Origin of the sequence: Klebsiella pneumoniae subsp. pneumoniae HS11286 (assembly GCF_000240185.1) — a bacterium.
GTDB classification, from domain to species: domain Bacteria; phylum Pseudomonadota; class Gammaproteobacteria; order Enterobacterales; family Enterobacteriaceae; genus Klebsiella; species Klebsiella pneumoniae.
This window is the reverse complement of the sequence record NC_016845.1, coordinates 2,222,927-2,278,468: the sequence shown is the minus strand read 5'-3', so window position 1 is coordinate 2,278,468 and position 55,542 is coordinate 2,222,927. Positions and strand designations below refer to the sequence as shown.

The 55,542-nt window shown below is 58.4% G+C and carries 60 protein-coding genes and 1 other annotated feature (2 of these 61 only partly in view); of the genes, 25 read left to right on the top strand and 35 right to left on the bottom strand.

Annotated features, from left to right (window positions below; genetic code table 11):
* Positions 1-22, bottom strand: the beginning of a protein-coding gene (locus KPHS_22340; RefSeq protein YP_005226534.1) for a putative metal-dependent phosphohydrolase with HD subdomain. It extends 1,511 nt beyond the left edge of the window; the window shows 22 of its 1,533 coding nt (coding positions 1-22); its start codon is at positions 20-22; the stop codon falls past the left edge of the window.
* Between the two features lie 216 nt (positions 23-238).
* The gene (locus KPHS_22330) at positions 239-1,000 is read right to left on the bottom strand and encodes a short chain dehydrogenase/reductase family oxidoreductase (RefSeq protein ID YP_005226533.1); all 762 of its coding nucleotides are present in this window, start codon (positions 998-1,000) and stop codon (positions 239-241) included.
* Between the two features lie 108 nt (positions 1,001-1,108).
* Between KPHS_22330 and KPHS_22320 the strand changes: the two genes are divergently transcribed.
* Positions 1,109-2,023 (top strand): LysR family transcriptional regulator, encoded by a 915-nt coding sequence (locus KPHS_22320; RefSeq protein YP_005226532.1) that lies wholly within the window; start codon positions 1,109-1,111, stop codon positions 2,021-2,023.
* A gap of 559 nt (positions 2,024-2,582) precedes the next feature.
* Here the strand turns inward: KPHS_22320 and KPHS_22310 are convergent.
* Entirely contained in the window at positions 2,583-2,873 is a 291-nt protein-coding gene (locus tag KPHS_22310; protein YP_005226531.1) for an ATP-binding protein, read from the bottom strand.
* Positions 2,874-2,896: 23 nt separating this feature from the next.
* Here KPHS_22310 and KPHS_22300 point away from each other — a divergent pair, with 23 nt between their 5' ends.
* Positions 2,897-3,034 (top strand): glycosyl hydrolase, family 2, encoded by a 138-nt coding sequence (locus KPHS_22300; RefSeq protein YP_005226530.1) that lies wholly within the window; start codon positions 2,897-2,899, stop codon positions 3,032-3,034.
* Positions 3,035-3,058: 24 nt separating this feature from the next.
* On the opposite strand, the gene KPHS_22290 is transcribed toward KPHS_22300, so the two are convergent.
* The 3 genes from KPHS_22290 to KPHS_22270 form a co-directional block, all read right to left on the bottom strand.
* Positions 3,059-3,928: a putative aldo/keto reductase family gene (locus tag KPHS_22290; protein ID YP_005226529.1), complete on the bottom strand. Its 870-nt coding sequence runs from the start codon at positions 3,926-3,928 to the stop codon at positions 3,059-3,061.
* Positions 3,929-4,006: 78 nt separating this feature from the next.
* Positions 4,007-5,209, bottom strand: a complete 1,203-nt coding sequence (locus KPHS_22280; RefSeq protein ID YP_005226528.1) for a putative MFS-family transport protein — start codon at positions 5,207-5,209, stop codon at positions 4,007-4,009.
* 72 nt (positions 5,210-5,281) lie between these two features.
* Positions 5,282-6,418: an alpha/beta hydrolase gene (locus KPHS_22270; RefSeq protein YP_005226527.1), complete on the bottom strand. Its 1,137-nt coding sequence runs from the start codon at positions 6,416-6,418 to the stop codon at positions 5,282-5,284.
* 172 nt (positions 6,419-6,590) lie between these two features.
* Here KPHS_22270 and KPHS_22260 point away from each other — a divergent pair, with 172 nt between their 5' ends.
* Positions 6,591-7,475, top strand: coding sequence for a putative LysR-family transcriptional regulator (locus tag KPHS_22260; RefSeq protein YP_005226526.1), 885 nt, complete (start codon positions 6,591-6,593; stop codon positions 7,473-7,475).
* 124 nt (positions 7,476-7,599) lie between these two features.
* Here KPHS_22260 and KPHS_22250 read toward each other — a convergent pair whose 3' ends face one another.
* Complete coding sequence (locus KPHS_22250) at positions 7,600-8,433, bottom strand: hypothetical protein (protein YP_005226525.1); 834 nt, start codon at positions 8,431-8,433, stop codon at positions 7,600-7,602.
* Between the two features lie 230 nt (positions 8,434-8,663).
* Here KPHS_22250 and KPHS_22240 point away from each other — a divergent pair, with 230 nt between their 5' ends.
* A complete protein-coding gene (locus tag KPHS_22240) occupies positions 8,664-9,050 on the top strand; it encodes a glyoxalase/bleomycin resistance/dioxygenase family protein (protein ID YP_005226524.1) in 387 nt (128 codons plus the stop codon).
* Between the two features lie 167 nt (positions 9,051-9,217).
* Here KPHS_22240 and KPHS_22230 read toward each other — a convergent pair whose 3' ends face one another.
* Together KPHS_22230 and KPHS_22220 are read right to left on the bottom strand one after the other, a co-directional pair.
* Positions 9,218-10,834 carry a periplasmic murein tripeptide (L-Ala-gamma-D-Glut-m-DAP) permease gene (locus KPHS_22230; RefSeq protein YP_005226523.1) on the bottom strand — a complete coding sequence of 539 codons (1,617 nt, stop codon included), beginning with the start codon at positions 10,832-10,834 and terminating at the stop codon, positions 9,218-9,220.
* Positions 10,831-10,947, bottom strand: coding sequence for a hypothetical protein (locus tag KPHS_22220; protein YP_005226522.1), 117 nt, complete (start codon positions 10,945-10,947; stop codon positions 10,831-10,833). Before KPHS_22220 ends, KPHS_22230 begins: the two co-directional genes overlap by 4 nt.
* A gap of 72 nt (positions 10,948-11,019) precedes the next feature.
* On the opposite strand from KPHS_22220, the gene KPHS_22210 reads away from it, so the two are divergent.
* On the top strand, positions 11,020-11,727 hold the full coding sequence (locus tag KPHS_22210; RefSeq protein YP_005226521.1) for a murein peptide amidase A: 708 nt from the start codon (positions 11,020-11,022) through the stop codon (positions 11,725-11,727).
* Here KPHS_22210 and KPHS_22200 read toward each other — a convergent pair.
* A complete protein-coding gene (locus KPHS_22200) occupies positions 11,724-12,689 on the bottom strand; it encodes an L-Ala-D/L-Glu epimerase, a muconate lactonizing enzyme (protein ID YP_005226520.1) in 966 nt (321 codons plus the stop codon). The two genes, KPHS_22210 and KPHS_22200, sit on opposite strands and share 4 nt — an antisense overlap.
* A 102-nt stretch (positions 12,690-12,791) precedes the next feature.
* Here KPHS_22200 and KPHS_22190 point away from each other — a divergent pair, with 102 nt between their 5' ends.
* A complete protein-coding gene (locus tag KPHS_22190) occupies positions 12,792-13,298 on the top strand; it encodes a thiol peroxidase (RefSeq protein ID YP_005226519.1) in 507 nt (168 codons plus the stop codon).
* Positions 13,299-13,368: 70 nt separating this feature from the next.
* On the opposite strand, the gene KPHS_22180 is transcribed toward KPHS_22190, so the two are convergent.
* From KPHS_22180 to KPHS_22160, 3 genes are all read right to left on the bottom strand, one after another.
* Positions 13,369-14,184: a putative transport protein gene (locus tag KPHS_22180; protein ID YP_005226518.1), complete on the bottom strand. Its 816-nt coding sequence runs from the start codon at positions 14,182-14,184 to the stop codon at positions 13,369-13,371.
* A 340-nt stretch (positions 14,185-14,524) separates the two neighbouring features.
* Positions 14,525-16,066 (bottom strand): DNA-binding transcriptional regulator TyrR, encoded by a 1,542-nt coding sequence (locus KPHS_22170; RefSeq protein ID YP_005226517.1) that lies wholly within the window; start codon positions 16,064-16,066, stop codon positions 14,525-14,527.
* Positions 16,067-16,238: 172 nt separating this feature from the next.
* Positions 16,239-17,552: a putative alpha-galactosidase/6-phospho-beta- glucosidase gene (locus KPHS_22160; RefSeq protein ID YP_005226516.1), complete on the bottom strand. Its 1,314-nt coding sequence runs from the start codon at positions 17,550-17,552 to the stop codon at positions 16,239-16,241.
* Positions 17,553-17,710: 158 nt separating this feature from the next.
* Here KPHS_22160 and KPHS_22150 point away from each other — a divergent pair, with 158 nt between their 5' ends.
* Positions 17,711-18,565 carry a putative LysR family regulatory protein gene (locus KPHS_22150; protein YP_005226515.1) on the top strand — a complete coding sequence of 285 codons (855 nt, stop codon included), beginning with the start codon at positions 17,711-17,713 and terminating at the stop codon, positions 18,563-18,565.
* 89 nt (positions 18,566-18,654) lie between these two features.
* On the opposite strand, the gene KPHS_22140 is transcribed toward KPHS_22150, so the two are convergent.
* From KPHS_22140 to KPHS_22090, 6 genes are all read right to left on the bottom strand, one after another.
* Entirely contained in the window at positions 18,655-19,716 is a 1,062-nt protein-coding gene (locus tag KPHS_22140) for a TIGR01620 family protein (RefSeq protein ID YP_005226514.1), read from the bottom strand.
* On the bottom strand, positions 19,713-21,110 hold the full coding sequence (locus KPHS_22130; protein YP_005226513.1) for a YcjX family protein: 1,398 nt from the start codon (positions 21,108-21,110) through the stop codon (positions 19,713-19,715). Before KPHS_22130 ends, KPHS_22140 begins: the two co-directional genes overlap by 4 nt.
* Positions 21,111-21,212: 102 nt before the next feature.
* The gene (locus KPHS_22120) at positions 21,213-21,431 is read right to left on the bottom strand and encodes a phage shock protein PspD (protein YP_005226512.1); all 219 of its coding nucleotides are present in this window, start codon (positions 21,429-21,431) and stop codon (positions 21,213-21,215) included.
* A gap of 28 nt (positions 21,432-21,459) precedes the next feature.
* Positions 21,460-21,819 carry a DNA-binding transcriptional activator PspC gene (locus KPHS_22110; protein ID YP_005226511.1) on the bottom strand — a complete coding sequence of 120 codons (360 nt, stop codon included), beginning with the start codon at positions 21,817-21,819 and terminating at the stop codon, positions 21,460-21,462.
* Positions 21,819-22,043 (bottom strand): phage shock protein B, encoded by a 225-nt coding sequence (locus KPHS_22100; RefSeq protein YP_005226510.1) that lies wholly within the window; start codon positions 22,041-22,043, stop codon positions 21,819-21,821. The genes KPHS_22110 and KPHS_22100 overlap by 1 nt, the downstream gene beginning before the upstream one ends.
* 55 nt (positions 22,044-22,098) lie before the next feature.
* Positions 22,099-22,767, bottom strand: a complete 669-nt coding sequence (locus KPHS_22090; protein ID YP_005226509.1) for a phage shock protein PspA — start codon at positions 22,765-22,767, stop codon at positions 22,099-22,101.
* Positions 22,768-22,919: 152 nt separating this feature from the next.
* On the opposite strand from KPHS_22090, the gene KPHS_22080 reads away from it, so the two are divergent.
* On the top strand, positions 22,920-23,909 hold the full coding sequence (locus KPHS_22080; RefSeq protein ID YP_005226508.1) for a phage shock protein operon transcriptional activator: 990 nt from the start codon (positions 22,920-22,922) through the stop codon (positions 23,907-23,909).
* Here KPHS_22080 and KPHS_22070 read toward each other — a convergent pair.
* Positions 23,900-25,291 (bottom strand): major facilitator family transporter, encoded by a 1,392-nt coding sequence (locus KPHS_22070; protein YP_005226507.1) that lies wholly within the window; start codon positions 25,289-25,291, stop codon positions 23,900-23,902. The two genes, KPHS_22080 and KPHS_22070, sit on opposite strands and share 10 nt — an antisense overlap.
* 25 nt (positions 25,292-25,316) lie before the next feature.
* Complete coding sequence (locus tag KPHS_22060; RefSeq protein ID YP_005226506.1) at positions 25,317-26,486, bottom strand: putative amino acid amidohydrolase; 1,170 nt, start codon at positions 26,484-26,486, stop codon at positions 25,317-25,319.
* Positions 26,487-26,657: 171 nt separating this feature from the next.
* Here KPHS_22060 and KPHS_22050 point away from each other — a divergent pair, with 171 nt between their 5' ends.
* The gene (locus KPHS_22050; protein YP_005226505.1) at positions 26,658-28,967 is read left to right on the top strand and encodes a putative helix-turn-helix AraC-type transcriptional regulator; all 2,310 of its coding nucleotides are present in this window, start codon (positions 26,658-26,660) and stop codon (positions 28,965-28,967) included.
* Here the strand turns inward: KPHS_22050 and KPHS_22040 are convergent.
* Entirely contained in the window at positions 28,946-29,776 is an 831-nt protein-coding gene (locus tag KPHS_22040) for a helix-turn-helix domain-containing protein (RefSeq protein YP_005226504.1), read from the bottom strand. The genes KPHS_22050 and KPHS_22040 overlap by 22 nt on opposite strands.
* 107 nt (positions 29,777-29,883) lie before the next feature.
* Here KPHS_22040 and KPHS_22030 point away from each other — a divergent pair, with 107 nt between their 5' ends.
* The 7 genes from KPHS_22030 (at position 29,884) to KPHS_21970 (ending at position 36,413) form a co-directional block, all read left to right on the top strand.
* Positions 29,884-30,792 carry an SDR family oxidoreductase gene (locus KPHS_22030; protein ID YP_005226503.1) on the top strand — a complete coding sequence of 303 codons (909 nt, stop codon included), beginning with the start codon at positions 29,884-29,886 and terminating at the stop codon, positions 30,790-30,792.
* 333 nt (positions 30,793-31,125) lie between these two features.
* Entirely contained in the window at positions 31,126-32,682 is a 1,557-nt protein-coding gene (locus KPHS_22020; protein ID YP_005226502.1) for a peptide transport periplasmic protein, read from the top strand.
* A gap of 84 nt (positions 32,683-32,766) precedes the next feature.
* Positions 32,767-32,913: a hypothetical protein gene (locus tag KPHS_22010; RefSeq protein ID YP_005226501.1), complete on the top strand. Its 147-nt coding sequence runs from the start codon at positions 32,767-32,769 to the stop codon at positions 32,911-32,913.
* Positions 32,914-32,917: 4 nt separating this feature from the next.
* Complete coding sequence (locus tag KPHS_22000; RefSeq protein ID YP_005226500.1) at positions 32,918-33,733, top strand: peptide transport permease; 816 nt, start codon at positions 32,918-32,920, stop codon at positions 33,731-33,733.
* On the top strand, positions 33,720-34,610 hold the full coding sequence (locus tag KPHS_21990; RefSeq protein YP_005226499.1) for a peptide transport permease: 891 nt from the start codon (positions 33,720-33,722) through the stop codon (positions 34,608-34,610). Before KPHS_22000 ends, KPHS_21990 begins: the two co-directional genes overlap by 14 nt.
* Positions 34,610-35,602: a peptide ABC transporter ATP-binding protein gene (locus KPHS_21980; RefSeq protein YP_005226498.1), complete on the top strand. Its 993-nt coding sequence runs from the start codon at positions 34,610-34,612 to the stop codon at positions 35,600-35,602. Before KPHS_21990 ends, KPHS_21980 begins: the two co-directional genes overlap by 1 nt.
* 1 nt (position 35,603) lies before the next feature.
* Positions 35,604-36,413 carry a peptide ABC transporter ATP-binding protein gene (locus KPHS_21970; protein YP_005226497.1) on the top strand — a complete coding sequence of 270 codons (810 nt, stop codon included), beginning with the start codon at positions 35,604-35,606 and terminating at the stop codon, positions 36,411-36,413.
* Between the two features lie 44 nt (positions 36,414-36,457).
* On the opposite strand, the gene KPHS_21960 is transcribed toward KPHS_21970, so the two are convergent.
* On the bottom strand, positions 36,458-37,837 hold the full coding sequence (locus KPHS_21960; RefSeq protein ID YP_005226496.1) for a putative allantoin permease: 1,380 nt from the start codon (positions 37,835-37,837) through the stop codon (positions 36,458-36,460).
* A 247-nt stretch (positions 37,838-38,084) separates the two neighbouring features.
* Here KPHS_21960 and KPHS_21950 point away from each other — a divergent pair, with 247 nt between their 5' ends.
* Together KPHS_21950 and KPHS_21940 are read left to right on the top strand one after the other, a co-directional pair.
* Positions 38,085-38,627, top strand: a complete 543-nt coding sequence (locus KPHS_21950; RefSeq protein YP_005226495.1) for a HutD family protein — start codon at positions 38,085-38,087, stop codon at positions 38,625-38,627.
* Positions 38,628-38,825: 198 nt separating this feature from the next.
* Complete coding sequence (locus KPHS_21940) at positions 38,826-39,614, top strand: enoyl-ACP reductase (RefSeq protein ID YP_005226494.1); 789 nt, start codon at positions 38,826-38,828, stop codon at positions 39,612-39,614.
* A 78-nt stretch (positions 39,615-39,692) separates the two neighbouring features.
* On the opposite strand, the gene KPHS_21930 is transcribed toward KPHS_21940, so the two are convergent.
* The gene (locus KPHS_21930) at positions 39,693-39,806 is read right to left on the bottom strand and encodes a hypothetical protein (protein ID YP_005226493.1); all 114 of its coding nucleotides are present in this window, start codon (positions 39,804-39,806) and stop codon (positions 39,693-39,695) included.
* Between KPHS_21930 and KPHS_21920 the strand changes: the two genes are divergently transcribed.
* The 4 genes from KPHS_21920 (at position 39,805) to KPHS_21890 (ending at position 44,137) form a co-directional block, all read left to right on the top strand.
* On the top strand, positions 39,805-40,962 hold the full coding sequence (locus KPHS_21920) for a putative oxidoreductase (RefSeq protein YP_005226492.1): 1,158 nt from the start codon (positions 39,805-39,807) through the stop codon (positions 40,960-40,962). The two genes, KPHS_21930 and KPHS_21920, sit on opposite strands and share 2 nt — an antisense overlap.
* Positions 40,963-41,043: 81 nt before the next feature.
* Complete coding sequence (locus tag KPHS_21910; protein ID YP_005226491.1) at positions 41,044-42,978, top strand: exoribonuclease II; 1,935 nt, start codon at positions 41,044-41,046, stop codon at positions 42,976-42,978.
* Positions 42,979-43,058: 80 nt separating this feature from the next.
* Positions 43,059-43,316, top strand: coding sequence for a hypothetical protein (locus KPHS_21900; protein YP_005226490.1), 258 nt, complete (start codon positions 43,059-43,061; stop codon positions 43,314-43,316).
* A 71-nt stretch (positions 43,317-43,387) separates the two neighbouring features.
* Entirely contained in the window at positions 43,388-44,137 is a 750-nt protein-coding gene (locus KPHS_21890; RefSeq protein YP_005226489.1) for a putative DEOR-type transcriptional regulator, read from the top strand.
* Positions 44,138-44,208: 71 nt separating this feature from the next.
* On the opposite strand, the gene KPHS_21880 is transcribed toward KPHS_21890, so the two are convergent.
* Positions 44,209-44,328 carry a hypothetical protein gene (locus KPHS_21880; RefSeq protein YP_005226488.1) on the bottom strand — a complete coding sequence of 40 codons (120 nt, stop codon included), beginning with the start codon at positions 44,326-44,328 and terminating at the stop codon, positions 44,209-44,211.
* Positions 44,329-44,382: 54 nt separating this feature from the next.
* On the opposite strand from KPHS_21880, the gene KPHS_21870 reads away from it, so the two are divergent.
* A complete protein-coding gene (locus KPHS_21870; protein ID YP_005226487.1) occupies positions 44,383-44,631 on the top strand; it encodes an osmotically-inducible lipoprotein OsmB in 249 nt (82 codons plus the stop codon).
* A gap of 131 nt (positions 44,632-44,762) precedes the next feature.
* Here the strand turns inward: KPHS_21870 and KPHS_21860 are convergent, their stop codons facing one another.
* The 6 genes from KPHS_21860 to KPHS_21810 form a co-directional block, all read right to left on the bottom strand.
* Positions 44,763-45,089: a stress response translation initiation inhibitor YciH gene (locus tag KPHS_21860; protein YP_005226486.1), complete on the bottom strand. Its 327-nt coding sequence runs from the start codon at positions 45,087-45,089 to the stop codon at positions 44,763-44,765.
* Positions 45,089-45,775 (bottom strand): orotidine 5'-phosphate decarboxylase, encoded by a 687-nt coding sequence (locus KPHS_21850; protein ID YP_005226485.1) that lies wholly within the window; start codon positions 45,773-45,775, stop codon positions 45,089-45,091. Before KPHS_21850 ends, KPHS_21860 begins: the two co-directional genes overlap by 1 nt.
* A 242-nt stretch (positions 45,776-46,017) precedes the next feature.
* Positions 46,018-46,329: a hypothetical protein gene (locus KPHS_21840; RefSeq protein YP_005226484.1), complete on the bottom strand. Its 312-nt coding sequence runs from the start codon at positions 46,327-46,329 to the stop codon at positions 46,018-46,020.
* Positions 46,018-47,186: a sequence feature (potential frameshift: common BLAST hit: gi|152969830|ref|YP_001334939.1| tetratricopeptide repeat protein), on the bottom strand. Its footprint overlaps the gene before it by 312 nt.
* Positions 46,329-47,186: a lipopolysaccharide assembly protein LapB gene (locus tag KPHS_21830; RefSeq protein YP_005226483.1), complete on the bottom strand. Its 858-nt coding sequence runs from the start codon at positions 47,184-47,186 to the stop codon at positions 46,329-46,331. It overlaps the preceding feature by 858 nt. The genes KPHS_21840 and KPHS_21830 overlap by 1 nt, the downstream gene beginning before the upstream one ends.
* 6 nt (positions 47,187-47,192) lie before the next feature.
* Complete coding sequence (locus KPHS_21820; protein YP_005226482.1) at positions 47,193-47,501, bottom strand: LapA family protein; 309 nt, start codon at positions 47,499-47,501, stop codon at positions 47,193-47,195.
* Positions 47,502-47,548: 47 nt separating this feature from the next.
* Positions 47,549-48,403, bottom strand: a complete 855-nt coding sequence (locus tag KPHS_21810; protein ID YP_005226481.1) for a phosphatidylglycerophosphatase B — start codon at positions 48,401-48,403, stop codon at positions 47,549-47,551.
* A 163-nt stretch (positions 48,404-48,566) separates the two neighbouring features.
* Here KPHS_21810 and KPHS_21800 point away from each other — a divergent pair, with 163 nt between their 5' ends.
* On the top strand, positions 48,567-49,169 hold the full coding sequence (locus KPHS_21800; protein YP_005226480.1) for a GTP cyclohydrolase II: 603 nt from the start codon (positions 48,567-48,569) through the stop codon (positions 49,167-49,169).
* 46 nt (positions 49,170-49,215) lie between these two features.
* Here the strand turns inward: KPHS_21800 and KPHS_21790 are convergent, their stop codons facing one another.
* Entirely contained in the window at positions 49,216-51,888 is a 2,673-nt protein-coding gene (locus KPHS_21790; protein YP_005226479.1) for an aconitate hydratase, read from the bottom strand.
* Between the two features lie 275 nt (positions 51,889-52,163).
* Between KPHS_21790 and KPHS_21780 the strand changes: the two genes are divergently transcribed.
* Complete coding sequence (locus KPHS_21780) at positions 52,164-52,280, top strand: hypothetical protein (RefSeq protein ID YP_005226478.1); 117 nt, start codon at positions 52,164-52,166, stop codon at positions 52,278-52,280.
* Here KPHS_21780 and KPHS_21770 read toward each other — a convergent pair.
* From KPHS_21770 to KPHS_21750, 3 genes are all read right to left on the bottom strand, one after another.
* The gene (locus tag KPHS_21770; RefSeq protein ID YP_005226477.1) at positions 52,277-52,444 is read right to left on the bottom strand and encodes a YmiA family putative membrane protein; all 168 of its coding nucleotides are present in this window, start codon (positions 52,442-52,444) and stop codon (positions 52,277-52,279) included. The two genes, KPHS_21780 and KPHS_21770, sit on opposite strands and share 4 nt — an antisense overlap.
* Before the next feature lie 245 nt (positions 52,445-52,689).
* A complete protein-coding gene (locus KPHS_21760; RefSeq protein ID YP_005226476.1) occupies positions 52,690-53,664 on the bottom strand; it encodes a transcriptional regulator CysB in 975 nt (324 codons plus the stop codon).
* 345 nt (positions 53,665-54,009) lie between these two features.
* On the bottom strand, positions 54,010-55,542 hold the 3' portion of the coding sequence (locus KPHS_21750; protein ID YP_005226475.1) for a DNA topoisomerase I. The gene runs 1,065 nt beyond the window's last position; the window shows 1,533 of its 2,598 coding nt (coding positions 1,066-2,598); its start codon lies beyond the right edge, outside the window; its stop codon occupies positions 54,010-54,012.

Below are 55,542 nucleotides of genomic sequence, written 5' to 3'. Positions count from 1 at the left end.
TCAATTCATTTTCAAAATCCATATCTTAAATCCTTTCATACGTGCATTAAATATATTTAGCATATTGACTGTTTATTCAACAATAATCTTGCGCATTCAGGCAATAAGGTCAATCACTAATATTTAACGAGCAACGCGGCAGATCATTATTTCCTTATCTCTCCACAGCGTTGCGCTATATCGGCATCCACTGACATATCGATTGACTACGGATGAAAACAGCCCCGGTTTTCTTCGCTCAGATGCGCATTCCCCCGGAAACCTCAATGCGCTGGGCATTCACCCAGCGATGATCATCGGATAACAGCGAGGCGATCATCGGCCCGATATCCTCTGGCAGGCCAGGTCGGCCCAGCGCCGTCATGTTCGCTACCGCCTGAGCGACCTGCGGGTTATCCCGCACCACCCCGCCGCTGAAATCGGTGGCGATGGCGCCGGGCGCCACGCAGTTCACCGTGATCCCGCGACTGCCCAGCTCAAACGCCATATAGCGAGTCAGGGTTTCCACCGCGGATTTCATGATCGCATAGGGCGCCCGGTTCGCCATCACGATGCGGGTGAGGCCGGACGAGACATTCACTATTCGCCCGCCATCGGCCAGCAGCGGCAATAGTTTTTGGCTGAGGAAGAAAACGCTCTTCACGTGGATGCAATACAGCGCATCGAATTCCGCTTCCGTGGCGTTAAGAAATCCCATGCCGCTGGCGTTGCCGGCATTATTGACCAGATAATCAAATTTATCGGCGCCCAGCTCCGTCAGCGCGCCCTGAAAAGCGCTAACAAATGCGTCAAAGGTGTCGATTTCGCCGGCGCTGAAAGGCAACGCGATCGCCCGGGCGCCCAGTGCTTCAACCCGTGTAACCACCTCGTTCGCCTCGGCAAGACGCGTTTTGTAGGTCAGTACTACATTTACGCCGCGCTGTGCCAGCGCTTCGACGGTCGCGCGTCCCAGGCCGCGGCTGCCACCTGTCACCAGGGCGATTTTTGCGCTATTGTTCATGTTTTCTCCTTTTCTCTCTGCTGAAAACATGAGCGATTATAAGCCCCTGAATGCCGACGATAAGACCGCGTTGGGCGACAGGATAGTTTTGCCAGCTGGAACAATGTCATGGATAAACTGGATACTCTGACCTTGTTTGTGCGCATCGTCGAACGGGGCTCATTCAGTGCCGCCGCCGCGGATCTGGGGGTTTCCCGGCCAGTAGCGACCGCGGCTATTAAAGCGTTGGAGGTCAGTCTCGGGGCGCGGCTGCTACATCGTACGACCCGGCACGTACGGCCGACGGCAGAAGGCTCGCTGTATTATCAGCGCTGCGTGTCCATTCTGGCGGCCCTTGAGGAGGCCAACCGCAGCGCCGGGGGGAGCATCTCCGGCACCATTCGGGTAGACGTGGCGGGCAACCTGGCGCGGACCCTGCTGCTGCCCGCGCTGCCACAGTTTCTCGCCCGCTACCCGGACATTACGCTGCAGATCGGCGAAAGCGAGCGTGACGTCGATCTGGTTCGCGAGGGAGTCGACTGCGTCATTCGCGGCGGCCATCTCCCCGACAGCGAGATGATCTGCCGGCCGCTCGCCGGGTTGCAGGAGATCACCTGCGCCAGTCCGGCCTACCTCGCCCGGTACGGCACCCCGCATACGATTGAAGGACTGACGGGCCACGTGATGATCGGGTTTGTTTCATCGCGCACGCAACGTACCTTGCCGCTGAGCTTTACCCAGGATGGCCGTCAGAGCGAGGTCAGTTTGCCCTGTCGGTTGCTGACTTCCGATGCCGACGTCGGCGCCGAAGCGGCAAGGCTTGGCTTTGGCCTGTATCAGGCGCCCTTGCCCCGCCTTGAGGCCGATCTGGCGTCGGGCGCGTTAACGGAAGTGCTGGCCGATTTTCGCCCTGCGCCGCTGCCGCTCTCCCTGCTCTATCCCAGTAATCGGCAGCTCTCTGCCCGGGTACAGGTATTTATCGACTGGGTGACGGCGCTGATGAAGCCTCACCTGGCGCAGCAGGCATCCGGAAGGCTAAAATAACGTTTGCTATTATTCACGGCACGTGCGTTAATCGTTGAGTCGATTTACCAGACAAAAAGTTATTATCTGAGTACTTGTTCTCATCTCCAGGCGTTATCCCTGATACCACCTTCCTTTGAGCAGTCCCGTTAGTAGTTTGCTTTTTCTGTAAACAGGCCCTGTCAGATCCTTGTCGGCTCCTTAAAATGTCCGCCATCTGACCCAAAACCCGGCTTACCACCAACTAAAATCAGCCGCGTTAATTTTCCTGAAACGACCATTGTCTTTTCAACAGAACATCACCCATACAAGGTTTACATTATGATCGAACATATCCATTTTAGATGCCCATGCTGCCATGGCTCCCAGTACAGAACGTCCCAGTTTGACGTCACTGAAAAAAACCCTTTTGGTGCGAAATGCATTTTCTGCAAATCAGCCATGATGACATTAGATACCATCCGTCCTCATCACCTGGGCGTGCACTCCGCTGCCCAGGCACAGCAATAAGATGATGAAGCCGGTGAACGCGGGTGGGGAAATTTCCCCGGTGATTCGCCCGGGGGCAACATCTGTTCCCTCACCCGCAGCGATCGTCGGTGGCATGGCTTAGGCGGGTATCAGGCAACGCTTCTATCAGGGTAGTCACGTTCTCCCCGGCGCCAGTTTCCACATTAAAATAGTCCACCGCACGCAGAATAAGCCGCAAGCCCCTGCCGCCTTCCGCTAACGGATCGACATCAAAGTGCTCATCGTTACGCGCCAGCGCCAGGCGTTCGGCAGGAAAGATCTCTCCCGCATCGATAAAGCGCAGCGTCACGCGGTCATTGGCAGCGAAAATTTCCCGGGAGACTGCCGCTTTAAAGGCCACTGCGACGGAAGCATCCAACCGACATGTCACCGGCCAGAGGATCAACTGTCACCAGTCAGCTGCCCGTGACGATCGACTACCGCATTGACAACCGTCGCGGCAAACACGTGGGTGCTAACCAGCATACCGAGCCCGTCGCCGCGGCGCAGGCGGGGAGATGAAGATGGAGCCAATCGGTGCCGCGGTCAGTCGTGGATTTTCACCCCCAGACATCCGCGAACGAACTCAGGGTTGAAGTGTTTTACCGCTTCGCCAACATAGCCTAAATCCAGGGCGCTGATTTGCGCCATTTCGTTATCTGTTAATACGAAATCCCAGATAGCAAAATTTTCTTCAATGCGCTCCTGGCGGGTGGATTTAGGGATCACCGTGACGCCACGCTGCACGTTCCAGCGCAGAACAACCTGCGCAATGGTTTTCTGGTGCGCATCGGCGATCCCCCGAAGCAATGCATCTTGATACGGATTATGTCTGCCACCGCCTAACGGCGCCCACGCTTCAGGCTGAACGTGATAATGCTTCATGGCTTCCAGCGCCGCGGGCTGCGCGAAATAAGGATGCAGTTCAACCTGGTTCACCATTGGTTTAATTCTGACAGTTTCGCAGAAGTTAGCTAACACATGGGGGTAAAAATTGGAGACGCCGATCGCTTTCAGGGTACCGGCCTCATAGGCCTCTTCCAGCGCACGCCAGGCGCTGAAATAATCGCCCATCGCCTGATGTAGCAAATAAAGATCAAAGTATTCCAGGCCCGATTTTTTTAATGACGCGGCAATCCCGGCTTTCGCCATCCCGGTGTTGGCCATGTCCTGGACCCACAGTTTGGAGGTAATAAACAGCGCCTCGCGGGTACACAAACCTTCGGCGATGGCTTCGCGCACGGCCTCACCCACCGCATCTTCATTATCGTAGACGGCAGCGGTATCGATGAGGCGATAACCGGTGCGAATGGCGTTCAACACCGCCTGCTTACACTCCGCTTTATCGGTCACCTTGAAAACGCCGAAACCCAGCATCGGCATTTTGCGAGCGTTACTTAATACTGAATATTCCACGGTGAAGCTCCCCTCTTGTTAAAACACCATGGTAAGACAGGAACGCGGTCACGATTAGCCTGTCATTCCTGATTTGACTTATGCATTCAATTCATTAATCGCAGTGCGCTGAGATGATCTGATTTTGACAGAGAGCAGAAAAGTCCCCCCTGCCGCGCCCAGCAGTAACAGACCGCTCAGTGCAAAAGTGCTGTGCCATCCCAGACTATCAAACACCAGGCCGCCTACCGTTGACCCGAGGGCTATCGATAGCTGGATCACGGCGACCATCAGCCCGCCGCCCGTCTCCGCATCCTCGGGCAGCGTCCGCGCAATCCATGTCCACCAGCCGGTGGGCGCCGCCGTCGCCAGCAGGCCCCACAGGCTTAACAGTACGGCGACCGATCCCGTGTGGTGTCCGGCCAGCAGAAGCGTTCCGGCAATTGCGGCCATTAACAACGGGATAGCCACCAGCGTCGGATAAAATCGGGCATTCAGAACGGTCGTAATAAGCAGCGTGCCGATAAAACCGGCGATACCCATTGTCAGCAATATCAGGGACAGACCAGAAGGACTGACCTGGGTCACCGTCTCCAGAAACGGTCGCACATAGGTAAATAAGGTAAACTGTCCCATAAAGAACAGTCCGCAGGCCAGCAATCCCAGGGATAGCGTAGAAAGACGGAACAGACGCAGCACCGATCCCTGCCGCTGTGGTGCGCGCGGACTTTTCATCGACGGCAGGCTAATGCATTGCCAGACGAAGGCCAGCACCGCCAGCGGGACAAGATATAAAAAGGCGCCGCGCCAGCCGACGGTGGCCCCCAGGTAGCTGCCCAGCGGCGCTGCCACAACGGTGGCCAGCGCGTTGCCGCCGTTAAAGATGGCCAGTGCGCGGGGGACCTGGCGTTGCGGCACCAGCCGAATGGCCGTTGCCGCCGACATCGACCAGAAGCCGCCGATGACGATCCCAATGAGCGCTCTGCCCAGCATATAAACCGGGAAACTGGACGCCAGGGCAATAATCACCCCAGAGGCTGCCATCAACGCCGTGAGCCCCAGCAGCAGCCATTTACGGTCCAGCGATCCGGTAAGACGGGATATCGTCAGGCTGGTCAGTACCGCCAGCGCGCCAGAAAGCGCAATGCCCTGACCGGCTAATCCCTCGGTAATGTGTAAATCACCCGCGATGGGTGTCAACAGACTGACCGGCATAAATTCTGAGGCAATGAGCACAAATACGCAGAGCGTCATCGCCAGGACGCCGCTCCAGTGTGCCCGGGTGTGACCTAATGCAGACATTATTTCTCTCCGACAAGACAAAGCCGCCCGCAGGCGCGTGGCGGCTTTGGGGATGTCTCCGGCACAGGAGATCTATTTCAGGTTGGTTTTAAAAAATTGCGCGAACGTCGCAAAGGGAATTTTGCCCGCGACGTTGTCATAGAGATCGACGTGGTTTGCGCCTGGGACAATCACCAGCGCTTTCTCTTTACTGCCGATGGCCTTAAAGGCATCTTCGGCAAAATAGCGTGAATGGGCTTTTTCGCCGGTCACGATAAGCGTCGGAATAGTCACTTCGCTGGCGTAACTCAGCAGCGGCATATTCATAAACGACAGCGGCATCGTCGCATTCCAGGCCCCGGTTGAATTAACCGAACGCGGATGGAAACCACGCGGCATACGGTAATAATCGAAGAACTCTTTCAGGACCGGGTTGGGGTTGGCGGGCAAGGTTTCCGGCAAAATACGATCGGCAGCGCTGACGTTGCCCTTATCATCAACATAAATGTCATGCCCACCGGGGACGAAGGTGCCGTTTGCCGCATCTTTCCAGCGCTGCACGTTCAGATAGCGCAGTACGGCGCGACGATCGGCAGTGGTATAGCGGTCTTTGCCATCACCCACTCCATGCCCCATCGCGCGGCTCATGTCATACATTACGCTGGTCGCCACCGCTTTGACGCGTGTATCCATCGCCGCGTCGTTCAGGGCCATACCGCCCCAGCCACAAATGCCGAGCAAACCGATACGGTTGCGATCCACCTCTTTTTGCAGGCCCAGAAAGTCCACCGCGGCACTAAAATCCTCGGTATTGATATCCGGTGAGGCCACGTTGCGTGGGTAGCCACCGCTTTCGCCCGTATAGGATGGGTCAAACGCCAGGGTGACAAACCCCTGTTCGGCCAGCGTCTGGGCATACAGGCCGCTGGACTGCTCTTTTACCGCGCCGAAGGGACCGCTCACGGCAATAGCTGCCAGTTTGCGTTCACCGCGATCCTTCGGCAGGTAGAGATCGCCAACTAAGGTTATCCCGTAGCGGTTCTGGAAGGTCACCTTACGGTGATCCACTTTCGAACTCTCAGCAAAAGTTTTGTCCCATTTTTCAATCAGTGAAACAGGCGCATTCGGGTTAGTTGTCTCAGCAGAGCTCATCGTTGTGACTCCAGTTAATGAGGCGCAAAGCAGCATGGCGGGTATCGCGGCTGTCAGTTTTTTGGTGAAAACCGTCATCAAAATTCCCCTAAATAAACGTGATCAATGCAAGTCTTCAGTAGACAACGCTGCTGTGCTTTGTTGTCGTGCGCTTAGTGTAGCCAGCAGTAATGGTTCTGATTAGAGGCTGAAAAATGCTAAAATTAATACCATATTGTTCTAAATGGCATCTGGGTGACGAGGCAGGATAATGGCGAAACGGGAAAACTATAATGACCTTTATCTGTTTATGCAGGTGGTGCGGGAAGGCAGTTTTACCGCCGCAGCGCAACGACTTGGCCTGGCGCAGTCCGGTGTAAGCCGTGCGGTTCGTGAACTTGAAGAGCGGCTGGGCGTTCAGCTTCTGGTGCGTACCACCCGCCGGTTGTCGCTCACTCAGGCGGGTGAGCAGCTCTATCACAATGTCGAATCCGGTTTCGACGCCTTAGATATGGGACTCGCCACGCTGGCCCACTATCGTCAAACGCCCTCCGGTACGGTACGCATCAATGCCAGCCAGCATGCCATTGATAAAGTCCTGCTGCCGAAGCTGGCAGTATTTAAACAACGCTATCCCGATATCAGACTGGAACTGATCAGCGAAAGCCGGTTTGTCGATATTATTGCGCAGCGATTTGATGCGGGCGTACGTCTGGGCCCGGAAGTCGGAAGCGGCATGATTGCGGTACGCATTTCGCCCGATATGGAGATGGCGGTGGTGGGTACACCGGAACATTTTCGCCGCTACGGCTTTCCACAAACGCCCGCCGATTTAGTCGCCCACCCCTGCATCGCTTATCAGTTCGGCGACGGCAGCCTTTACGCCTGGGAACTTAATGTGGATGGCAAAAAAATCACCCACCCACCTCAGGGACAGTGGGCTTTCGCCGATAGCTATATGGAGGCCAAAGCGGCGAGGCTCGGTCTGGGGCTGGCCTATGTCCCGGAAGAGCTGATTACCGACGATCTAGCCCAGGGCACACTTATCCGGGTGCTCCAGCGTTATAGCCAGCGTCTGGAAGGTTCATTTCTCTATTACCCGCACCGCAATGTGTCGCCCGCGCTGAGAGCGGTCATTGATACATTGCGAATGTAGCTGAGGTTGCCTGCAGGCAGCAGGCAACCGGTAGCGGCCGGTGACAGCTTCTGTACTCGGACCTGTCATTTAATTCCGATCGATGCAAACAGTAATGCCAGACGGAAATGAATTTATATAAATATTAATTTTGTGAGTTATGTACTTCATTATAAAGTTTAGAAGCAGCACCTCTGCGTAACAAGCTAAAAAAGCAAATAATCGTAAAGATGAAGGGGTAAATAGCCAAAACCCATGCCAGTTTTTGATTTTTAATAATATTATTTATAGTATCACTCAACGAACCACTTGAAAAGTTCTCACAAATCCTGTCAACCGAGCGCACACTTATCCCCGCTTTTTCTGAGAAAACCGTTTTATCGAAATCTTCACTTTCACACTGTTTTTTATCGAGCTTCCACTCAGTCCAGTTCAGGGGAAGGTAATTATTGGTCCAGATCGAACTCTCAGCAATATGATCATTAATCCAAACCCATGACTTGTCGTCGCCTAATCGTACTAGTGCGGATGGCTTCAATGCCAGCAACATAAAATTTGATAATAGCAGCATAGTTAACACACAAGAGACAAATACACCAACATTAGCGATAAATAATGGTTTTATTGCCTTAAGCGTTGATATTTCAAACCATCCTTTCGCGGCTGTGACATGACGAATATCTATATTTTTCTTTTTCGTCCAGTTAATCAGTGACTTGATCTCTTCTTTATTTCTTGCGCCGACATTAAATAAAACATTAAAACGTTCAACATCATTTCTCTCATTGAAATATGCATTTATTTTACCGTCGTGAAACGTTTTCCCTCCCAGGCAGAACTCCCATAGCCGGTTCAATAAAGAATATGCGGATCCTGCCCGTTTCCAGATAAACACTCCTAATAAACCAAAAGTAACAAAAATTAACGCGATATTTATCAGTCCATCAAAATTCCATATCGAAGAAATTAAACTTTCCATCTAGCCCCTCTTAATCATCCCGCTAATCGTATGCTCAGCAATCACACCACAGCATCATTACAAAATAAATATTTTTTAACTGCAACTTTTCTTATCCAGCGCACAAGGTCATTGCCGATATCTTCTTATACGCAGGCCACAACTATACGTCACGCTCTTCTGCTACTTGAGCCTTACATTCCACCTCAGTGCTGCTACGCTATCTCTGAGAAAATGGCGAAGGAGATATAATGAAAGTCCTTAATATCCTGATCCGTCGATGCGTGCTGATTGCCCGCTTTGAAGAAACCGTTTCGTTTTATGAACATCTCATTTCGCAAAAGGCAAGGTTACGTTTTGACTATCCCGAATACGATCTCAAACTGGCGCAGGTGGGTTCCGTGCTTTTAATTGGCGGAACCGAGCAAAGCCTGGCTCCGTTTCGCGCCACCGAGGCCACTTTCCTGGTAAACGACATTACCGCCTGGGAGAAACATCTGCCTTCCACCGGGGCAACGATTATCAACCCGGTGAAGGCCGTGCCCACCGGCTGGAACATGCTGGTTCGGCATCCGGATGGCATGATTGCCGAATACGTTGAGCATCATGATAAAAACCCGGCGGATGAGATCTTCTGATGCTTCGCGACCAGATGGTAGAACCTGGCATCATTTGGCCATACTGCCAGAAAAGTGAGACTTTCTACTGTGGCGCGAGAAGGAGAGCAGGAGAAACTGGCGCGGCAAGACGCGCCAGCTCTGGGTTTATACGTGGTTACCTTGCGTTATCAGGCAACCAGTACCGGTTAGTGCTTCACGATATACATGGTACGGCTGTAGGCCACATCTTCCGGGTTGGTGATCGGGTAGCCTTTCAGCCACGGCTTAATCAATCGGCCGTTAGTGTACTGGTAGATCGGCGCGATCGGCGCTTTGACCATAATGATCTTTTCCGCCGCGTTGTAATCGTCGTTACGCGCTTTGGCCGAATTCTCTACCGCCGCCTGGGCGAGGATTTTGTCGTACGCCGGATCGTTAAAGCGCGAAATATTTCCGCTGTGGGTGGAGGTCAGCAGCGACAGGAAGGTGGACGGCTCGTTGTAGTCCCCCACCCACGAAGCGCGGATCACGTCGAAATTGCCGGTGTTACGGCTGTCGATATAGGTTTTCCACTCCTGGTTCTGCAGCTTCACTTCCACGCCGAGGTTTTTCTTCCACATCGACGCCACCGCGATGGCAATCTTCTGGTGGTTCTCAGAGGTGTTATACAGCAGCGTCAGCTTCAGCGGACGATTCGGGCCATAGCCCGCGGCAGCCAGCAGGGCTTTCGCCTGGGCATTAAGCTCAGCCTGACTCATGCTCTCAAACTGTGACGGCTGGGGGGTGAAGCCCGCCGTCACGTCCGGCGTGAAGCGCCAGGCCGGTTTTTCCCCGGTCCCCAGTACTTTCTCCGCCATCACCCGGCGATCGATGGTCATGCTCAGCGCCAGGCGTACCCGCTCATCCGCCGTCGGCCCCTTTTGGGTATTGAAAGCGTAATAGTAGGTACCCAGCTGCGGCGGGGTATACACCTGCCCCGGAATATCCTTCAGCAGTTTCTGGTACATATTTTTCGGGAAAGACTCGGTGATATCGATATCCCCTGCAAGATAGCGCTTGGTGGCGGCGGACTCCTGGTTAATCGGCACAAAGGTGACCTGCTGGATCACCGTTTTGGCGTTATCCCAGTAGTGCGTGTTCGGCACCACCACCAGCTTCTCATTGACCACACGGTCTTTCAGAACATAGGCGCCGTTGCCCACCAGGCTGCCGGGCCGCGTCCAGTTCGCCCCGCTCTCGACATTCGCCTTTTGCACCGGATAGAAGGCAAAGCTGGCGGTCAGGTTGCTGAACCACGGCAGTGGTTTATCCAGCTGCACCCGCAGGGTGTGGGCGTCGACGGCGGTGACTCCCAGGGTCTCCGGCGCGGCTTTGCCGTCAATAATGTTCTGCGCGTTAGCGATCCCCGCCAGCGCCGCGAACCAGGCGAACGGCGAAGTGGTTTTCGGATCCACCAGACGCTGCCAGCTATAGACGAAATCTTCGGCAGTAACCGGCGTGCCGTCGGACCAGCGGGCATTATCACGCAGGGTAAAGGTCCAGACGCGGTTATCGTTGCTCTGCCAGCGGGTCGCTACGCCTGGAACCAGGTTGCCTTTCGCATCCTGATTGACTAAACCTTCAAACAGATCGCGGATCACCTGGATTTCCGGCAGGCCCACCGCTTTGGCGGGATCTAACGAGGCGGGTTCATCTTTGATATGGCGCACTAACAGCTGTTTTTCCGCCAGTACCGTGCCCGGCGGTACGTCAGCCGCCCAGGCCAGAGAAGATACGCTGGCTAACCACAGCGCGCCGCATGTCAAAGCGACAGGATACTTCATAAGATCCCCTTTAAAATGAAAAAAATACCGCCAACAGAGCGATAATTATTTGTTTCATCACCTGAAATTGCAAACGACATATGATAGAAAATTGATGTGCCGTCGGATTTCACGCCTCAGGGAATGGGTTTGATCCCGATACGCTTTTCGCCAACACTAAATAATAACGACACACAGGAAGCCCTATGTCTATTTCACGTCCTCGCCCGCAGCGCGGCGACTTTCCGCCGGGAACCCGGCAGTATGGCAGCTCGGAACTGGGCGCGCCGCTGCTGTGGTTTCCTGCGCCGCAGGCCGACAGCCGTAGCGGGCTGATTATTGCCGGTACCCACGGTGATGAGAATTCGTCGATTGTGACCCTCTCCTGCGCCCTGCGCACCCTGAAACCCGAGCTGCGCCGCCACCACGTGGTGCTGACGGTCAATCCTGACGGCTGTCAGCTCGGGCTGCGCGCCAATGCCCGCGGCGTTGACCTCAACCGTAACTTTCCGGCAGCCAACTGGAAGCAAGGGGAAACGGTTTACCGCTGGAATAGCGCGGCGGCGGAGCGCGACGTGGTGCTGTTGACCGGCGAGCAGCCGGGTTCGGAACGGGAGACCGAGGCCCTGTGTCAGTTGATCCATCAGATTCATCCGGCGTGGGTGGTCTCCTTTCACGATCCGCTGGCCTGCATCGAAGATCCGGGCCACAGCCCGCTGGGTCGCTGGCTGGCCGACGCCTTCTCCCTGCCGCTGGTGGGCAGCGTGGGCTACGACACGCCGGGCTCCTTTGGCAGCTGGTGCGCCGATATCGGACTCCCCTGCATCACCGCCGAGTTCCCGCCGGTCTCCGCCGACGAGGCAACGGAGCGTTACCTGCCGGCGATGACCGATCTGCTGCGCTGGCAGGCTTAAAGATGAAGCACGCCGGTGCTGAACCGCAGCGCCGGCTCAACGTCCACCGCCAGCCATGTCGGGCCGTCGAGGTCAGCGAAGCGCGCCAGCGGCGCCAGAGGGAGCGCGGCGGCGATCCCGCGCGAGGTGCAGAGCATACAGCCCAGCATCCGTTCAAATTCCTGCCGTTCCGCCTCCCCGGCCAGAGCCAGCGCTTCGGTCAGGCCGCCCGTTTTATCCAGTTTGATATTGATCATCTCATAGCGCCCGCGCAGCCGCGGCAGGCTCTCCCGGGTGTGGCAGCTCTCGTCGGCGCAAATCGGCAGCGGATGAACGAAGTTTTCCAGCGCCGAGTCGTCGTCGGCGGGGAGCGGCTGCTCAAGCATCGCCACACCGAGGTCCGCCAGCAGCTGACAGCGCGCCGCCAGCCCCTCGCTGTGCCAGGACTCATTGGCGTCAACAATCAGCGTAGCCTCCGGCGCCGCCTGGCGGATAGCGATTAGCCGCTCACTGATCAGTCGATCGTCGAGCTTCACCTTCAACAGCTGGGCCCCTGCCTGCCACAGCGCCGCGGCGCTGGCCGCCATCTGATCCGGCGTGCCAATGACCACCGTCTGGGCGGTAATCACCCGGTCAGGCAACGCCACGCCCAACAGCTGGGCCAAGGTTTTGCCTTCGCGCCGGGCCTGCAGATCCCATAGCGCGCAGTCAATGGCATTGCGGGCGGCGCCTGCCGGCAGCAGCCGCTGCAGCTGTTCGCGGGTAAGCCCCGCCTCCAGTTGCTCGCCGATCGCCATCACCTGGGCCATGACCGAGGCGATGCTCTCGCCATAGCGGGGATAGGGTGTGCATTCGCCTACCCCTTTCACGCCGTCCTCTTCCAGTTCCACTACCACCACTTTTGCCTCGCTGCGGCTACCGCGGGCGATCACAAAAGGGGTATGGAGCGGCCAGGCTTCCTCATACACTCGCACGTTACGCATTCCCTTGTCCTCTCTGGTAAATGTTAAATAGGGTTTGCCGTGTAGCTGGCGGATGTCATACACTACTCGCGACGTTAACTATATGTAAACAGGAAGATAACCATGTCACAAACCGTGCATTTCCAGGGCAACCCCGTTTCTGTTCAGGGCACCATTCCGCAGGCAGGCGCTAAAGCGCAGCCGTTTACGCTGGTCGCCAAAGATCTCTCTGACGTCGCGCTGAGCCAGTACGCCGGCAAACGTAAAGTACTGAATATTTTCCCGAGCATTGATACCGGCGTGTGTGCCGCATCAGTGCGTAAATTCAACCAGCTGGCCGCTGAACTGGACAACACCGTAGTGCTGTGCATTTCCGCTGACCTGCCGTTCGCCCAGTCCCGCTTCTGCGGCGCGGAAGGCCTGAGCAATGTGGTCACCCTGTCCACGCTGCGCGGCGCGTCCTTCCTCGCTGACTACGGCGTCGCCATCGCCACCGGTCCGCTGGCTGGCCTGGCTGCCCGTGCGGTGGTCGTTATCGATGAAAACGATCAGGTCGTCTACAGCCAGCTGGTGAACGAAATCACCGAAGAGCCGGACTACGACGCCGCGCTGGCCGCCCTGAAAGCCTGATAACAGATTGCCCGGGCGCATCGCGCTCGCGGACATTCGATCTGCCCAGCCCTCGCTCTGCGAGGGCTTTTTATTGCCGCGGCGCATAGCGGGAGATAGCCCGCGCCATCGCCGGGCCGGTCAGCAAAATGGTAAACAGCCGCAGCGTCTGTAGCGCCATAATAAACGACATGTCCGCCCGGGTGCCGGCGGCGATAATCGCCACCGTGTCCAGGCCGCCGGGGCTGGTGGCCAGATAGGCGGTCATAAAGTCCATCTGCAGAATGTGGGTCAGGGCAAGGGCCATCAGGGCGCACATCAGGATCAGTCCGATGATGGAGGCGATAATCTGCGGCAGCGTCTTGAGGGCCAGCAGAAAAATGGCTTTATTAAACTGGAGCCCCACCGTCCAGCCCAGCACCGCATAGGCCATCGCCAGCAGCCACTCCGGCAGCTCCAGCATCAGCCAGCCGCCGCCCTGGGCCAGGGCGCCAAGCAGCATCGGCAGCAGCATGGCCCCGGAGGGGATGCGCAGCCGCATGCCCAGCCAACAGGCCACCGCCGTCAGCAGCAGCGTGAAAGGGAAATTCAGGGTCAACGATGGAAACCAGACAATATCCTGAGTCATTTCCTGTGCTTCATTGCCCAGGGCATAGCGCACCACCAGCGCCGCCGCGCCGACGACAAACAGCACCCGCAGATACTGCATGAGCGCCACCAGCCGCACATCGGCCCCGTACTCCTGGGCCATCACCACCATTGCCGACGCGCCGCCGGGAGAGCTTCCCCAGGCGCCAGTGGCGCCCGGCAGCGCGCTGTAGCTGACCAGCAGCCAGCCGGTAAGGCCGCTTATCGCCAGGGTGGTCAACAGGATCGCCAGCACCAGCGCCCAGTTGTTGAACAGCACGCCAAAAAACAGAGGGATTAATCGCCCGGGCGATCATGCAGCCGACAATGGCCTGCGCCACCAGATAACAGGGGCGAGGGATGCTCAGCTTCACCCCGCGCAGGCTCAAAATGAGACCGGCGATCAGCGGCCCCAGCAGCAGCGCTGCCGGCAGGTGTATTCGTAACAGCAGCGAGGAAAAGAGAACAGAGAGCAGCAGCAATATCAGCCAGTGCCCGATCGCGCGACGCGACGCCAAGATGCACCACCCCGGAAAAAGGATTAAAAAAACCAGTATATACAGGTTTGGCCCGCTTTGCAGGCCGGGATGCCGGCGACGTGGGTCGCCGGCCTGGCGGGATTATTCGTCGCCCTTTTTCTGACTCAGACCATATTCACGCAGCTTATTGGCGATGGCGGTATGCGACACCCCCAGCCGCTTCGCCAGCTTACGGGTGCTGGGGTAGCTGCGATAGAGCTGGGTCAGCACCGAGCGCTCAAAGCGGCGGGTGATGTCGTCCAGCGACCCTTCCATGGCCTCCTCGCCCACCGGCAGCGAGGCGACGTCATGGTCCGGCAGCAGAATGTCCTGTGGACGCAGCTCAAATCCTTCCAGCTGGGTCAGTGCGCGATAGACGGCATTCTTCAGCTGGCGGACGTTGCCGGGCCAGCTGTAGCGGGTAAGCACCGTACTGAGATCGGCAGAGAGCTTCGGCCGCGGGATCCCCTGCTCGTCGGCAAAGCGGGCCACGAACAGCTCCGTCAGCGGCATGATGTCCTGCGGGCAATCGCGCAGCGGCGGCAGATACAGCGTCAGGACGTTGAGGCGATAGTAGAGATCTTCGCGGAAAAGCCCTTTCTGCACCAGCTCGATCAGGTTTTTCTGCGTCGCGCAGATCACCCGCACATCGACGTGCACTTCATGATCCTCGCCAACGCGGCGGAAGGTGCCGTCGTTGAGAAAGCGCAGCAGCTTGGTCTGCATGCGCGGCGACATCTCGCCAATTTCATCCAGCAGCACCGAGCCGCCGTTGGCTTGCTCGAAGAAGCCCTTCTTGCCCTGCAGCGCGTCGCCAAACAGCTCGCTCTCGACCGCGTCCTCGGGAATGGAGCCACAGTTGAGCGCCAGATAGGGTTTGCCCGCCCGCGGACTGGCCAGATGGCAGGCATGGGCCAGCAGATCTTTACCGGTGCCGGTGTCGCCGACAATCAGCAGCGGCGCGCTGAGCATCGCCAGCTTGCGCGCTTGCTCCACCACGTGGCGCATTTTCGGCCCCACCGCGAGGATCTGACTGAAAGCGCTGGTATCCTGGCTGGTCATGGTCTGCAGCTGGCGTCCCATGCGCACGGTTGAGCGCAACATCGCCACGGCGCCGGTCAGCACTCGCTCGTTATGCTCTCCTTCCAGATAGACCGGAGTCACTTCCAGCAGGTAGTTCTGCCCATTCACCACCACATGCTCCGCATGCGTCTCCTGCGGGCTGCTCTCCAGCCAGCGCTGAACGTTAAAATCGGCGATCAGCTGGGCCACCGGGTGGTTACGCAGCTTCGCCTGGCTTTGGCCAAACAGCAGGCAGCTGGCGGGGTTCGCCAGTTCCACCCGACCTTTGGTATCCAGCGACAGCACCGGCTCCGGCATCGCTACCAGCAGCGCGCTGAGCGCCAGGTGTTCACGTTCAGACGGCATCCAGGGCACGGTGCGCACGTCCGTCACGCCGGCGATACGGCGGATCTCAGCCATCAGGCTGCTGAACGTGGCGAATTCCAGTTCGGCGAAATTGAGGTAAATTCGGCCAATAGGGTCAATATCGATACCGCGCAGGTCAATACCACGCAGCACCAGCAAATCGAGCAATTCACGAGTCAGACCGAGACGGTCTTCACAAAAGACTTCAAGACGCATGGGAGTGTTCACCCTAAAAGTGCCAATGACGGGAGAATAATAGGCCAGGAATGGGTTTTCGGGAAGCTAACTGTCAACAATTATTGACAGTGTGGCGGAAAAATGGGCGCTGTGGCGTAAAGTCAGACGGTCAGTGGTTAAATCACCGGCCAGGCGGCCGGTGAGTCTTGGGTCAGGCGTGGAAAGCAGGCAGCCACTGACGGTTCTCAGCGATCACCTCATCCAACGCCAGTTCGAGCTTCTCGCCGCTGACGATCAGCGGATTCAGCATCAGAGCACGCCATGCGGTATGGCGGTTGCCGGTGAGCGCGGCCTCGATAGTCAGCCGTTCAAATGATTTCATCAGCTGCAGCAAACGCAGGGTATCTTCCGGGAACGGCGCCACATTGAGAGGTAGCGGACCAGAAGCGGTAATCAGCGAGCTGACCTCTACCGCGCAGTCATCCGGCAGGCCATTGATGGCGCCGTTATTACGCGTGTTGACGTGCATGATAATCCGCTTGTCGTTGTAGATGGCATTCATCAGCTCGCAGGCCGCCTCGGAATAGTACTGGCCGCCGCGCCCTTCCAGCGCCTTCGGTTTGACTGCCAGGTGCGGGTCGCGGTACTGGTCAAACAAGATTTTTTCCAGCTGCTTAACCACTTCCCCGCGGGTTCCTTCGCCGCCCGCCTCCGCCAGCTCCTGGCGCAGCAGATCGTCTTTCATGTAGTAATAACGCAGATAGGCGCAGGGGATCATGCCTAAGCCCTGCAGCAGATGCGACGGCCAACGGAACGGCGGAATGTTGCGCGGCACCAGCGGATCCCGACCGGCGTTGATCTCGGCTATCACCTCCGGCAGCCATTCTTTACCTTTGTGCAGGATCTGGCGCACGAAGATAAAGTGGTTCAGGCCGGCGACCTGCATCACCACCTCTTTTTCGTCAGCGCATTGCAGCAGAGTGGTTATCCCTTTTTGCATAATCACCGGCACGTTACACAGGCCGACGGCTTTGATGCGGCTGTGGCGCAGGATCGCTTCGGTCACCATCCCCGACGGGTTGGTAAAGTTCAGCAGCCAGGCGTCGGGACACAGTCGCTCCATATCGGCAGCGATCTCCAGGGCGATGGGAATGGTGCGACAGGCGTTGGCGAAGCCGCCGAGGCCATTGGTCTCCTGGCCGATCAAGCCATACTTGAGGGAGATACGTTCATCGCTGATCCGGGCGTCAAGGCAGCCGGCGCGAAACTGCGAGCAGACGAAATCGGCATCGCGCAGCGCGCTTTCCCGGTCAAGGGTGGCCACCACTTCAATAGTCAGCCCGGCTTTGGCGATCATTCGCCGCGCCAGTCCGGCGATAATCTCGACTTTCTCTTTGCCCTCTTCAATGTCCACCAGCCATAGCGAAGCGACTGGCATTTCATGATAGCGGTTGAGCAAACCTTCAATCAGTTCCGGGGTGTAGCTGGAGCCACCGCCAATCACCACAATTTTGAGTCCTGACATGGTATACCTCGGTTTAGTTACGATATAACTATTTAAAACCGGCAAAACTGGCCTAACAAACGAATTAAATCGGCCTATGCATGAACTCAATTAATGCATAAGGGAGACAATCTGCGCTTGAGCAACAAAGCATCCTTGCGCTGCTGCAGACCTTTGAGGTGACCGCCCGCCACCTGAGCTTTACCCTTGCCGCGCATGAAATGAACCTTACCCAGGGAGCGGTCAGCCATCGGATCCGCAGGCTGGAGATGCACATCGGGTTTCGCCTGTTTATCCGCATGACGCGTAAACTGGCGCTGACAGAGGAAGGTAAGCGGCTGCTGGCGACGTTAAGCCATTCGCTGCGGGCGATTAACGATGAAATTGAGGATATTCGCGATCAGGATCTGCGCGGCACGCTGCATATTGGTATTGCGCCGACGCTGGCCCATCTGTGGCTAATGCCGCGTCTGCCGCGCTTTCAGACGCAATGGCCGGGACTGAATCTGCAGTTTCGCGTGCGCGCCGGGGTGATGGATTTTAACGAGGAGCGGGTGGATCTGGCAATTTACTACGGCGCCACGCGCTATCCCGATCTTTATCAACAGCGGCTGATGGCGGAAAGTTTGCTCCCGGTCTGCTCCCCGCGTTATCGCCAGCAGTATCGTCCGCTGAGCGGCGGCGACCCGGCGGCGCTCGTCTGGATCCATGCGTGCGAATCCACCGACGTACAGGATCAATTTGCGGAATGGCGCCTGTGGTGCCAGCACAGCGGACAGGCGTTACCTTTTGACGGCCGGTATTACGCGGTGAATAACCACTCGCTGGCCATCGAGATGGCGCTCAATGGACTCGGCGTGGTGATGGGGCGTAAAACGCTGATCCAGCCGCTGCTCGACGCCGGCAGGCTGGTGGCCTTGTCTGAAAATGAAGCGCCCTCGCCCTTTGGCTATGACCTGATTTGTCCGCAGGAGAACCGTTCCCGCCCGCGCTTTCGCGCCTTCAGCGAGTGGCTGGCGGCGGAATGCGCCTAATCGAATATTGCCAGGGTGCACGTACCAGAGCTTGACGTCGAAGGCCGGGCAAGGCGAAGCCGCCGCCCGGCGATGTCTCTGAGCGGAGGTTACTTCTCCGGGTGGGTTTTGCTTTTCTGCAGGGTCTCTTTCAACTGCCCAATCAGCTCGCGACGAAAATCGCCGAGTCGCGGTTTATCATCGGCGATCCACGGCAGCGGGCGGCACAGCTCCATCGCCTTGATCCCGAGACGGGCGGTCAGCAGGCCGGCGCCAATGCCCTGCGCGGCGCGCGCCGACAGCCGGGCCGCCAGATCCTGCGACATCCAGTCCATGCCCACCTCGCGCACCAGTTCGCTGGCGCCAGCGAAAGCGATATTGAGCAACACCAGGCGAAACAGTCGCAGACGGCTGTAATACCCGAGCTCAATGCCGTACAACGTGGCAATTCGGTTGATCAGCCGCAGGTTCCGCCAGGCGATAAACGCCATATCCACCAGCGCCAGCGGGCTGACGGCAATCATCAGCGTCGACTCCGCCGCCGAACGGCTGATTTCCCGCCGCGCCTGGGCATCGAGCACCGGCTGCACCAGCTGCGCATAAAGGCTCACCACTTCACGGTCGCTTTGCGTTTCGTGGATCGCGGCATACCAGCGCTGCAGCGCCGGATGCGACTGATCCAGCCCGGCCTGCTGCGCCAGCTTCTCACAAAACGCTTTCGCTTTACCGACCGCGTGACTGTGCAGCATATCGCGCGCTTCATCGCGTTCGTGGGCGCGCTGGCGCAGTCGCCACAGACGGCGCCACTCGGTGGCCAGCGAACCGACGCCGGCTCCGACGATCAGCGCCCCGGCGACGCAGCCGCCCAGCGCAATCCAGTCCTGGGTCTGCCAGGCGTTAGCCGTCCACTGCACGCCTTGCGCCACGACGCTGACGCCGAAGATCGCCAGTCCGGCGCTGACCATCCGCCGCCACAGGCTGCGTTTGGGTCGCAGGACCGACTCCACCACCGCTTCCGCCGCCCCCTCTTCCTCTTCGCCGGTCACCAGCCGCGCTGGCGCGAAGTTGTCCGCCTCCAGGGTGTCGAAGGCGCGAGCGCCTTTCAGCGGCGGAATTTTCTCCGCTTGCAGCGGCCCATCAAAATCAATCCGCGGTTTTAACGGTTCGCTCATCGCAGTTTATCTCCAATCAAAAATTCCAGCGCCGCGTCGAGACGAATGTGCGGCAAAGGCCGATCGACATCCATGACCTGCGGACGAAAGTTTTCAAACTGAAATCCCTGCTGCTGCCAGAAGGCCTGGCCCGGCAGGCGCGCCGGCACCTCACCGGGATAGATGGTCAACGGCTGGCCGTCGCTCAGGCGATTGCCGCGCAGGGCGGGAATTTTCTCGCCATTCACCTCAATCAGCCCGCTCTGGGTCGCCTGAATGGACGCCAGCCCCAGGCAATCCATACTGATCCCTTCAAAGGCGGCGTTCTGCCACGCGTCCTGAATCAGTTGCTGCAGGAGCGACACCATATTGCTGTGCTGATCGATCGTGACGTGATCGGCTTTGGTAGCGGCAAACAGCAGCTTGTCGATAACCGGCGAAAACAACCGGCGGAACAAGGTGCGCTGCCCGTAATGGAAACTTTGCATCAGCTGGGTCAGCGCCAGGCGCATATCGTTAAACGCCTGCGGCCCGCTGTTGAGCGGCTGCAGACAGTCCACCAGCACAATCTGCCGGTCGAAGCGCAGGAAGTGCTCTTTGTAGAACCCCTTCACCACCCTTTCGCAATAGTATTTGTAGCGTTCGCGCAGCATGCCGGCGTTGCTGTGTTTATCGGCCTGCGCCAGCTTGGCTTCGCCGACGGCGTCGACGTCGGGCCACGGGAAAAACTGCAGCGCCGGCGCGCCCGCCATTTCTCCGGGCAGGACAAAGCGCCCGGGTTGGATAAAGTGCAGCCCTTCACGCTTACAGGCGTGGAGATAGTCCGTCCAGGCGGCAGCGATATCCGCCAGCCGAGCCTCGTCGGCAGGGGCTAGCGGATCCAGCCCGGCGCACAGCTGCCGCCAGCGGGCCGACCACTCCGCACGCTGTCCCTGCAGGAGCCCGGTCATCTGTCGTGACCAGCTCAGATAATCCTGCGCCAGCATCGGCAGGTCGAGCAGCCACTCCCCCGGATAGTCGACGATCTCCAGATACAGCGTGGAGGTATCTTTAAAATGGCGCAGCAGGGAGTCATTCGAACGGTAGCGCAGCGCGAGACGGATCTCGCTCACCCCGCGCGTCGGGGTTGGCCACATGGGGGGCTGGCCGTACAGCTGGGCCAGCCCTTCGTCGTAGGTGAATCGGGGAATGCCAAAGTCCCGCTGCGGCACGCGCTTGACGCCGAGCAGCCGCTCTTCGCGTGCGGCGCTCAGCAGCGGCAGGCGGGCGCCGGTGTGGATATTCAACAGCTGGTTGACCAGCGCGGTGATAAACGCCGTTTTACCGCTCCGGCTCAGGCCGGTCACCGCCAGACGTAAATGCCGGTCAACCCCGCGGTTGACCAGCGCATTCAATTCAGTTTTCAGTCGCTTCATCGCCAGTCCGTTATGCCCTGAAGGTATGTCTCGTCATCATAAGCTATCTGCCGGGGATAAGCAGGACAACGTTAATCCTTTTGCGCCTTCCCCACGGCGGCATTATTTCATCCCGCGCGTGACGCGGTTGGCCAGCCGGCTGAGCAGCGGCTCCAGCGCCACCGCCAGCAGCATTTTCAGCGGCCGACGCGCGACCGATTTAACCGCCCAGCCGGCAACGCCCGCCGGGCCATAACGCAGCGCGGTCAGCAGCGCCAGCTTACCGACGATTTTCAGACCGGGCTTCACCTGCTGCCCGGCGCGTTGCCATTTGCTATTCATGCGTTGCCTCATTCGTTAGAAACAGGGTTTACAGCTGGCGAAAGCGGCTGCGCAGCGTAAAGGTGTCGGAGGTCACATACCGCTCCATTTCACGCAGACGCTGTTCACCGGAGGCCAGTTCGGCATCCACGGCGGCCAGCAGATCGCCATTGCTCGGCGCTTTATGACCGTAAAGCTCGCTGTCCGGTATCGGATCCAGAGCAAAAGTCAAAATGATGTAGGCCACCAGGACAAAGAAAAAGAGGCCGAAAATCATCGCCAGCACGGTAATCAGGCGCACCAGCTTCACCGGGACATCAAGATGCTGAGCAATACCCGCGCAGACGCCCTTCACCATCCCGCGCTGCGGGATACGCCACAGTTTTTTATTCAGATCCAGTCCGGCCATTATTTGTCCCTCCAGTTCGGATGTTCGGCATCCAGGATCGCTTCCAGCGCCTGAATGCGTTCGCGCATCCGCTTCGCGTCATCGGTCAACTGCAGCAGCCGTTGCTGCTCATTTTGCGTCAGACTGCCGTTGGCGCCGCGATTGTTGTAGTGCAGCCACAGCCAGACCGGCAGAACAAACAGCACAAACAGCGTCAGCGGAATGGCGAGAAAAAGCATGCTCATGTGTACTCCTTACAGGGGGTGAGCCGCGGCGCAACGCCGCGCCGCGCAATCATACTTACTGGTTGGACTGATTCATTTTGGCTTTCAACGCCGCCAGCTGCTCGCTGATTTCATCGTCCGCTTTCAGTTCGGCAAACTGCTGATCCAGCGTCTGCTGCTTGCCAAAGCGGTGGCTCTCCGCTTCCGCTTCCATCTGATCGATGCGACGCTCAAAGGATTCAAAGCGCGCCATCGCCTCATCCAGTTTACCGCTGTCCAGCTGGCGACGCACATCGCGGGACGAACTCGCCGCCTGATGGCGCAGCGCCAGCGCCTGCTGACGGGCGCGGGTTTCGCTGAGTTTGTTCTCCAGCTCGCCAATCTCTTTTTTCATCCGCGCCAGGGTTTCATCCACCAGCTGCACTTCATGATCCAGCTGAGCGATAAGGTCGGTCAGCTTTTGTTTTTCGATCAGCGCCGCCCGGGCCAGATCTTCTTTCTCTTTGCGCAGGGCCAGCTCGGCTTTTTCCTGCCATTCCGCCTGCTGGGCGACCGCCTGCTCAATACGACGGGACAGCTGTTTCTTTTCCGCCAGCGCGCGGGCCGATGTCGAACGCACCTCAACCAGCGTGTCTTCCATCTCCTGGATCATCAGACGCACCAGCTTTTGCGGGTCCTCCGCTTTCTCCAGCAGGGAGTTGATGTTGGCGTTCACGATGTCGGCAAAACGAGAAAAAATACCCATAATTTCAATCCTCATAGTTCTGGTTTCAGGCATTCACCTGTGGCTTAGCTAATACAAATGGCGTGCCAACTTTTTATCTTATTGATTTTAAACAGGGTGGTTGCGAAACGTGCTGGGCATTGCTACAGTCACCTGGTTAATTACACTACTTAATGGCGAAATTCATCATGGCGCAGTACAAGGATAATCTGCTGGGCGAGGCCAACAGCTTTCTCGAGGTGCTGGAACAGGTTTCCCGGCTGGCCCCGCTGGATAAACCGGTGCTGGTCATCGGCGAGCGCGGCACCGGGAAAGAGCTTATCGCTAACCGTCTCCACTACCTCTCCAGCCGCTGGCAGGGGCCGTTTATCTCGTTGAACTGCGCGGCGCTGAACGATAATCTGCTCGACTCGGAGCTGTTCGGCCACGAAGCCGGGGCTTTCACCGGGGCCAGCAAGCGCCATCCCGGGCGCTTCGAGCGCGCCGACGGCGGGACGCTGTTTCTCGATGAGCTGGCGACAGCCCCAATGCTGGTGCAGGAGAAGCTGTTAAGAGTGATTGAATATGGCGAGCTGGAGCGCGTGGGCGGCAGCCAGCCGCTGCAGGTTAACGTCCGGCTGGTGTGCGCCACCAACGCTGACCTGCCGCAGATGGTCGAGGAAGGTCATTTTCGCGCCGACCTGCTCGACCGCCTGGCCTTCGACGTGGTACAGCTCCCCCCGCTGCGCGACCGGCAGAGCGACATCATGTTGCTCGCCAACCAGTTTGCCATCCAGATGTGCCGCGAACTCGGTCTGCCGCTGTTTCCCGGCTTTAGCGAACGAGCGACCGCGACGCTGCTCGGCTACCGCTGGCCGGGGAATATTCGCGAACTGAAGAACGTGGTTGAGCGCTCGGTGTATCGCCACGGCGACAGCGAACATGAGCTGGACGCGATTATTATTAATCCTTTTCGTCAGTCCCCCGGCTCTCCGCCGGAAGCCGCGCCCGGCGATGAGCTGCCCGCGCTACCGCTGGATCTGCGCGATTTCCAGCTCCAGCAGGAAAAACGCCTGCTGCAGCGGAGTCTGGAGCAGGCGAAGTATCATCAGAAGCAGGCGGCGGAGCTGCTGGGATTAACCTATCACCAGCTCCGCGCGCTGCTGAAAAAGCATCAGCTGTGAGAGGCGCGCGGCAGCAGCAGCGCGCTCACCGCCATCGCCCCCAGACATAAGACGGCGTTAAACCACAGGGCATACTGGGCGGCATGGGCCATGCCCAGCGGTAAAAACAGCGCGAAAAGTGACGCTGTCACGGCGATACCCATCGCCCCGCCCAGCGAGCTGCCCATCTTATAGATCCCCGAGGCGACGCCGATTTTGTTCTCCGGGGCATTGGCCACCGCGGTATCCGTCGATGGCGTGGCGTAGCAGCCCAGTCCGAGGCCAAACAGCACGTTGCTGGCGAACACCACCCCGATATACAGCGCCTTTTCGAGAAAGGTGCAGGATATCAGCGCGATGGCGATAGCGGTCAACACCGGACCGGCCATCATCGGCAGCCGGGCGCCATAGCGCTGCAGCAGCTTCTCGCCGACCCGGATCATCGCCAGGACGGTCACCAGATAGCCGAGGGTCATCATCCCGCTCTCCAGCGGCGTCAGGTGGTGCCCTTGCTGCAGCCAGATGCTGGCGATCATCATGGTGCCAATCGCCCCATTGAGCAGAAAGTTCGACAGCACTGCCGCACCGTAGGCCCGATTGCGGAACAGCGCAAAATCAATCAACGCCGCCTCGCCTTTGCGCATGCCGTTGCGGATAAATATCGTCCCCGCCGCCAGCGCCCCGGCCAGCATGGTCAACGACAGCGGGCTGCTCCAGCCCCAGCCGTGGCCCTTGCTGATAAACAGATTCACCAGCACCAGCGCAACAATCAGGCTCAGCAGACCGCCGACGTCCAGCTTATGCTGGCTGGCGCTGGCGCTGCGGCTCTCCGGCGTGCCGCGCAGCAAAAACAGCGCCAGCAGGGCAACGGCGATCGAGAAGACGAAGATCCAGCGCCAGCCCAGTCCGGTGGCGATAGCCCCGCCAACGAAGGAACAGAGACCGCTGCCGCCCCACGAGCCGATGACCCAGAAGCTGACCGCCCGCTGCCGCGCACGCCCCTCATACCAGGTCTTAATCAGCGCCAGCGTCGCCGGCATAATGCAGGCCGCTGACAGCCCCTGCAGCACCCGGCCGGCGAGGAACAGCCCCGGTCCCTGAGCGACCACCAGCATGGCGCTGCCGACGATACTCAGCCCCAGCCCAATGGTGGTCATCCGCATCCGGCCAAACTTGTCCGCCAGACCGCCGCTGGCGACCACGAAGCAGCCGCTGAACAGCGCGCTGAGACTGACGGCCAGGGTTAAGGTCTCAAGAGAGATATCAAGACTGCTTATCATCGCCGGCACCACGTTAATCACCGACTGGGCGAACAGCCAGAAGGTTAAAACGCTTAACACAATCCCCACCAGCAGGCGATCGTTGCCGACAAACGGGGTGTCGCTTATTGTGACAGTGCTCATCGCATGGCCCTCCCGTTTCTCGTGATTAGCGCAGATAGCGTTCCGTCAGGCCGCACCACAGCGCCGCGCCGGTCAGCAACAGCGCGTCGTTGAAGTCATACCCCGGGTTATGCACCATGCAGCGATCCGGCTCATCGCCAGCGCCGATGGTGAAATAGCTGCCATGCGGGTGCTGCTCCAGCATGAAGGCAAAATCTTCACTGCCCATAAACGGCTTCACCTCGCCCACCTGCTCTGCGCCAAACAGCGCTGTCGCCACCTCCCGCACCATGGCGTTCGTCGCCGGATCGTTACGCAACACCGGGCTGCCGTTGACGTGGGTCAGCGTGGCGGTGGCATTGAAGCTCTCCGCCTGGGCCACGGCGATATCATGGATCCGCTGCAGCACGGTCTCGCGCACCTGCTCATTGAGGGTGCGCACCGTGAGCTTCATCAGCACGTGATCGTTAATGATATTGGGCGCATGACCGGCCTGGATGCTGCCGACGGTCACCACCGCCGGTTCAAACGGGGTGATATTGCGCGAGACAATGGACTGTAGCGCGAGGGTAATATGGCAGGCCACCAGCGTGGCATCCACCGTATGCTCCGGCACCGCGCCGTGGCCGCCAACGCCCTTCACTTCAATATGCAGCGTATCGGAGGAGGCCATCATCGCCCCGTCGCGCAGGCCGATCTTGCCCAACGGCTGACCCGGCATATTGTGCAGGCCGAAGATGGCGTCGCAGGGGAACTGGTCAAACAGACCGTCCTCGACCATTACCCGCCCGCCGTACAGCAACTCTTCCGCGGGCTGGAAAATCAGCTGCAGCGTGCCGGTAAACTGCCGGGTGCGCGCCAGATATTCAGCTGCGTAGAGCAGCGTGGTGGTGTGCCCGTCATGGCCGCAGCCGTGAAAGCGCCCTTCAACCTGGCTTGCCCACGGCTTACCGCTCCGCTCCTGCATCGGCAGGGCATCCATATCCGCCCGCAGGCCAAGGCGTTTTTTCCCCTCGCCGACGCGCAGCGTGCCCACCACTCCGGTGCCCGCCAGGCCGCGGTGAACCTCGTATCCCCACTCGCCAAGCAGTCGGGCGACCTCGCTGCTGGTCTGGTGCTCTTCAAAGCCGATCTCCGGCTGCTGGTGGAACCGACGACGCAGAGCGATAAATTGCGCCTCGTTAACCTGCAATGCTTCTAGCAACGGATGTGTCATTTTTGTTATTCCTGTGTTGTGTTTGCACGACACTTTCGAGTTTATGCGGGTGGCTCAGCTTGCAGGCGCGCTTTTTTGTTTTATATTGACGAAAAATCAATGAGTGTTTTTCATACATATCGGTTATGACAAAAAACAACCGGTTGTTTTTTGTCTACAGAGGAGAGTCATGTGGAGCAGCATGCAGGCGACTTTAGCGTCACCGTACGCGATGTGCGTCAGCTGACCCAGCCGGAAAGCGATCTGCTGACGCTGCTGTGGGTGCTGGAGGGAAGCGTAAATCTGGCGGTGGCGGAAGGTGCGTCGCAACCGCTCGTCGCCGACGGGCTGGCGATCGTTAACCGCAACCGTCGCTGGAGCCTGCGCAGCGCCGGGGCCAACGCCGTGATGATCCTCACCCTCTCCGCCAGCTGGCTGGCCCGCCTCGATAATGCCTTTTTTGCCGTCGATTACCAGATAACGCCGCGCACCCGGGATGCCGATGACGGCCTGCGTCGCCTGATGCGCCAGCTGCTGGTGAGCGGCCTGGTCAATCATCCTGGCCATTACCGACTGGAGGCCAACCGCTGGCTGAGTGAGATAGCGCTGCTGCTGGCCACGCGCTTTAGCCAGCCCATCGCCTCCACGCCCCGGCGCGATACCGAAAAATGGAGCCGGAGAATAGCCAGCGTGGTAGCGCGGATCGACGCTAACTATCAGCGTCGCCTCTCGTTGCAGGAGGTGGCGGCCGCGGAATTTGTCTCCGAGGCCTGGCTGTCACGCTTATTTCGCAAAGAGGTCGGGGTAAGTTTTGTCCAGTACCTCACCGCGCTGCGCCTGCGCCACGCCGCCGACCAGCTATTAACCACCCGCAAAACCGTCCAGCAAATCGCCCGCGAACAGGGATTCGCCAGTACGCGAATGATGAGCGATTTGTTTAAGCGCCAGCACGGCGTGACGCCGCGCCAGTATCGTGAACAGCATCCTCTGGAGCTTGCCCGACCGCGCCCGCCGCAGGCCGATCGCTGGCAGCCGGTGGCGGCCGACCGGCTGTATGCGCGACTCAATGAGCCGGAACCACGCGACCGGGAAAGTCCCCCCCTGCCGATCAACCCACCGCAGACCCGGGAGATCAATCTGCGCGATCGTCCAGCGCGCCCCGCAGCGCTGCGCCATACCCGGATGGTGGTGACCGTGCGCGAACTGGACGATCTGCTGCGCGAAGATGTGCGCCGGGAACTCGAACAGCTGCACCACGCCCTACCGGTGTATGCCATCGATATCAACGATCCCTTTCTCAGCAGTCGGCTGTTCGGCACCGGCTGGGACGATCCGCAGATGGCCGGCTACGCCTGCTGGTACAACCTGCAGCAGATTTTTAGCTGGCTGGCGGCGATGGGCTGGCAGGTGATCCTGCACACCGGCGTCACCACCCGCAGCGACCTGCTGCAGCGCTTCCTGCAGCTCGCCGCCAACCATTTTCCGCCAGCCACGCTCAATAGCTGGCGCTTTGTCTGGCACTGGTCGCCGCAGGCCAGCGAAGCTGCGCGCCAGGCCGCCTGGCGGCAGCAGCGCGGGGTCCTTCATCGCCTGCTGCCGCAGCCGCAGCTGGGGATCTGGCACCGCTTTGCTCCCAGCGATCCCGGGAACGATCCGCTGTTCCACTCGCCGCTGCTGGCAGAGGCGGATTTTCTCGCCTGCCAGGCAGATGCCAACGAACAGCTGGATCTGGCCCAGGCAGACAGCAGCCGCCTGGCCTCCAGCGAACATTATCCGCTGCACAAGCTGCGGCAGATCCACAGCGCCCTGCGCCAGCGTCAGCTCAACCTGCCGCTGTGGCTGCTCTCCTGGAATACGCTGACCGGCGATACGCGGGATACCAACGGCCGCTTTTTTCGCGGCGCGCTGCTGATGGATAATCTGCTGGGGGTGGCGGACCAGGTCTGGCTGGCGGGCTTCTGGTTAAATTCAGGCCTCCAGGGCGAAGCTCGCGCCAACGGCAAGCTCGATACCTCCAGCCTGGCGCTGCACTATCTGCACGGCCTGCCGCGCCCGGTTTACTGGGTACTCTGGCTCTGGCGGCGGCTGCGCGGCGAGATCCTGGTTCACGATAAAAACCTGCTGCTGCTCCACCACCAGGGTCACTACCAGCTGCTGCTGCGCAATACGGTGGTCTACAATCCCTGGCTCTCCAGCGAAGCGGCCTTTATCCAGCGCTTCAGCCAGCCCTACAGCGTGCGGCTGCAGGGCCTGGATGGCAGCTGGCGCATCAAACAGCACCTGTTCGATCAGCACCACGGCGCGTTGTTCCCGCTGGTGGACGCCTTTCGCAGCCGCAGCGGCCCTGACGCCGAGGATTATCAGTGGCTGATGCATCAGGCCCGTCCGGCGCTCAGCGTGGATGAAGCCAGGCTCAATGGCTATTGGCTGCGGATCGACTCGCTGCAGAGCAACGCGCTGGCGCTGTACGAGTTTACCCCTCAGTCGCCCACAGCCCCCTGAAGTAAACCGTGAATTTTCCGCTGGCTTTCCGTCGTTGCCGGATTAAAGACCAGCAGGGAAAGATCGGGACGGCCCTCCACGGCAAAGGAGGTAAATTCCAGGTCGAGCTGACCCATCTGCGGGTGGTTAATGCGCTTATAGCCTTCTCCATGACCGGCGACGTCATGGCTTTGCCAAAAACGGGCGAACTCGACGCTCTGCTGGCTGAGCTCCGCGATCAACTGGTCAGTTTCTTTCGTGGCGCCCATCCGCGTGACGTCGGCGCGGAAGGCGTTGACGATAAGCTGCCCCACCCTCTGCCAGTCCTCCAGAGTGCAGCGGGCCTCCGGCCGGGTAAACAGGCGGCGCAGCACGTTGCGCTCCGCCAGCGGCAGTTGGCTGTAGTCGGTCAGCACCCTGGCCGCCGGCGCATTCCAGGCGATGACGTCCCAGCTGGCGGTGCGGATAATCGCCGGAATGGTGAAAGCGTCAAGCACCCGCTGCAGCCGCGGCGTCATATCATCCGTCACCGTCAGACGCGTCTGCGGCGGATGGCCAAAGGCGAGAATAAACAGATGTTCGCGCTCCGGGGTGGTCAGCCGCAGACCGCGGGCGATCCGCTCCAGCACCTCGCGGGAAGGCGCCCCGCCGCGCCCCTGTTCAAGCCAGGTATACCAGGTCGGGCTGATGCTGGCGAGCTGCGCGACCTCTTCGCGGCGCAGCCCCGGGGTGCGCCGGCGTCCCGCCGGGAAGCCAAACGTTGCCGGATCGAGACGCTGGCGGCGGGCGCGGAGAAAATCGCCTAAAGCATGGTTGTCAGAAGTGTTCATCATCTGCCTGTGGGTTCTGCCTGTTAGAATTTATACCCCGATAATGTCTCTACTTTTATAGTATGACATCGCAGGTAGGATACGCCTGAAACCCATTCAGGAGATCCATGATGCGTATATTTCTTACCGGCGCGAGCGGATTTATCGGCTCACGTATTCTTCCGGCGCTGCAGGCGTCGGGCCATAAGGTTATCGGCCTCGCGCGCAGCGAAAGCACCGCACAGGCCCTGAAGGCGGCCGGCGCCGAGGTGCATCGCGGCACGCTGGATGCCCCGGAGTCGCTGCTGGCTGGCGTCGGGAACGCCGACGCGGTGATCCATACCGCCTTCGACCACGACTTCAGCCGCTTTGCCGCTAACTGCGAGAAAGACCGCCAGGCGATCCTGGCCCTGGGCCAGGCGCTGCGAGGCAGCACGCGGCCGCTGGTGATCACCTCCGGCACGCTGATGGGCGACGACGGGAGCGGCGCCCCGGCCCGGGAGTCGTTCTTCAACTCAGCGCACCCCAGCCCGCGCACCGCCTCAGAGCTCGCCGGCCAGCAGTTGCTGGAGGCGGGAGTGGATGTCAAGGTGGTCCGCTTACCGCAGGTGCATGACACCGTGCGTCAGGGACTGCTGACCTGCTACATCGAACGCGCGGTCGCCAACGGGGCGGTAGCCCTGCGCGGCGAGGGAAGCAACCGCTGGTCAGCCGCCCATGTCGATGACGTCGCACGTCTGTATGTCAGCGCGCTGCTTCAGGGCGCGGCCGGCGAGCGCTATCATGCGGTGGCCGAAGAGGGGATCGCATTACGCGATATTGCCGCGGTAATTGCCCACGGATTAAACCTGCCGCTGACCCACCTGGATGAGTCGCAGGTCGACGCCTGGTTCGGCTGGTTTGCGCCGTTTACCGCCCTTGACCTGCGCGCCAGCTCGGCATGGACCCGCGAGCGCTTGCAGTGGCAGCCGGTTGGCCCCGGGCTGCTGGAGGACCTGCAGAATATGGACTATCATAAAGTGACACTGTCACAATAATCGAAACACGCTCCCCCTGTATCACACCCGACGGGTACGGCTAGTCGCCCGTCGGGTCATCGGCTTTCTCCCCGCTATACTGAATCTATTCTCTAGCGTCCGCACGTCGTCGCCGTTTGGTCAACCGCGGCCAAACAGAGCTGACTGGCGATATCGGCGATAAAAAGTTACCATGTTTCACTATACAGACTCGGTTCCGCGACTATTTTAATCAATTGACTGAATACTATACGCACCCGGTAACCGCATTATCCCTCAGGCTTGTTGAAGGCGGTGGTGAATGTCTATTAATCTTAATAAGATAGAGTTCAGCTCTATAATCAAACAGAAAATATGCGCCTGAAATTGTCATCTCTCCTGGCAGCCGTTTCCCTGCTGTGTGGGCCAGCTTTTGCCGCCCCTGCGCTCCCCGACCGCGCCGATATCCGCGATAGCGGTTTCGTCTATTGCGTCAGCGGCCAGGTTAATACCTTTAATCCGCAGAAAGTCAGCAGCGGCCTGATTGTCGATACGCTGGCCGCTCAGATCTACGATCGTCTGCTTGACGTCGATCCCTATACCTACCGGCTGGTCCCCGAGCTGGCGGAGAGCTGGGAAGTTCTCGATAACGGCGCCACCTACCGCTTTCACCTGCGCCGCCACGTCCCGTTTCAACGCACGGCGTGGTTTACCCCGACGCGGGACTTTAATGCCGATGACGTCATTTTTACCTTTGGCCGTATTTTTAACCGCGACCATCCGTGGCACAACGTCAACGGCAGCAGCTTCCCCTACTTCGACAGTCTGCAGTTTGCTGACAGCGTGGAGAGCGTCCGCAAGCTGGATAATCAGACCGTGGAGTTTCGCCTCAAGCGGCCGGACGCCTCGTTCCTCTGGCATCTGGCCACCCACTATGCGTCAATTACCTCTGCCGAATATGCCGCCCGCTTAACGCAGGACGACCGCCAGGAGCAACTGGATCGCCAGCCGGTTGGCACCGGCCCGTTCCAGCTATCCGATTACCGCTCCGGACAATATGTTCGCCTGCAGCGCCACCCCGGCTACTGGCGCGGCAAACCGTTGATGCCCCAGGTGGTGGTCGACCTTGGCTCCGGCGGCACCGGCCGCCTGTCGAAACTGCTAACCGGAGAATGCGACGTGCTGGCCTGGCCGGCCGCCAGCCAGTTGACGATCCTGCGTGACGACCCGCGCCTGCGCCTGACGCTGCGCCCGGGAATGAACATCGCCTGGCTGGCCTTCAACACCGCCAAGCCGCCGCTGGATAACCCTGAGGTGCGCCATGCGCTGGCGCTGGCGATTAACAACCAGCGCCTGATGCAGTCCATCTACTATGGCACCGCGGAGACGGCGGCGTCCATGCTGCCGCGGGCCTCGTGGGCCTACGATAATGACGCTAAAATTACCGAATATAATCCGCAGGAGGCCCGCGCCCGCCTGAAAGCCCTGGGGCTGGAAAACCTGACCCTCAAGCTGTGGGTGCCCACCAGCTCGCAGGCGTGGAATCCCAGCCCGCTGAAAACGGCGGAGCTTATCCAGGCGGATATGGCGCAGATTGGCGTTAAGGTGATTATTGTGCCGGTAGAGGGACGTTTCCAGGAGGCGCGCCTGATGGACATGAGCCACGACCTGACGCTCTCCGGCTGGGCGACGGACAGTAACGATCCGGACAGTTTCTTCCGACCGCTGCTAAGCTGCGCGGCCATCGCCTCGCAAACCAACTTTGCCCACTGGTGTAACCGGGAGTTTGACGACGTGCTGCAAAAAGACGCTGCTCTCGCAGCAGCTCTCCTCGCGGATGGACGCTTACAAAGAGGCGCAGCGCATCCTCGCCCGCGAACTGCCGGTCCTGCCGCTGGCCTCGTCGCTGCGGCTGCAGGCCTACCGCTATGATATGAAAGGCCTGGTGCTCAGCCCTTTCGGTAACGCTTCGTTCGCTGGCGTATCGCGGGAAAATACCGAAGAGGTGAAGAAGCCATGATTATTTTTACCCTGCGCCGTCTGCTGCTGCTGCTGATCACCCTCTTTTTTTCTGACCTTTGTCGGTTTCAGCCTGAGCTATTTCACCCCTCATGCCCCACTGCAGGGCGCTTCCCTGTGGAATGCGTGGCTGTTCTGGTTTGAAGGGGTGCTGCACTGGGATTTCGGCGTCTCCAGCATTAACGGCCAGCTGATTTCTGAGCAGTTGCGCGAGGTGTTCCCAGCGACCATGGAGCTGTGCATCCTCGCCTTCGGCTTTGCCCTGCTGATAGGCATTCCGGTGGGGATGATCGCCGGCGTAATGCGCAATAAATGGCCCGATACCCTGATCAGCGCCGTTGCGCTGGTCGGTTTCTCGATCCCGGTCTTCTGGCTGGCGCTGCTCCTGACCCTCTTCTTTTCCCTGACCCTCGGCTGGCTTCCGGTCTCTGGTCGCTTCGATCTGCTGTATGAGGTGAAAAACGTCACCGGTTTCGCGCTGATCGACGCCTGGCTTTCGGACTCGCCGTGGCGCCATGAGATGATCGTCAGCGCCGCCCGGCATATGGTGCTGCCGGTATTGACCCTGGCGGTCGCCCCCACCACTGAAGTGATCCGCCTGATGCGCATTAGCACCAGCGAGGTGTATGACACTAACTATGTAAAAGCGGCCGCCACCCGCGGCGTGTCGCGACGCAAAATTCTACTGCGCCATGTCCTGCACAACGCCCTGCCGCCGGTGATCCCGCGTCTCGGCCTGCAGTTTTCCACCATGCTCACCCTGGCGATGATCACTGAGATGGTGTTCAGCTGGCCTGGACTAGGCCGCTGGCTGATCAACGCTATTCGCCAGCAGGACTACGCGGCGATCTCCGCCGGAGTGATGGTGATTGGCGCGCTGGTGATTATTGTCAACGTAATTTCCGATATTCTCGGTGCCATGGCTAACCCACTGAAACATAAGGAATGGTATGCCCTACGATAGCGTTTATCTGGAAAAGCGTCCGCCCGGCGCGCTGCGCACCGTATGGCGTAAGTTCTATGGCGACACCACGGCGATGATCGGTCTGTACGGCTGCGCGGGCCTGCTGCTGCTCTGCGTCTTCGGCGGCTGGTTCGCCCCCTACGGCATCGACCAGCAGTTCCTCGGCTACCAGCTGTTGCCGCCGTCGTGGTCGCGCTATGGCGAAGTCTCCTTCTTTCTGGGAACCGATGACCTCGGCCGCGATGTGCTGAGCCGACTGCTGAGCGGCGCGGCGCCCACCGTCGGCGGCGCTTTTGTCGTCACCCTCGGCGCCACGCTGTTTGGTCTGGTGCTGGGCGTGATTGCCGGATCGACCCACGGCCTGCGCTCGGCGGTGATGAACCATATCCTCGACACCCTGCTCTCCATCCCCTCGCTGCTGCTGGCGATTATCGTCGTCGCCTTTGCCGGGCCGCATCTGAGCCATGCGATGTTCGCCGTCTGGCTGGCGCTGCTGCCGCGCATGGTGCGCTCCGTCTACAGCATGGTCCACGATGAGCTGGAGAAAGAGTACATCATCGCCGCCCGCCTCGATGGCGCCTCGACGCTGAATATTCTGCTGTTCGCCATCCTGCCCAATATCGCCTCCGGCCTGGTGACCGAGATCACTCGCGCCCTGTCGATGGCCATTCTGGATATTGCCGCGCTGGGCTTTCTTGATCTCGGCGCCCAGCTGCCTTCGCCGGAATGGGGAGCCATGCTGGGCGATGCGCTGGAGCTTATCTATGTGGCGCCGTGGACCGTGATGCTCCCCGGGGCGGCGATTATGCTCAGCGTACTGCTGGTCAACCTGCTGGGCGACGGTATTCGCCGGGCGATCATTGCCGGGGTAGAATAATGCCGTTACTCGATATTCGTCACTTAACCATTGAATTTAAAACCAGCGAAGGCTGGGTAAAAGCCGTCGATCGCGTCAGCCTGACGCTGACCGAAGGCGAAATCCGCGGCCTGGTGGGGGAATCCGGCTCCGGGAAAAGCCTTATTGCCAAAGCTATCTGCGGCGTGACCAAAGACAACTGGCGGGTCACGGCCGACCGCATGCGCTTCGATGACATCGACCTGCTGCGACTGTCGAACCGCGAGCGCCGGAAGCTGATCGGCCATAACGTGTCGATGATTTTTCAGGAGCCCCAGTCGTGCCTCGATCCCTCTGAGCGCATCGGCCAGCAGCTGATTCAGAGTATCCCCGGCTGGACCTACAAGGGCCGCTGGTGGCAACGGCTGGGCTGGCGCAAGCGCCGGGCCATCGAGCTGTTGCACCGCGTCGGCATTAAAGATCACAAAGATGCCATGCGCAGCTTCCCCTATCAGCTGACCGAGGGCGAGTGCCAGAAGGTGATGATCGCCATCGCCCTGGCCAACCAGCCGCGTCTGCTGATTGCCGACGAGCCGACCAACGCCATGGAGCCGACCACCCAGGCGCAGATTATTCGCCTGCTGACGCGGCTCAACCAGAACAACAACACCACCATCTTGCTGATCAGCCATGACCTGCAAATGCTCAGCAAATGGGCGGATAAAATCAACGTCATGTACTGCGGGCAGACGGTGGAGAGTGGGCCCAGCGAAGAGCTGATCACCCTCCCACATCACCCCTACACCCAGGCGTTAATCCGCGCGATCCCGGATTTCGGTAGCGCCATGCCGCATAAAAGTCGCCTCAACACCCTGCCTGGAGCGATCCCGCTGCTGGAGCAGTTGCCTATCGGCTGTCGGCTGGGGCCGCGCTGCCCGTACGCCCAGCGCGAGTGTATCGAAACGCCGCGTCTTACCGGGGCGCGCAACCATCTGTACGCCTGTCATTTCCCGTTGAACATGGAGAAAGAGTGAAATGGTCGAAACATTGCTGGAAGTTCGCCAACTCAGTAAGACCTTTCGCTACCGCACCGGCTGGTTTCACCGTCAGACGGTTGAGGCGGTTAAGCCACTGAGTTTTACCCTGCGCGAACGGCAGACGCTGGCGATTATCGGCGAGAACGGCTCCGGGAAATCGACCCTCGCGAAGATGCTGGCGGGCATGGTGGAACCCACCAGCGGCGAACTGCTGATTGACGATCATCCGCTGACTTTTGGGGATTACTCCTACCGCAGCCAGAAGATTCGCATGATCTTTCAGGATCCGTCGACCTCGCTAAACCCGCGCCAGCGCATCTCGCAGATCCTCGATTTTCCGCTGCGACTGAATACCGATCTCGACGCCGAGGCGCGGCAGAAGCAGATAATCGACACCCTGCGCATGGTCGGTCTGCTGCCGGACCACGTCAGCTACTACCCCCATATGCTGGCGCCCGGTCAGAAGCAGCGTCTCGGCCTCGCCAGGGCGCTGATCCTGCGCCCGAAGGTTATCGTCTGCGATGAGGCGCTGGCCTCGCTGGATATGTCGATGCGCTCCCAGCTTATCAACCTGATGCTGGAGCTGCAGGAGAAACAGGGCATCTCTTATATCTATGTCACTCAGCACCTGGGAATGATGAAACACATCAGCGATCAGGTGCTGGTGATGCATAACGGCGAAGTGGTCGAGCGCGGCAGCACTGCCGATGTGCTGGCCTCGCCGCTGCACGACCTGACCCGGCGCCTGATCGCCGGCCACTTCGGTGAAGCCCTCACCGCCGACGCCTGGCGCAAAGACGGGAAATAGCTGGCAGGCAACGGCAGGGGCGGCCCTCACGCCGCCCTTGTCATTCAGGTGGAAGGGAAAAGACTCTGCGCCGGCAGCGACCGGCGGTCAAAGCGGCGCAGCGCGTAGTAAAGAACCCCGGTGCCAAACCAGCCTATTATCCATGAGACATCGTTACCGGCGAAGATCCACGTGAGCGAACCATGGAACAACGGGTTCTCAATGAACGGCAACTGGATAAGCACACCGACGATATACAGGGTGATCGCGTACAGGTTCCAGAACCCGTAGCGTTGCTGCGGGTCGCTTAGCGCCGGAATATCGATGGCGCCCTTCGAGATAAGATAATAATCCGTCAGACAGATGGCGCTCCACGGCACGAAGAACGCCAGCAGAAACAGAAGAAAATGCGTGAAATGCTTTAAGAAAGCGGGTTCGCTAAGCAACGCGATAATGCAGGAAGCCGTCACCATCAGCACCACGAATGCAATGCGACACTTTTGCGACAGCACGGTTTGCCGGCGGAAGGCGGAAACAATGGTGGTCAGCGACATAAAGCTGCCGTACGCATTGAGGGTAGTGAAGGTAATTTTACCAAAACAGATGGCGAAATAGATAACCATGGCCATCGCCTGACTCTTACCTAATCCCACCAGATAGCTCACCTCGTGACCAGGGAACGCGCTGCCGGCAATGGCCGCTGTCAGAACCCCGAGCGTCATCGACGTTTGGGTGCCCAATACGGTGCCGAAAAACACTGAGCACCACGTTTTCGTGGCGGAAACATCGCGTGGCAGGTAGCGCGAATAGTCGGATACATAGGGGCAAAAAGCGATCTGCCACGATGAGGAGAGCGATACGGCTAATAAAAACGTCGGCAGCGAAAAATGGTTATTGTGCGCGAGCGCACTGAGATCGGCCGAAAGTAGCAGCGTGATGAACATATAAACGAAGGCGAGAATTCCGACGATACTCGCCAGTTTGCCCAGCTTGTGGATCACCTTATAACCGAGGACGGCGATAACGATAATAATCGCACTGAATATCAGCATCCCGGCTACGTGGCTGATATTCAGTAGTTTGGCCATTGCCTGCCCGGCCAATACGGTGCCGCTGGCAGAAAAACCGATATACATGACGCAAACCAGCACCAGCGGCACCACCGCGCCAAAAACCCCAAACTGGGCGCGGCTAAGGATCATTTGCGGAAGTCCCAGTCGCGGTCCCTGCAGCGCATGCAGAGACATCACCGCCGCCCCCAGCATCTGACCGACCAGAAGCCCGACCAGAGACCACACTACATCGCCGCCCAGCACAACGGCTAAAGCGCCAGTGACAATCGCCGTAATTTGCAGATTGCCGCCAAACCAAAGGGTGAACTGGCTAAAAGGGTGTCCATGCCGTTCGCTTTCCGGGATGTAATCAATCGACCGCCTTTCACTCATTCCAGCATAATTGCTCTTTGACTGCCCGTCTGTAGACGAAAACGAAGACATAGGTTCCTCACTCAAGTTATTAATATCACCTCACTCAATCGTTCTTGTATATACAAGCATTGACAACTCACCGCCTTGCATGCACTCTCATTTTGTGACGAATATGTAAAATATTTGTATTGCAGAAAGTTACTAAACTAGCTCAAGGCGGTGCTTATTGTTGACGCCGGAAGCGATTAACTAAGGTATGCTGCCCATGATGGTCCCTTTTCAACTTTCGACGCTCCCCGTCACGCCGTGGAAAAACGGCGGCGGAGAGACGCGCGAAATCATCTGCGTACCCGCTCCAGATGCCCCTTTTCTCTGGCGAGCGAGTATTGCCACCCTGCAGGCGGATGGCCCTTTCTCCCCCTTTCCTGGCGTCGACCGGGTCATTACTCTGCTGGCGGGGCAGCCGCTACGGCTGTGTGGCGAGAATATCGACCAACCGCTGGCGCTCTGGCAGCCGTGGGCTTTCCCCGGCGAATGGGCGCTGTCCAGCGTCGGGATCGTTGCGCCAGGGCTGGACTTCAATATCATGACTCAGCGCGGGCGCGCGTCGGCGACAGTTCAGGTCGTTAGCGACCTGCAATGCCCTGCCAGCGAGGGGGTCGCTTATGTTCTACAAGGCGAGTGGGATCTGGCCGGGCGGCGCTGCGCGGCCGGCAGCGGCCTCTGCTGGCGCGGTGGATCCCCGCGGAATCTGCGTCCCGTGGGCAGCAATGGACGCCTGCTGCTGGCGGAGATCGCGCTCAAATAATCGTCAGGAGAGATGATATACTGCAGCTATCGCGATGTACTTTTGCCCCGCGCGGCGCGGACCGGCTGAAAAATATCGTGACACAAGGGGTCGTCAGTGGGATATAATTCCCGGCTAAATTTGAGTTATTTTGAAATAACAATGTTAACGTTATGATTGTTAAAGTAAAAATAAGCAATAACGATAAGGATTAAAGCTATGGGTTTTCTTTCCGGTAAGCGCATTTTGATCACTGGCGTCGCCAGCAAACTGTCCATCGCCTACGGCATCGCGCAGGCAATGCACCGCGAAGGCGCGGAACTGGCATTCACCTATCAGAATGAGAAACTGAAAGGTCGCGTAGAAGAGTTTGCTGCCGCGCTGGGTTCTGACATTGTGCTGCCGTGCGACGTTGCTGAAGATGAGAGCATCACCGCGCTGTTCACCGAGCTGGAAAAAGTCTGGCCAAAATTCGATGGTTTCGTCCACTCAATCGGTTTTGCCCCGGCTGACCAGTTAGACGGCGACTACGTTGACGTTGTCACTCGCGACGGCTTTAAAATCGCGCACGACATCAGCGCTTACAGCTTCGTGGCAATGGCCAAAGCCTGCCGCGGCATGCTGAACCCGGGTTCGGCTCTGCTGACGCTCTCCTACCTGGGCGCAGAGCGCGCGATCCCGAACTATAACGTGATGGGTCTGGCCAAAGCCTCTCTGGAAGCTAACGTCCGCTATATGGCTAACGCCATGGGTCCGGAAGGCGTTCGCGTCAATGCCATCTCTGCCGGTCCTATCCGTACGCTGGCCGCGTCCGGTATTAAAGATTTCCGTAAAATGCTGGCGCACTGCGAAGCGGTCACCCCGATCCGTCGCACCGTCACCATTGAAGATGTGGGTAACAGCGCAGCCTTCCTGTGCTCCAACCTGTCTGCGGGGATCTCCGGTGAAGTCGTTCACGTTGACGGCGGGTTCAATATCGCCGCCATGAACGAGCTGGAACTGAAATAAGTTCCTTCCCCTCCTCGCCCCGGTGAGGAGGGTTCTTCCCTCCCCCACGCCTTACGCCCCACCTGTTATTCCAATCGGCTATTTGTTAGCACGTATCAATATTTTCTCCTGCTTCCGGGTTACGCCAGGATAGTTCTGCATAAACGATCCGCGGAACGGCGGTTCGCCACATACCGAACAAGGAAAGCCCATGGAGCCACGCCGCGTGAATGGCAAAAATCACTGGTATCACGAAACCCAGTCAACAATCTGCCCGGTGGATGTCCTGCCGCTCGTCCCTGAAGCCGCCCATGTTGAAGACCGCTTTTTGCTGGACCTGACGCTGCCGGCCGCCTGGCTACGTGCCCACGCTGACTGGCTACACCCCGCACGCCAGCTGGCCGAACTGCTGTTTCCCGACCAGGTGGCGGTGAGTCGCCTGCAGACCTTTACCGCTTACGATCGACTCAGCACCGCGCTCACCGTCGCCCAGGTCTACGGCGTCCAGCGGCTGTGTAACCACTACGCCGCCCGCCTTGCTCCCCTGCCAGGCCCCGATTCCTCGCGCGAGAGCAACCGTCGTCTGGCGCAAATCACGCAATATGCTCGTCAGCTTGCCGGTTCGCCCTCGGTTATTAACGCTCTCTCCCGTAGCCAGCTGGACGAAGTGGGCTTAACCAGTCGGGACATTATTCTGTTCAACCAGATTATCGGATTCGTCGGCTTCCAGGCGCGGGCGATTGCCGTCCTGCAGGCGGCCCAGGGCTTTCCGGTGCGCTGGATCCCCGGTATGCCCCAGCAAGAGGAGGCACCCGCGGAACTGTTCGCCCCGCCGCCGGGAGCATGGCAGGCAGACATTGCGGATCCCGACCTGCAGTATGCCGATGATGAGCGTCAGCGGCGCATCGCCGGCTGGCAGTCGCTGCCCGGTCTGGGCGAGCTGGCGCCGCTGCTGGCCTGCGACCCACAGTTATTCGCGCCTCTGGAGACCTTGATCCGCCAGCTCAGCACGGATGATACCTTTGGCCCGCAGGTCGCCTTACTCACGGCGCGCACCAATGGCAGCCCCACCTGTTTTGACGCCTGGCTCCCCCACTGGCAGGGTGAAGAGGAGTTCGCCAGCCATCTGCGGGAGGGCGACCAGGCCCTCCATCACTGGCTCCAGCAGCATCCTCAGGCCCGGTCTCTCGTGACCGCGGTGCAGCTGTTAACCCGCTCGCCTGACCGGTTTAGCGCCGCCCAGTTAACGCCCCTCGCGGAATATCGACTCTCTGAGCAACAAGCAATCGATCTGTTGATCTGGAGCGGGCTGTGCGGATGGATGAATCGTCTGAAAATCGCCCTCGGCAATGTGCGTCAGCAGACGTAAATTGCTGAAACAGCGCTTGCTGCGGCAGGCATATTCGCGTAAAAATGTCAGCCGCTCTTTTAGCCACGAAAATACCTAATTATGTTTCAGGATAACCCGCTGCTAGCGCAGCTTAAACAGCAACTGCATTCCCAGACGCCGCGCGCGGAAGGGGTCGTTAAGGGCACGGAAAAGGGCTTTGGCTTCCTCGAAGTGGACGCTCAGAAGAGCTACTTCATTCCGCCGCCGCAGATGAAAAAAGTGATGCATGGCGACCGTATCGTCGCGGTGATCCATTCTGAAAAAGAACGCGAAAGCGCCGAGCCGGAATCGCTGGTTGAGCCCTTCCTGACTCGTTTTGTCGGTAAAGTCCAGAAGAAAGACGATCGCCTCGCTATCGTTCCTGACCATCCGCTGCTGAAAGACGCCATTCCCTGCCGCGCCGCCCGCGGCGTTGAGCACGATTTTAAACAGGGTGACTGGGCCGTCGCCGAGATGCGCCGTCATCCATTAAAAGGCGACCGCGGATTTTACGCGGAGTTGACCCAGTTCATCACTTTTAGCGACGACCACTTCGTCCCATGGTGGGTAACCCTGGCGCGCCATAATCTTGAGAAAGAGGCACCGGACGGCGTCGCCACCGAGATGCTCGACGAGGGGCTGACGCGCCGCGACCTAACCGCCCTCGACTTCGTCACCATTGACAGCGCCAGCACCGAAGATATGGACGATGCGTTGTATGCCGAATCCACTGCTGATGGCAAACTGCTGCTGACGGTCGCCATTGCCGACCCGACCGCCTGGATTGCCGAAGGCAGCAAGCTGGATAACGCCGCAAAAGTGCGCGCCTTTACCAACTATCTGCCAGGCTTCAACATTCCAATGCTGCCGCGCGAGCTGTCGGACGACCTCTGCTCCCTGCGCGCTAACGAAGTGCGCCCGGTGCTGGCCTGCCGGATGACCCTGGCGGCCGATGGCACCATCGAAGACAATATCGAGTTCTTTGCCGCCACCATCGAATCGAAAGCCAAGCTGGCCTATGACGACGTCTCTGACTGGCTGGAAGGCCGCGGCAGCTGGCAGCCGGACAGCGAGGCGATCGCGCAGCAAATTACGCTGCTGAAGGACGTGTGCCAGCGTCGTAGCGAATGGCGTCAGACCCATGCGCTGGTGTTCAAAGACCGTCCGGACTACCGTTTTGTTCTCGGCGAAAAAGGCGAAGTGCTGGATATCGTCGCGGAACCGCGTCGCATTGCCAACCGCATTGTCGAAGAGTCGATGATCGCCGCCAACATCTGTGCCGCCCGCGTTCTGCGCGACAAGCTCGGCTTCGGCGTTTATAACGTTCATACCGGTTTCGACCCGGCGAATACCGAGCAGTTGGCCGCCCTGCTGAAAACCCATGATGTGCACGTCGACCCGACGGAAGTGCTCACCCTGGAAGGGTTCTGCAAGCTGCGCCGGGAACTGGACGCTCAGCCGACCGGTTTCCTCGACAGCCGCATTCGCCGCTTCCAGTCGTTTGCGGAAATCAGCACCGAGCCGGGCCCGCACTTTGGTCTTGGGCTTGAAGCCTATGCCACCTGGACCTCGCCGATCCGTAAGTATGGCGACATGATCAACCACCGTCTGCTGAAAGCCATCATTAAAGGCGAGACCATTGCGCGTCCCCAGGATGAAGCCACCGTGCAGATGGCGGAGCGCCGTCGTCTCAACCGGATGGCCGAGCGCGACGTCGCCGACTGGCTGTACGCCCGTTTCCTCAACGATAAAGCCGGGACCGATACCCGCTTCGCGGCGGAGATCATCGACGTCAGCCGCGGCGGGATGCGCGTGCGTCTGGTGGACAATGGCGCGGTCGCCTTTATTCCGGCCCCGTTCCTCCACGCCGTGCGCGACGAACTGGTGTGCAGTCAGGAGAACGGTACCGTGCAGATCAAAGGTGAAGTAGTCTATAAAGTGACTGACGTTATCGATGTCACTATCGCTGAAGTTCGCATGGAAACCCGCAGCATTATTGCGCGTCCGGCGGTCTGACGCCCCTTCACAGCGGTTCCTGCGGGAACCGCTGCTTCTTTCCTCTCTATCCAGCCATTTCCGTCGCACCGATTAAGGTTGTGCGTTTTTTTCGCTTCTCTTTTTCATTCATTTTTAGCATCATTGATTTCATTCGTTTTTGTTACCAGGATAATGCCATGTCAGATGTGAATGCCCACCTGCTCGCTCAACGTATCGATACCGTGCTGGATATTCTGGTTGCCGGTGATTACCATTCTGCGATCCATAATCTGGAGATCCTCAAAGCGGAGCTGCTGGCGCTGGCGGCGGACGATGCTGAACAACAAAACCAACCCAAGGCGCCCTGGGAAATCTGAATATCAGCCATGCCGCAGCCGGCCATATGGACCGGTTGCTCGCCATATAGCCCCCTAACAGTGATGTTGCTATGAACGCCCGACAACAAAGTATTTTGCAAGTGGTCATCGATAAAGGCCGCATGAGCGTCGCCGATCTGGCGAAGATGACCGGTGTCTCTGAGGTTACTATTCGTCAGGATTTGAATTTGCTGGAAAAGCAGAGCTATTTGCGCCGTACTCATGGCTATGCCGTACCGCTGGACAGCGAAGATGTCGAAACCCGCATGATGACCCATTTCGCCATTAAGCGTGAGCTGGCCAGCCGGGCTGCGGCGCTAGTGAATACCGGTGAAACGGTATTTATCGAAAACGGCAGCAGCAATGCCCTGCTGGCGCGTACGCTGGCCGAGCGCGGCGATATCACCATCATTACCGTCAGCAGCTATATCGCCCATCTGCTGAAAGAGACCCCAGGAGAGGTGATCCTGCTGGGCGGAATTTATCAGAAACGCAGTGAGAGTATGGTCGGTCCGCTAACCCGTCAGTTCATCCAGCAGGTGCATTTCAGCAAAGCCTTCATCGGGATCGACGGTTGGCAGGCGGAAACCGGCTTTACCGGCCGCGATATGATGCGTGCGGACGTGGTGAACGCCGTGCTGGAGAAGCATTGTGAGGCAATTATTCTTAGCGACAGTTCAAAATTCAGCGCGGTACATCCCTATCCGCTCGGTCCCGCCGGCCGCTTTAATCGCGTTATTACCGACGATCGCTTACCGGACGCCTGTCGCGAACAATTGCTCCGCAGCGGCCTGACCGTCGATATCGTGCCCTACATCTGATCCTCCGCCGCCCCATCTTCTGCCAAAGCGCCGGAAGGGGCGCTTTATCGCTCTGAGAGTATTCCGAGCCGCTAATTAAGACTTTTTACCTGACGATAAATTTTAAAAAAAGTAAAATTATTATTAGCGATATAACAGGAAGTGACTATCACCTGCGTGATTTTCGTGACACCTGCGCACCTTAACTTCATGGAATTGCCCTAAAGCTGCTTTATCAGGCTATGCTTAAAGGAGCGCTGTAATCCATGAATAGATTATTCAGGAGAAAAAAAATGATGACTTCAACGAGCAAAAAAATGGCTGCTGTCGTTCTGGCTGTCACTGTAGCAATGTCTCTGAGCGCTTGCTCTAACATGTCTAAACGCGATCGTAACACGGCTATCGGCGCTGGCGCCGGCGCTATCGGTGGTGCGGTGTTAACTGACGGTAGCGCGCTCGGTACCCTGGGTGGCGCAGCAGTCGGTGGTATTATTGGTCACCAGGTCGGCAAATAATTTAATTATCTGACGAAATAAAAGAATAATTCACACGAATTGACTTACGCACGTTAAATCATTCAAGGCCGCGGCATTTACCGCGGCCTTGTTATTTCAACCAGACCATTGGAGCAGAGGGAAAATAGCGATCAGCCACCGGCTAACTTGACCTTCATCCCTTTCGCCTCAAGCAGCGACTTGAGTAGATCCCGCTTATCGCCCTGGATCTCGATCACGCCATCTTTCACCGCGCCGCCGCAGCCGCACTTCTTTTTCAACTCTGCCGCCAGAGCGGTTAGCGCAGCATCGTCGGCATCAATCCCGCTAATCAGACAGACGCCTTTGCCCTTGCGGCCGCTGGTCTGGCGCTGAATCCGCACAATGCCGTCGCCTTTCGGGCGCACCGGCGCCGGTTTCGCCTCGTCGATACGCCCGGTTTCGGTGGAGTAGACCAGACGGCTGTTGGAATCGCTCATTATGCCCCCTTGCGCAGAGAATCGTTGATCGCCCGCAGCGTCGCGGCTGGATCCGCCGACTGAGTAACCGGGCGACCAATCACCATATAGTCTACCCCAGCTTCCTGAGCCTGCTCAGGAGTCATAATTCGCCGCTGATCGCCAGCGTCGCTGCCCTGCGGACGAATCCCCGGGGTCACCAGCTTAAACGCCTGCCCCAGCTCATGCTTAAAGCGCACAGCCTCCTGGGCTGAACACACCACCCCATCAAGGCCGCAGCGTTGGGTCAGCGCCGCCAGCTTCGCCGCGTAGTCAGCCGGAGATAAGGTAATGCCCAGATCCTGTAGATCGCTGGACTCCATGCTGGTGAGCACCGTGACAGCGATCAGCAGCGGCGCATCTTTGCCAAACGGCAGCAGCGCTTCGCGCGCGGCGGTCATCATTCGCGCGCCGCCGGAAGCATGGACATTCACCATCCATACGCCCAGCTCAGCCGCTGCGGCCACCGCGCGGGCGGTGGTGTTGGGAATATCGTGAAACTTAAGGTCCAGGAACACCTCAAACCCACGCTGATGCAGATCGCGGACAAACTGCGGGCCCAGCAGGGTGAACATCTCTTTGCCCACCTTCAGGCGGCAGTCGCGCGGGTCGATGCGGTCGACAAATGCCAGCGCTTTATCGCGATTATCATAGTCGAGCGCAACCACAACGGGAGAGGATGTGACAGCGCGGGAAGATGGGATAGCTGTAGACGTCATGACCAGACCTTAGTGTTGATGGGCGCCGGGGTGGCGCAAAAAAGGTAAACGGGCAGCATTCTACCTGTGAAGCGAACAAAATAACAGACTGCCGTACCTGCCCTGACCGGACGATGGCGCTGCCGGGGCCGCGCCTGGAGAGGAGTGAAGCGATAAGTATGTTGTAACTAACGGAGGGCTTTTTTTTGGCTTTACTGGCCGTCGAGACCGCGAATAGGTTTAATGGTCGCCCACGAGCGGCAGGACGGACAATGCCAGTAAAGTGTATGAGCGGTAAACCCGCATTTCTGGCAGCGATAGCGTGGTTTGCTGCGCACCTGCTCACCAACCATGTTTCGCAGCACTCCAAGGCTTTCTTTCGCCCGCCCTTCTTCCGCTTCGTTGAGATGGTAGTCCATCAGCTTATGGAAGACGCGCATGGTCGGGTGGCGTTCCAGCTGCCGGGTGACGTAGTTTTGCGCCGCTTCGACGCCTTCCCGTTGCTCGAGGATCTGCGCCAGCATCAGTTCGGCGGTCGCCCCGGCGTTCTCCTCCACGCAGCGGCGCAGAAAAACTTCCCATTCATCGGTTTGCCGAGCTGCTGGTAGCAGGTCTGCAGCATCTCCAGCGTTTCACCCACCAGCTCTTTATCCTGATCGATAACCCGCTCGAGGCTCTCCACCGCTTTGGCGTAGTCGCCCTTTTCCATCCACACCCGGCCCATCATGATCGATACCCGGGCGCTGGTGCGGTCCGCGGCGGCGCCTTTTCTCAACAACGCCATCGCTTTATCCAGATCGTTGGCTGCCATCTGCTGCAGGGCCAGTTCGCACCAGAAGTTGGCGATTTCGCCACGATGTTTCTCTTTCCCTAGCTTCACCAGCCGTTCAGCCACTTCAATAGCCGACTGCCAGTCGCTGGTCGCCTGGTAAATCTGCAGCAGTTGCTGCAGCGCGCCGAGGCGGAAATCGGTCTCATCCACCAGCTGTTTGAACATGTCTTCCGCGCGGTCATACAGTCCGGCGGCCATATAATCCCGTCCCAGCTGCTGCACCGCTAACAGGCGCTGATCGTAGGTTAACGACGCGCTTTCCATCAGGCTCTGGTGAATTCGGATCGCGCGGTCGACTTCGCCGCGCGAACGGAACAAATTACCGAGCGTCAGGTGCGCCTCAACGGTACCGGTATCCTCTTTCAGCATATCAAGGAACAGGTCGACGGCTTTATCCTGCTGGTTGCTGAGCAGGAAGTTAACCCCCGCCACGTAATCTCGCGACAGGCGGCTCGCATCGTCCTGTTTGGACTGTTGTGCACTTCTGCGCCCCATGTACCAGCCGTAAGCGGCGGCAACGGGTAAAAGCAGAAACAACAACTCCAGCATAAGAGGTTATTCCTTCACCGCAGGCACGCCTGCGTCGACAGCCGCCGGGCTGACGGGGGCAATCTGATGCTCAAGACGCTTAATTTTCCGCTCCGCGCGCGCCAGTGAGACACGCACCCGCAGCCAGAACAGGCCGCAGATCAGCCAGCCAATGGCAAAGCCCGCGGCAAACAGCACCGCCAGCAGCGTCGATATGCGGAATTCACCCTGAGCGAGTAAATAGTTGAAAGTGACCTGTTGGTCATTCTGCGCCCCCAGCGTCACTGAAATGACGAAGATTGCTAACACCAGTAAGAAAATGAGTAAATATTTCACATGACTTCCCGTTATGTGGGTTGCGCGAAAAAAGCCCGCTTTCAGCCCTATAAAGTATCATTTTCGCCGCAGCGGTGGAATGAAAAAGCATGGCAACTCTTCAGGATATGCGGTCGGATGCCGCCAAAATCAACATTATTCCGCTTCAGGCATCCGTTTTTAATATCCTGCGCCTCTTCTCCGGGCGGCGAGAGCGGCCCACAAAGGCGCTGCGTCAGCCAGCAGGCCACCGTGACCAGCAGCCAGGAGATCAGCGTGGCGACGATGAGATCCAGCGGCCAGTGCATGCCCAGCGCCAGGCGACTGCCCATCACCGCCGTCGCCCACACCAGCAGCACCGCGATTGTGCCCCAGCGGCGACGCGGCCACAGCAGTCCCGCAGCGAGTAACGCCCAGCTGGCGGCAAACATGGTGTGACCTGACGGGAAAGCAAACCCCGTCTCCTTCTGCCAGTGTTTGCGTAAAAATGACGGAATGTCCTGCGCCTGCGCCAGCTGTTCATGCACCAGTTTAGCGCGTTCTTTACGCTTTAACGCGTAGAATTGCGTCACCGGCACCTGCCTTGTGTTTTCCAGCCAGATGACGAACGGTCTCGGCTCCTGGACCCGCGCCTTGACCCAGGATTTCGCCCCCTGTCCCGCCAGGATAGCGGCGGCAAGGATAAGGAACAGGATCAACGCCGCGCGCAGCCGAAAGCGCAGACACCAGAGGAACCAGCCGCAAAGCACGACATGAGTGATAATTCCCCACGGTTGGGTCACCGTTTCCGTCACCCACCACAGGCTTTTCAACATGGCAACCGGCAGTCCAGGCTGCCACAGCCACCCGGAAAGCCAGACCGTGAGGGGCATAACCAGCAGCAGCGCCGCCGCGAGAGCAGTTCGTCGGGCTATCAACAGCATTTTCTCTCCTTCTCCTTGTAGATGAACATCATAGCGGAAAGTAGATCGTTTGTGCGCTTTCCACACGGCTAACCGTTCGCGATTAGGAGAACGTCCAGGCGTTGTGGCAAAATAGCGGGAAACAGAAAGCACAGTCAGGTGCTGACAGAATCTGGAGAATCACATGCAGCTTAAACGTGTGGCAGAAGCCAAACTGCCAACCCCCTGGGGCGATTTCCTGATGGTGGGTTTTGAAGAACTGGCAACCGGACAGGATCATGTCGCGCTGGTGTATGGCGATATATCAGGGCAGTCGCCGGTCCTCGCCCGCGTACATTCAGAGTGTTTGACGGGCGATGCCCTGTTTAGCCTGCGCTGTGATTGCGGCTTTCAGCTGGAAGCGGCTCTGTCGCATATCGCTGAAGAAGGTCGGGGGATCCTGCTCTATCACCGCCAGGAAGGACGCAACATTGGTTTATTGAATAAGATCCGCGCCTACGCGCTGCAGGATCAGGGCTACGACACTGTCGAAGCGAACCATCAGCTTGGCTTCGCCGCCGATGAGCGCGATTTCACCTTGTGCGCCGACATGTTCAAATTGCTCAACGTTGAGCAGGTGCGGTTATTAACCAATAACCCGAAAAAAGTGGAAATTCTTACCGAAGCCGGGATCAACATTGTGGAGCGGGTGCCGCTGATCGTCGGGCGTAACCCGAAAAACGCTCACTATCTGGACACCAAAGCCGCCAAGATGGGCCATCTGCTGAACAGCAAGCCGACAGAATAAACCGGTGGAATAACCGAAAAAGGGCCAGCGATGCTGGCCCTTTGTTTCACAGCATATTACGAATAACGTAGTGCAGGATGCCGTCGTTGCGGTAGTAGGTGAGTTCTGTCGCCGTGTCGATACGGCACCGACAAGGGATCGCTTCCTGCGAGCCGTCAGCGCGAGTCAGGGTCACCGGCACCGTAGCGCCAGGCTGAAGCGACTGCAGATTACTGATATCAATCCGCTCTTCCCCGGTCAACCGTAGCGTTTTGCGGGTGACGCCCTGCGGGAACTCCAGCGGCAAAATGCCCATTCCGATCAGGTTGGAACGATGGATACGCTCGAAGGACTCGGCGATCACTACCCGAATCCCCAGCAGGCGCGGCCCCTTCGCCGCCCAGTCACGGCTGGAACCTGAGCCATACTCCTTACCGGCAATCACCGCCAGCGGTGTGCCCTCAGCCTTGTACAGCATCGCCGCATCGTAAATCGCCATCGGTTCAGGATCCGGCAGATGGCGGGTCATACCCCCTTCCACCCCTGGGACCATTTCGTTACGGATGCGGATATTGGCGAAGGTGCCACGCATCATCACCTCATGGTTACCGCGACGGGAACCATAGGAGTTAAAGTCGCGCCGGGCAACCCCATGCTCCTGCAGATAGCGGCCTGCCGGACTATCGGCTTTGATGCTCCCCGCCGGCGAAATGTGGTCCGTGGTGACTGAGTCGCCCAGCATGGCGAGGATCCGCGCGCCGCGAATATCCTCTACCGGCAGCGGCTCGACGCCCATCTCGTCAAAGAACGGCGACAAGCGAATATAGGTCGAGTCCTCCTGCCAGTCGTAGGTATCTGACGCCTCCACCTTGATCGCCTTCCACTCCTCAGTGCCGGAAAACACTTCCGCGTACTCTTTGCGGAACATCTCGGTGGAGACCTGTTCCACCGCGCGGGCAATCTCCTCCCCGCTCGGCCAGATATCTTTCAGATAGACCGGCTCGCCATTCTTGCCCTGTCCCAACGGCTCGCGGGTGAGGTCGATATTCATGTTCCCCGCCAGCGCATAGGCGACCACCAACGGCGGCGAGGCCAGCCAGTTGGTTTTCACCAGCGGATGAATACGCCCTTCGAAGTTACGGTTACCGGAGAGCACTGCCCCGACGGTCAGATCGCCTTTTTTGATCGCTTCTTCGATAGGTTCAGGCAATGGACCGGAGTTACCAATACAGGTGGTGCAACCATATCCCACCAGATTGAAGCCGAGCTGGTCGAGGTAAGGCGTCAGGCCGGCATGGGCCAGATAATCCGACACCACTTTCGAGCCTGGGGCCAGAGAAGCTTTCACCCACGGCTGCGGCTGCAGGCCGCGTTCGACGGCTTTTTTCGCCAGCAGGCCGGCGGCCATCAACACGCTGGGGTTAGAGGTATTGGTGCAGGAGGTAATCGCTGCAATAGCCACCGCGCCATCCGGTAGCGAATAGTGATGCCCGTTCAGCGTATAGTCAACCGGCTGACGCTGACGCTGAAGGTGGTTAACCTCCAGCTCGCCGCTGGCGGCGAAGGCTTTCGGAACATCGCCCAGCGCCACGCGATCCTGCGGTCGCTTCGGCCCGGCGAGGCTCGCTTCGACGCTGCTCATATCCAGCGCCAGGGTACTGGTAAAGACCGGCTCATCGCCAGGCTGGCGCCACATGCCCTGGGCTTTAGCGTAGGCTTCCACCAGCGCGACCTGTTCTTCGCTACGGCCGCTGAGACGCATATAGCTGAGCGTTACGTCATCGATAGGGAAAAAGCCACAGGTGGCGCCATACTCCGGCGCCATATTGGCGATGGTCGCCCTGTCGGCAAGGGGTAAGGTATCCAGGCCGTCACCGTAGAATTCAACAAACTTGCCGACGACGCCATGCTGACGCAGCATTTGGGTAACCGTCAGTACCAGGTCAGTGGCGGTGATGCCTTCGCGCAGTTTGCCGCTGAGCTTAAAGCCCACAACATCGGGGATCAGCATTGACACCGGCTGGCCCAGCATAGCGGCTTCCGCTTCAATCCCGCCCACGCCCCAGCCCAGCACGCCAAGACCATTAATCATGGTGGTATGGGAGTCGGTGCCCACCAGCGTATCCGGCCACGCCATCCACTGGCCGTTCACCTCCTCGCTCCAGACCGCCCGGCCAAGGTATTCCAGGTTCACCTGGTGGCAAATACCGGTGCCCGGCGGCACCACGCTGAAGCGGCTGAAGGCCTGCTGCCCCCAGCGCAGAAAAGCGTAGCGTTCGTGGTTCCGCTCCATTTCCAGGCGGACGTTGTCTTCGAAGGCCTCGTCGTCGCCGAAGCGGTCAACGGTCACCGAGTGGTCGATCACCAGGTCAACCGGCGATAGCGGATTAACCTTCGCCGTATCGCCGCCAAGGCGTTTCACCGCCTCGCGCATGGCGGCCAGATCCACTACCGCCGGCACGCCGGTAAAGTCCTGCATCAGGACGCGTGCCGGACGGTAGGCGATTTCCCGGTCGGCATGGGCCTGTTGCAGCCAGCCGGCCAGGGCGCGAATATCTTCTTCAGTTACCGAGTCACCGTCCTGCCAGCGCAGCAGGTTCTCCATCAGCACCTTCAGCGACTTGGGCAGTCGACTGATCTCGCCCAGTTGCTTCTCCGCCAACGGCAGACTGTAGTAATGCCAGGTTTTATCGTTGACCTGCAGCGTGTCCTTACTGGCTTCTCGTAGGGTTGACGACATAGCTCCTCCTTTATCTCAGGGATGGCATACCCTGATTCTCCTCAGGGTCTCCATTAAAGATAACACATACTGAGCATAACACTTTGATAACAACCCAAATTGCTAAATACGACGAGACAGAGAGAGAGGAAACGGGAATTATCCGAGAGCAGGCGAAATAGCACCAAAATAGTGCAAAGAGGGCGTATGCCGATATTGTATTAGTACACGAGGACAAAAAAAGAGCTAATCGGCCAGCGGGCAGTGATTAGCTCTGGTGAGTGATTTCAGGTTGGATGAATCCAGCGGCAAAATATATTCTCCCTGTATTGCCGGTCACTGATTTTATATTACAGTTTCCTTTCACTGTCATAAAAATGACATGTATCTACAACGATGACCTACAGCTTTAGCTGACAATCCAGATGTTGCAGATGGTGAGCGCGATGATGCTCCAGAACATCGCCAACCCTACCAACACTACGCCCCATACGCGACTACGCAGAACGGGATCGATTTCGGTTTTGTCATTCTCGTATGACATCGCCAGTTTCATGTAATCGATATTACTTATCATATTGTCACCACCAATTGCTCAAATCATCAGGTACAGATAAATCTTAATTATGGATAAAAGATTAATCCAGTGAATTTAGGCCTGATGGAATATATTTAACCGGTTATTTGATCGCGGCGGGCATAATGAAAAACGTGTTGCCAAAAATTATTAATTTTGTGATTGGTTCGAGGTTTAAGTTGTTAAATACAGTCCATCATAGTTAATGGCACTCCTCGCAGGGAGTGCCATTATTATTTTCAGGGTTATTTTTCCGGAAGTTTTATATCTTTGAACATCGCTTCAATATCTTCATTCGAGCGTAAAGCCACCGCGGTATCTACCACGTCCCTGGTCAAATGGGGAGCAAAACGTTGAATAAAATCATACATGTAGCTTCGTAAGAAGGTGCTACGGCGGAAACCTATCTTAGTGGTGCTGTGGCTGAAAATACCGTTCGCATCCAGCTTCACCAGATCCGGGTCAGAGACCGGATCCACCGCCATGCTGGCGATTACCCCTACCCCCAGCCCCAGGCGAACATAGGTTTTGATGACGTCGGCATCGGTGGCGGTAAAAACAATGCGCGGCGTCAGGCCCGCACGGTTAAACGCGGTATCCAGTTCGGAGCGGCCGGTAAAACCAAAGGTATAGGTTACCAATGGATACTGGGCCAGTTCCTCTATGGACACCGAGCCCTTGGTGGCCAGAGGATGCTCGGGGGTCACTACAATCGACCGGTTCCAGTGATAGCATGGCAGCATCACCAGATCGTCATACAGATGCAGCGCCTCGGTGGCGATGGCGAAATCGGCATTGCCTTTCGACACAGCCTCCGCAATCTGAGTCGGCGAGCCCTGATGCATATGCAGCGACACCCGCGGGTAGCGTTCAATAAACCCCTTGATCACTCCCGGTAACGCATAGCGCGCCTGGGTATGGGTGGTGGCGACGTAAAGAGACCCTTTGTCAGGCCAGGTATGCTCTCCGGCGACAGATTTGATGGCATCGACTTTCGACAGCACTTCGCGGGCGATGCGGATGATCTCCTGCCCGGCCGGCGTCACCTGGGTTAAGTGTTTACCGCTGCGGGCAAAGATCTGAATGCCCAGCTCATCCTCCAGCATGCGGACCTGCTTACTGATACCCGGCTGGGAGGTATAGAGCCCTTCGGCGGTGGATGAAACATTCAGGTTATGGTTAACCACCTCAACGATGTAGCGAAGCTGTTGTAGTTTCATGGCTGATATCCGTTTGCGCGTAAAATGAAGCCGCTTAATACACTTTACGTTCAGGCAACTTGTCGCCGATGAAGGCCCTGGGCTCCCGGCAGTTGGCCATAGTGGCGCCGCAATGCATCCTGAAAGCGATGATGTATAAGACGTTTTAATAATAAAAAAGGCATTAACTATAACCACTATATCATTTATATCAACACTGTATAGACGCTAACGAAAAATAATATAGGTGGTTATAAGGGGAGGAAATTAACGCAAAGAGGGGAAGACGACACGGCAGAGAAATGCACTCTCTCTGCCGGTCGCCTGAGCAGGAAAAGCGCGCTTTTCCTGCCCGAACGAACGCCATTACTTTTTGGCTTCCGTCCACTTACCGTCGATAAAGAAAGCTGACCAGCCGGTCGCTTTGCCCTCTTTTTCAGACGCCACGTACTGCTGCTTGGTTTTACGGCTAAAGCGTACCAGCGTTTTATTGCCTTCCGGATCCTGCTGCGGCGCATCGGCGAGATAACGCAGTTTTTCCGGCAGACGATCGCGGAAGCGGTACAGCTCCTCCACCAGCGGCGCACGCGTTTCCCGTGATTTCGGGAAGGTGTTGGCCGCCAGGAAGACGCCCGCCGCCCCGTCGCGCAGCACAAAGTAGGCGTCAGACTTCTCACACGGCAGCTCCGGCAGCGGCACCGGATCTTCCTTCGGCGGAGCCACTTCGCCATTGCGCAGGATCTTACGCGTGTTCTTACACTCGTCGTTGGTACAGGCCATGTACTTACCGAAACGCCCCATTTTCAGGTGCATTTCAGAACCGCACTTCTCGCACTCCACCACCGGGCCGTCATAGCCCTTGATGCGGAATTCGCCCTCTTCAATCTCGTAGCCGTCGCAGGTCGGGTTATTACCACAGACGTGCAGCTTACGCTTAGGATCGATAAGGTAGCTGTCCATCGCCGTCCCACACTTCTGGCAGCGACGTTTGGCGCGCAGCGCGTTGGTTTCCGCGTCATCGCCTTCCAGCACGTTGAGGACTTCGTTCTCCGGCACCAGGTTGATGGTGGTTTTGCACCGCTCTTTCGGCGGCAAGGCATAGCCCGAACAGCCGAGGAAAACGCCGGTGCTGGCGGTACGGATCCCCATTTTACGGCCGCAGGTCGGGCAGTCGATGCTGGTGAGCACCATCGGGTTCGGCTGCATGCCGCCCTCTTCCGGATCTTTCTCTGCCGTCGCCAGCTGGGTGGTAAAATCGCCGAAGAAGTGGTTCAGCACCTCTTTCCACTCGGCCTGGTGGTTCGCAACCTGGTCGAGGCGATCCTCCATCTGCGCGGTAAAATCGTAGTTCATCAGATCGCGGAAGTTTTCTTCCAGCCGGTCGGTAACGATCTCGCCCATTTTTTCGGCGTAAAAACGACGATTTTCCACCCGCACGTAGCCGCGATCCTGAATGGTCGAAATAATCGACGCGTAGGTCGACGGACGGCCAATCCCGCGTTTTTCCAGCTCTTTCACCAGCGAGGCCTCGCTGAAACGCGCCGGCGGCTTGGTAAAGTGCTGCGCAGGCGTCAGCTCCACCAGGCTCAGGCGGTCGCCCTGTTTGACCAGCGGCAGCGTTCGGTCTTCATCGCCCTTGCGCAGCGCCGGCATGACTTTTGTCCAGCCGTCGAAACGTAAAGTGCGACCGCGCGCTTTCAGTTTGAAATCACCCGCAGCCACGGTCAGCGTGGTGGAGTCGTACTGCGCCGGCGTCATCTGACAGGCGACAAACTGGCGCCAGATCAGCTGATAAAGCTTCTGCGCATCCGCTTCCATATCTTTCAGCGTTTCCGCCAGCACGTTCACATCAGACGGACGAATCGCTTCGTGCGCTTCCTGCGAGTTTTCTTTGCTGGC

Bases quoted from the DNA above. Each gene is read 5' to 3' on its own strand.
- KPHS_22330 (YP_005226533.1), bottom strand. From the start codon at position 1,000: ATGAACAATAGCGCAAAAATCGCCCTGGTGACAGGTGGCAGCCGCGGC.
- KPHS_22320 (YP_005226532.1), top strand. From the start codon at position 1,109: ATGGATAAACTGGATACTCTGACCTTGTTTGTGCGCATCGTCGAACGG.
- KPHS_22300 (YP_005226530.1), top strand. From the start codon at position 2,897: ATGTCACCGGCCAGAGGATCAACTGTCACCAGTCAGCTGCCCGTGACG.
- KPHS_22280 (YP_005226528.1), bottom strand. From the start codon at position 5,209: ATGTCTGCATTAGGTCACACCCGGGCACACTGGAGCGGCGTCCTGGCG.
- KPHS_22270 (YP_005226527.1), bottom strand. From the start codon at position 6,418: ATGACGGTTTTCACCAAAAAACTGACAGCCGCGATACCCGCCATGCTG.
- KPHS_22260 (YP_005226526.1), top strand. From the start codon at position 6,591: ATGGCGAAACGGGAAAACTATAATGACCTTTATCTGTTTATGCAGGTG.
- KPHS_22250 (YP_005226525.1), bottom strand. From the start codon at position 8,433: ATGGAAAGTTTAATTTCTTCGATATGGAATTTTGATGGACTGATAAAT.
- KPHS_22240 (YP_005226524.1), top strand. From the start codon at position 8,664: ATGAAAGTCCTTAATATCCTGATCCGTCGATGCGTGCTGATTGCCCGC.
- KPHS_22230 (YP_005226523.1), bottom strand. From the start codon at position 10,834: ATGAAGTATCCTGTCGCTTTGACATGCGGCGCGCTGTGGTTAGCCAGC.
- KPHS_22210 (YP_005226521.1), top strand. From the start codon at position 11,020: ATGTCTATTTCACGTCCTCGCCCGCAGCGCGGCGACTTTCCGCCGGGA.
- KPHS_22200 (YP_005226520.1), bottom strand. From the start codon at position 12,689: ATGCGTAACGTGCGAGTGTATGAGGAAGCCTGGCCGCTCCATACCCCT.
- KPHS_22190 (YP_005226519.1), top strand. From the start codon at position 12,792: ATGTCACAAACCGTGCATTTCCAGGGCAACCCCGTTTCTGTTCAGGGC.
- KPHS_22170 (YP_005226517.1), bottom strand. From the start codon at position 16,066: ATGCGTCTTGAAGTCTTTTGTGAAGACCGTCTCGGTCTGACTCGTGAA.
- KPHS_22160 (YP_005226516.1), bottom strand. From the start codon at position 17,552: ATGTCAGGACTCAAAATTGTGGTGATTGGCGGTGGCTCCAGCTACACC.
- KPHS_22140 (YP_005226514.1), bottom strand. From the start codon at position 19,716: ATGAGCGAACCGTTAAAACCGCGGATTGATTTTGATGGGCCGCTGCAA.
- KPHS_22130 (YP_005226513.1), bottom strand. From the start codon at position 21,110: ATGAAGCGACTGAAAACTGAATTGAATGCGCTGGTCAACCGCGGGGTT.
- KPHS_22120 (YP_005226512.1), bottom strand. From the start codon at position 21,431: ATGAATAGCAAATGGCAACGCGCCGGGCAGCAGGTGAAGCCCGGTCTG.
- KPHS_22110 (YP_005226511.1), bottom strand. From the start codon at position 21,819: ATGGCCGGACTGGATCTGAATAAAAAACTGTGGCGTATCCCGCAGCGC.
- KPHS_22100 (YP_005226510.1), bottom strand. From the start codon at position 22,043: ATGAGCATGCTTTTTCTCGCCATTCCGCTGACGCTGTTTGTGCTGTTT.
- KPHS_22090 (YP_005226509.1), bottom strand. From the start codon at position 22,767: ATGGGTATTTTTTCTCGTTTTGCCGACATCGTGAACGCCAACATCAAC.
- KPHS_22080 (YP_005226508.1), top strand. From the start codon at position 22,920: ATGGCGAAATTCATCATGGCGCAGTACAAGGATAATCTGCTGGGCGAG.
- KPHS_22070 (YP_005226507.1), bottom strand. From the start codon at position 25,291: ATGAGCACTGTCACAATAAGCGACACCCCGTTTGTCGGCAACGATCGC.
- KPHS_22060 (YP_005226506.1), bottom strand. From the start codon at position 26,486: ATGACACATCCGTTGCTAGAAGCATTGCAGGTTAACGAGGCGCAATTT.
- KPHS_22040 (YP_005226504.1), bottom strand. From the start codon at position 29,776: ATGAACACTTCTGACAACCATGCTTTAGGCGATTTTCTCCGCGCCCGC.
- KPHS_22030 (YP_005226503.1), top strand. From the start codon at position 29,884: ATGATGCGTATATTTCTTACCGGCGCGAGCGGATTTATCGGCTCACGT.
- KPHS_22020 (YP_005226502.1), top strand. From the start codon at position 31,126: ATGCGCCTGAAATTGTCATCTCTCCTGGCAGCCGTTTCCCTGCTGTGT.
- KPHS_22010 (YP_005226501.1), top strand. From the start codon at position 32,767: ATGATTATTTTTACCCTGCGCCGTCTGCTGCTGCTGCTGATCACCCTC.
- KPHS_21990 (YP_005226499.1), top strand. From the start codon at position 33,720: ATGCCCTACGATAGCGTTTATCTGGAAAAGCGTCCGCCCGGCGCGCTG.
- KPHS_21980 (YP_005226498.1), top strand. From the start codon at position 34,610: ATGCCGTTACTCGATATTCGTCACTTAACCATTGAATTTAAAACCAGC.
- KPHS_21970 (YP_005226497.1), top strand. From the start codon at position 35,604: ATGGTCGAAACATTGCTGGAAGTTCGCCAACTCAGTAAGACCTTTCGC.
- KPHS_21960 (YP_005226496.1), bottom strand. From the start codon at position 37,837: ATGAGTGAAAGGCGGTCGATTGATTACATCCCGGAAAGCGAACGGCAT.
- KPHS_21950 (YP_005226495.1), top strand. From the start codon at position 38,085: ATGATGGTCCCTTTTCAACTTTCGACGCTCCCCGTCACGCCGTGGAAA.
- KPHS_21940 (YP_005226494.1), top strand. From the start codon at position 38,826: ATGGGTTTTCTTTCCGGTAAGCGCATTTTGATCACTGGCGTCGCCAGC.
- KPHS_21920 (YP_005226492.1), top strand. From the start codon at position 39,805: ATGGAGCCACGCCGCGTGAATGGCAAAAATCACTGGTATCACGAAACC.
- KPHS_21930 (YP_005226493.1), bottom strand. From the start codon at position 39,806: ATGGGCTTTCCTTGTTCGGTATGTGGCGAACCGCCGTTCCGCGGATCG.
- KPHS_21910 (YP_005226491.1), top strand. From the start codon at position 41,044: ATGTTTCAGGATAACCCGCTGCTAGCGCAGCTTAAACAGCAACTGCAT.
- KPHS_21890 (YP_005226489.1), top strand. From the start codon at position 43,388: ATGAACGCCCGACAACAAAGTATTTTGCAAGTGGTCATCGATAAAGGC.
- KPHS_21880 (YP_005226488.1), bottom strand. From the start codon at position 44,328: ATGAAGTTAAGGTGCGCAGGTGTCACGAAAATCACGCAGGTGATAGTC.
- KPHS_21870 (YP_005226487.1), top strand. From the start codon at position 44,383: ATGAATAGATTATTCAGGAGAAAAAAAATGATGACTTCAACGAGCAAA.
- KPHS_21860 (YP_005226486.1), bottom strand. From the start codon at position 45,089: ATGAGCGATTCCAACAGCCGTCTGGTCTACTCCACCGAAACCGGGCGT.
- KPHS_21840 (YP_005226484.1), bottom strand. From the start codon at position 46,329: ATGCTGGCGCAGATCCTCGAGCAACGGGAAGGCGTCGAAGCGGCGCAA.
- KPHS_21830 (YP_005226483.1), bottom strand. From the start codon at position 47,186: ATGCTGGAGTTGTTGTTTCTGCTTTTACCCGTTGCCGCCGCTTACGGC.
- KPHS_21810 (YP_005226481.1), bottom strand. From the start codon at position 48,403: ATGCTGTTGATAGCCCGACGAACTGCTCTCGCGGCGGCGCTGCTGCTG.
- KPHS_21800 (YP_005226480.1), top strand. From the start codon at position 48,567: ATGCAGCTTAAACGTGTGGCAGAAGCCAAACTGCCAACCCCCTGGGGC.
- KPHS_21790 (YP_005226479.1), bottom strand. From the start codon at position 51,888: ATGTCGTCAACCCTACGAGAAGCCAGTAAGGACACGCTGCAGGTCAAC.
- KPHS_21780 (YP_005226478.1), top strand. From the start codon at position 52,164: ATGAATCCAGCGGCAAAATATATTCTCCCTGTATTGCCGGTCACTGAT.
- KPHS_21770 (YP_005226477.1), bottom strand. From the start codon at position 52,444: ATGATAAGTAATATCGATTACATGAAACTGGCGATGTCATACGAGAAT.
- KPHS_21760 (YP_005226476.1), bottom strand. From the start codon at position 53,664: ATGAAACTACAACAGCTTCGCTACATCGTTGAGGTGGTTAACCATAAC.